The sequence below is a fragment of the Enterococcus sp. AZ194 genome (genome assembly GCF_051713825.1).
Classification (GTDB): domain Bacteria; phylum Bacillota; class Bacilli; order Lactobacillales; family Enterococcaceae; genus Enterococcus_K.
Window position 1 is genome coordinate 1 of sequence record NZ_JBIOQR010000002.1, and the last position, 57,671, is coordinate 57,671.

At 36.9% G+C, this 57,671-nt stretch carries 47 protein-coding genes and 1 pseudogene (1 of these 48 running past the window's edge); 29 read left to right on the forward strand and 19 right to left on the reverse strand.

Translation table 11 applies throughout. The features are described 5' to 3' along the window. Positions 1-301 precede the first annotated feature (301 nt). From IGI37_RS18615 to IGI37_RS18655, 9 genes and pseudogenes are all read right to left on the reverse strand, one after another. Positions 302-808, reverse strand: a complete 507-nt coding sequence (locus IGI37_RS18615; RefSeq protein WP_438763694.1) for a hypothetical protein — start codon at positions 806-808, stop codon at positions 302-304. Continuing rightward, a complete protein-coding gene (locus IGI37_RS18620) occupies positions 777-1,478 on the reverse strand; it encodes an ATP-binding cassette domain-containing protein (protein WP_438763695.1) in 702 nt (233 codons plus the stop codon). The genes IGI37_RS18615 and IGI37_RS18620 overlap by 32 nt, the downstream gene beginning before the upstream one ends. Before the next feature lie 16 nt (positions 1,479-1,494). Beyond that, entirely contained in the window at positions 1,495-2,187 is a 693-nt protein-coding gene (locus IGI37_RS18625; protein ID WP_438763696.1) for a hypothetical protein, read from the reverse strand. Between the two features lie 654 nt (positions 2,188-2,841). Next, the gene (locus tag IGI37_RS18630; RefSeq protein ID WP_438763697.1) at positions 2,842-3,642 is read right to left on the reverse strand and encodes a hypothetical protein; all 801 of its coding nucleotides are present in this window, start codon (positions 3,640-3,642) and stop codon (positions 2,842-2,844) included. Positions 3,643-4,233: 591 nt separating this feature from the next. Further along, positions 4,234-4,818 carry a hypothetical protein gene (locus IGI37_RS18635; RefSeq protein WP_438763698.1) on the reverse strand — a complete coding sequence of 195 codons (585 nt, stop codon included), beginning with the start codon at positions 4,816-4,818 and terminating at the stop codon, positions 4,234-4,236. Positions 4,819-4,867: 49 nt separating this feature from the next. Then, a complete protein-coding gene (locus tag IGI37_RS18640) occupies positions 4,868-5,233 on the reverse strand; it encodes an MmcQ/YjbR family DNA-binding protein (protein WP_438763699.1) in 366 nt (121 codons plus the stop codon). A 416-nt stretch (positions 5,234-5,649) separates the two neighbouring features. Then, positions 5,650-6,387: a tyrosine-protein phosphatase gene (locus IGI37_RS18645; protein WP_438763700.1), complete on the reverse strand. Its 738-nt coding sequence runs from the start codon at positions 6,385-6,387 to the stop codon at positions 5,650-5,652. A 54-nt stretch (positions 6,388-6,441) separates the two neighbouring features. Continuing rightward, a pseudogene (locus IGI37_RS18650) lies at positions 6,442-6,528 on the reverse strand (hypothetical protein); the annotation flags it as partial. Positions 6,529-7,204: 676 nt separating this feature from the next. Then, complete coding sequence (locus IGI37_RS18655; protein ID WP_438763701.1) at positions 7,205-7,786, reverse strand: sugar O-acetyltransferase; 582 nt, start codon at positions 7,784-7,786, stop codon at positions 7,205-7,207. Positions 7,787-8,767: 981 nt separating this feature from the next. Here IGI37_RS18655 and IGI37_RS18660 point away from each other — a divergent pair. Together IGI37_RS18660 and IGI37_RS18665 are read left to right on the forward strand one after the other, a co-directional pair. After that, a complete protein-coding gene (locus tag IGI37_RS18660) occupies positions 8,768-9,919 on the forward strand; it encodes a hypothetical protein (RefSeq protein WP_438763702.1) in 1,152 nt (383 codons plus the stop codon). Between the two features lie 658 nt (positions 9,920-10,577). Then, positions 10,578-11,960 carry a hypothetical protein gene (locus IGI37_RS18665; RefSeq protein WP_438763703.1) on the forward strand — a complete coding sequence of 461 codons (1,383 nt, stop codon included), beginning with the start codon at positions 10,578-10,580 and terminating at the stop codon, positions 11,958-11,960. 470 nt (positions 11,961-12,430) lie between these two features. On the opposite strand, the gene IGI37_RS18670 is transcribed toward IGI37_RS18665, so the two are convergent. After that, positions 12,431-12,802 carry a hypothetical protein gene (locus IGI37_RS18670; RefSeq protein ID WP_438763704.1) on the reverse strand — a complete coding sequence of 124 codons (372 nt, stop codon included), beginning with the start codon at positions 12,800-12,802 and terminating at the stop codon, positions 12,431-12,433. 11 nt (positions 12,803-12,813) lie between these two features. After that, on the reverse strand, positions 12,814-13,701 hold the full coding sequence (locus IGI37_RS18675) for a ParA family protein (RefSeq protein WP_438763705.1): 888 nt from the start codon (positions 13,699-13,701) through the stop codon (positions 12,814-12,816). Positions 13,702-14,577: 876 nt separating this feature from the next. Here IGI37_RS18675 and IGI37_RS18680 point away from each other — a divergent pair. The 13 genes from IGI37_RS18680 (at position 14,578) to IGI37_RS18740 (ending at position 33,652) form a co-directional block, all read left to right on the forward strand. Further along, positions 14,578-15,672, forward strand: a complete 1,095-nt coding sequence (locus IGI37_RS18680) for a tyrosine-type recombinase/integrase (protein ID WP_438763706.1) — start codon at positions 14,578-14,580, stop codon at positions 15,670-15,672. Between the two features lie 545 nt (positions 15,673-16,217). Continuing rightward, entirely contained in the window at positions 16,218-17,936 is a 1,719-nt protein-coding gene (locus tag IGI37_RS18685) for a SpaH/EbpB family LPXTG-anchored major pilin (RefSeq protein ID WP_438763707.1), read from the forward strand. A gap of 29 nt (positions 17,937-17,965) precedes the next feature. After that, entirely contained in the window at positions 17,966-24,916 is a 6,951-nt protein-coding gene (locus IGI37_RS18690) for a SpaA isopeptide-forming pilin-related protein (protein WP_438763708.1), read from the forward strand. A gap of 1 nt (position 24,917) precedes the next feature. Continuing rightward, entirely contained in the window at positions 24,918-25,601 is a 684-nt protein-coding gene (locus IGI37_RS18695) for a pilin N-terminal domain-containing protein (protein WP_438763709.1), read from the forward strand. Between the two features lie 81 nt (positions 25,602-25,682). After that, a complete protein-coding gene (locus IGI37_RS18700) occupies positions 25,683-27,455 on the forward strand; it encodes a class C sortase (protein ID WP_438763710.1) in 1,773 nt (590 codons plus the stop codon). A 49-nt stretch (positions 27,456-27,504) separates the two neighbouring features. After that, on the forward strand, positions 27,505-27,993 hold the full coding sequence (lepB, locus tag IGI37_RS18705; protein ID WP_438763711.1) for a signal peptidase I: 489 nt from the start codon (positions 27,505-27,507) through the stop codon (positions 27,991-27,993). Between the two features lie 15 nt (positions 27,994-28,008). Further along, positions 28,009-28,755 (forward strand): hypothetical protein, encoded by a 747-nt coding sequence (locus IGI37_RS18710; RefSeq protein ID WP_438763712.1) that lies wholly within the window; start codon positions 28,009-28,011, stop codon positions 28,753-28,755. Next, positions 28,755-30,020: a hypothetical protein gene (locus IGI37_RS18715; RefSeq protein WP_438763713.1), complete on the forward strand. Its 1,266-nt coding sequence runs from the start codon at positions 28,755-28,757 to the stop codon at positions 30,018-30,020. The genes IGI37_RS18710 and IGI37_RS18715 overlap by 1 nt, the downstream gene beginning before the upstream one ends. Further along, complete coding sequence (locus IGI37_RS18720; protein ID WP_438763714.1) at positions 30,017-30,691, forward strand: CpsD/CapB family tyrosine-protein kinase; 675 nt, start codon at positions 30,017-30,019, stop codon at positions 30,689-30,691. The genes IGI37_RS18715 and IGI37_RS18720 overlap by 4 nt, the downstream gene beginning before the upstream one ends. 92 nt (positions 30,692-30,783) lie before the next feature. Continuing rightward, complete coding sequence (locus IGI37_RS18725; RefSeq protein ID WP_438763715.1) at positions 30,784-31,149, forward strand: DUF7006 family protein; 366 nt, start codon at positions 30,784-30,786, stop codon at positions 31,147-31,149. Then, positions 31,146-31,664, forward strand: a complete 519-nt coding sequence (locus IGI37_RS18730; protein WP_438763716.1) for a TetR/AcrR family transcriptional regulator — start codon at positions 31,146-31,148, stop codon at positions 31,662-31,664. The genes IGI37_RS18725 and IGI37_RS18730 overlap by 4 nt, the downstream gene beginning before the upstream one ends. Before the next feature lie 225 nt (positions 31,665-31,889). After that, positions 31,890-32,516 carry a CPBP family intramembrane glutamic endopeptidase gene (locus tag IGI37_RS18735; RefSeq protein ID WP_438763717.1) on the forward strand — a complete coding sequence of 209 codons (627 nt, stop codon included), beginning with the start codon at positions 31,890-31,892 and terminating at the stop codon, positions 32,514-32,516. A gap of 77 nt (positions 32,517-32,593) precedes the next feature. Beyond that, entirely contained in the window at positions 32,594-33,652 is a 1,059-nt protein-coding gene (locus IGI37_RS18740; RefSeq protein ID WP_438763718.1) for an IS30 family transposase, read from the forward strand. A gap of 308 nt (positions 33,653-33,960) precedes the next feature. Here IGI37_RS18740 and IGI37_RS18745 read toward each other — a convergent pair whose 3' ends face one another. After that, the gene (locus IGI37_RS18745) at positions 33,961-35,052 is read right to left on the reverse strand and encodes an acyltransferase family protein (RefSeq protein ID WP_438763719.1); all 1,092 of its coding nucleotides are present in this window, start codon (positions 35,050-35,052) and stop codon (positions 33,961-33,963) included. 228 nt (positions 35,053-35,280) lie between these two features. On the opposite strand from IGI37_RS18745, the gene IGI37_RS18750 reads away from it, so the two are divergent. Together IGI37_RS18750 and IGI37_RS18755 are read left to right on the forward strand one after the other, a co-directional pair. Then, positions 35,281-35,691 carry a polyketide cyclase gene (locus tag IGI37_RS18750; protein WP_438763720.1) on the forward strand — a complete coding sequence of 137 codons (411 nt, stop codon included), beginning with the start codon at positions 35,281-35,283 and terminating at the stop codon, positions 35,689-35,691. Beyond that, positions 35,688-36,407: a DNA alkylation repair protein gene (locus tag IGI37_RS18755; RefSeq protein ID WP_438763721.1), complete on the forward strand. Its 720-nt coding sequence runs from the start codon at positions 35,688-35,690 to the stop codon at positions 36,405-36,407. Before IGI37_RS18750 ends, IGI37_RS18755 begins: the two co-directional genes overlap by 4 nt. An 80-nt stretch (positions 36,408-36,487) precedes the next feature. On the opposite strand, the gene IGI37_RS18760 is transcribed toward IGI37_RS18755, so the two are convergent. The 4 genes from IGI37_RS18760 to IGI37_RS18775 form a co-directional block, all read right to left on the reverse strand. Beyond that, the gene (locus IGI37_RS18760; protein WP_438763722.1) at positions 36,488-36,859 is read right to left on the reverse strand and encodes a hypothetical protein; all 372 of its coding nucleotides are present in this window, start codon (positions 36,857-36,859) and stop codon (positions 36,488-36,490) included. Positions 36,860-36,877: 18 nt separating this feature from the next. After that, positions 36,878-38,209: a glycosyltransferase family 2 protein gene (locus tag IGI37_RS18765; RefSeq protein WP_438763723.1), complete on the reverse strand. Its 1,332-nt coding sequence runs from the start codon at positions 38,207-38,209 to the stop codon at positions 36,878-36,880. Next, the gene (locus IGI37_RS18770; RefSeq protein WP_438763724.1) at positions 38,206-38,721 is read right to left on the reverse strand and encodes a cell division protein; all 516 of its coding nucleotides are present in this window, start codon (positions 38,719-38,721) and stop codon (positions 38,206-38,208) included. The genes IGI37_RS18765 and IGI37_RS18770 overlap by 4 nt, the downstream gene beginning before the upstream one ends. 295 nt (positions 38,722-39,016) lie before the next feature. After that, positions 39,017-39,775 (reverse strand): DeoR/GlpR family DNA-binding transcription regulator, encoded by a 759-nt coding sequence (locus IGI37_RS18775; protein WP_438763725.1) that lies wholly within the window; start codon positions 39,773-39,775, stop codon positions 39,017-39,019. 187 nt (positions 39,776-39,962) lie between these two features. On the opposite strand from IGI37_RS18775, the gene IGI37_RS18780 reads away from it, so the two are divergent. From IGI37_RS18780 to IGI37_RS18830, 11 genes are all read left to right on the forward strand, one after another. Beyond that, positions 39,963-41,417, forward strand: a complete 1,455-nt coding sequence (locus tag IGI37_RS18780; protein WP_438763726.1) for a CoA-acylating methylmalonate-semialdehyde dehydrogenase — start codon at positions 39,963-39,965, stop codon at positions 41,415-41,417. Next, positions 41,410-42,240 (forward strand): 5-deoxy-glucuronate isomerase, encoded by an 831-nt coding sequence (gene iolB, locus IGI37_RS18785; RefSeq protein WP_438763727.1) that lies wholly within the window; start codon positions 41,410-41,412, stop codon positions 42,238-42,240. The genes IGI37_RS18780 and iolB overlap by 8 nt, the downstream gene beginning before the upstream one ends. Before the next feature lie 57 nt (positions 42,241-42,297). Further along, on the forward strand, positions 42,298-43,257 hold the full coding sequence (gene iolC, locus IGI37_RS18790; RefSeq protein WP_438763728.1) for a 5-dehydro-2-deoxygluconokinase: 960 nt from the start codon (positions 42,298-42,300) through the stop codon (positions 43,255-43,257). Between the two features lie 84 nt (positions 43,258-43,341). Beyond that, positions 43,342-44,220 carry a myo-inosose-2 dehydratase gene (gene iolE, locus IGI37_RS18795; RefSeq protein ID WP_438763729.1) on the forward strand — a complete coding sequence of 293 codons (879 nt, stop codon included), beginning with the start codon at positions 43,342-43,344 and terminating at the stop codon, positions 44,218-44,220. Positions 44,221-44,360: 140 nt separating this feature from the next. After that, entirely contained in the window at positions 44,361-45,968 is a 1,608-nt protein-coding gene (locus tag IGI37_RS18800; protein WP_438763730.1) for a solute:sodium symporter family transporter, read from the forward strand. A gap of 22 nt (positions 45,969-45,990) precedes the next feature. Then, positions 45,991-46,311, forward strand: a complete 321-nt coding sequence (locus tag IGI37_RS18805; protein ID WP_438763731.1) for a PTS sugar transporter subunit IIB — start codon at positions 45,991-45,993, stop codon at positions 46,309-46,311. Further along, positions 46,308-48,224, forward strand: coding sequence for a 3D-(3,5/4)-trihydroxycyclohexane-1,2-dione acylhydrolase (decyclizing) (gene iolD, locus IGI37_RS18810; RefSeq protein ID WP_438763732.1), 1,917 nt, complete (start codon positions 46,308-46,310; stop codon positions 48,222-48,224). Before IGI37_RS18805 ends, iolD begins: the two co-directional genes overlap by 4 nt. A 151-nt stretch (positions 48,225-48,375) precedes the next feature. Continuing rightward, a complete protein-coding gene (iolG, locus tag IGI37_RS18815; RefSeq protein ID WP_438763733.1) occupies positions 48,376-49,365 on the forward strand; it encodes an inositol 2-dehydrogenase in 990 nt (329 codons plus the stop codon). A gap of 330 nt (positions 49,366-49,695) precedes the next feature. Next, positions 49,696-51,471, forward strand: a complete 1,776-nt coding sequence (locus tag IGI37_RS18820) for a flavocytochrome c (RefSeq protein ID WP_438763734.1) — start codon at positions 49,696-49,698, stop codon at positions 51,469-51,471. Positions 51,472-51,577: 106 nt separating this feature from the next. Continuing rightward, positions 51,578-53,209, forward strand: a complete 1,632-nt coding sequence (locus tag IGI37_RS18825) for a cache domain-containing sensor histidine kinase (RefSeq protein ID WP_438763735.1) — start codon at positions 51,578-51,580, stop codon at positions 53,207-53,209. After that, entirely contained in the window at positions 53,206-53,925 is a 720-nt protein-coding gene (locus tag IGI37_RS18830; RefSeq protein WP_438763736.1) for a response regulator transcription factor, read from the forward strand. Before IGI37_RS18825 ends, IGI37_RS18830 begins: the two co-directional genes overlap by 4 nt. A 104-nt stretch (positions 53,926-54,029) precedes the next feature. Here the strand turns inward: IGI37_RS18830 and IGI37_RS18835 are convergent, their stop codons facing one another. Continuing rightward, positions 54,030-54,770: a lysostaphin resistance A-like protein gene (locus IGI37_RS18835; protein WP_438763737.1), complete on the reverse strand. Its 741-nt coding sequence runs from the start codon at positions 54,768-54,770 to the stop codon at positions 54,030-54,032. Positions 54,771-54,864: 94 nt separating this feature from the next. On the opposite strand from IGI37_RS18835, the gene IGI37_RS18840 reads away from it, so the two are divergent. After that, positions 54,865-55,752 (forward strand): helix-turn-helix domain-containing protein, encoded by an 888-nt coding sequence (locus IGI37_RS18840; RefSeq protein WP_438763738.1) that lies wholly within the window; start codon positions 54,865-54,867, stop codon positions 55,750-55,752. 153 nt (positions 55,753-55,905) lie between these two features. Here the strand turns inward: IGI37_RS18840 and IGI37_RS18845 are convergent, their stop codons facing one another. Beyond that, the gene (locus IGI37_RS18845) at positions 55,906-57,114 is read right to left on the reverse strand and encodes a MalY/PatB family protein (RefSeq protein WP_438763739.1); all 1,209 of its coding nucleotides are present in this window, start codon (positions 57,112-57,114) and stop codon (positions 55,906-55,908) included. A 59-nt stretch (positions 57,115-57,173) separates the two neighbouring features. After that, positions 57,174-57,671 carry the 3' end of an MFS transporter gene (locus IGI37_RS18850; protein ID WP_438763740.1) on the reverse strand. The gene runs 723 nt beyond the window's last position, so the window shows 498 of its 1,221 coding nt (coding positions 724-1,221); its start codon lies beyond the right edge, outside the window — the gene reads right to left on this strand; its stop codon occupies positions 57,174-57,176.

Below are 57,671 nucleotides of genomic sequence, written 5' to 3' on the forward strand. Positions count from 1 at the left end.
GCCACAACGCTAAATAAAACACTCGCTATTTAATTACCTATTACGATACAAGCAGCCCTCCTAATGAGGTTGGGACGGAAGGTTTTACTTCCGAGCCCTGTGCAACATCAGCTAATTTTTTGTTGTGTTGAGCCTTCAATTCTAGCATGTTCTAGACTCCTACTAATCCACATAACCCGACACAAAAAAAGCCGAAAACAAGGGACTCATTTCGACTTTTCACCATTTTTTAAATATTCTTAACCGTTCTTTTTTACTCCTTCAATCAAACTAATACAGCTAGAAAAGTTCTCTAAACGGTTCAGAATTCATACACGAGCTTTTCGTATTTCCCCTCCAATGACTTTTTTAGATACGTGACAGTAGGTGGGATGTCCGTGGCTATATGCTGCATCCGTAACTTGATCTTTTTTTTATTCATGCCTTTTACTAATGAGCGATCCGACTCTCCGTTCATATTTAACAAATCTGCTTGGCTAACTTCGGCTTTTGAATCTGTAAAATAGAAATTCTCTATTGGAAAAACGCCTTCCGTTTTAGCGTAGATTACCAAGTCAATGGTGTCCTCATAGCTAGTACTAGAGTATGCATCCACATAATTAAACGAGCCCTTCTTTATATGGTGTTTTACTTCATTAATCGTGAATAGATCCTCTATATAATAATTGGCGTCTTTTGTTATCGTTTTTGTCTCTACAGAAACATTTTGATACTTCTTTTCTATTCTATTGTGCTGATAAACTAGGTAACTACCACCAGTAATAAAAATAAGCAGACTAATACTTACTGCTAAAAAGGTCCGTTTCAAACAATCCCTCCTCCAGTGTAACCTCTTTTTGCTCTAATGTTCTGACACGTCCTTCCGTAACTTCTAAAATGGCATCACTGACTTCTTTTAAAAATTCATTGTCGTGATTTGAAATTAGTATTGTCTTACCCAGTGATTTCTGCTCAAGAATTAATTTTTTTAAGAAGCCTTTCCCCTCCTCATCAAGGGCGTTACTTGGTTCATCCAAGATGAGAATAGACGATTCACTCAGCAAACAACTAGCCAATGACAATCGTTTTTTCATTCCTAACGAGTAATCTTTAAATTTACTTGTATCAGTAGGATCTAGGCCGACATATTCAAGTAAATTGATGATTTTTTTATTGTCAACCGTTCTCTCATTTAACAGCATCAGCAATTGTAAATTTTTTATAGAAGAAAAATCCTCTAATATGCCTATATTATCCATCGAAAAAGCAATATCACTCGCAAAAAGTTGGTCTTTACGAATCTGTTTCCCATGGACATAGACTTCTCCTTTTGTTGGTTTTACAAACCCCAAAATTGTACTAAAAATAACTGATTTCCCTGAACCATTCGGACCACTAAAACCAGTGACCGATCCCTCTTTAATCGAAAAAGTAACCTCTTCTAAAACCCTTTTTTTACCAATCCTTTTTGAGACATGCCGTAATTCAATAATTTCCACGAACAGTTGGCTCCTTTCATATAAAATCGAAGGTCTGTATTTTTATTTTGCAAAGACTATAGCTTCCTAGTAAAAGAATGAGCAAAACCACCCAATTTGAAATTCTATTTAATGAATCAATACGCGCCATCATTGTTGCATTAATAAAGTCTATCTTCGTTGAGTAAATCGATAGAATCAATAAAAAAAAGAGACATAATGAACTAACATAATAATTTCCAACAACGAATGTGCCTGCTTGAATAAATGCCATACTAACAAAAGAAAACAAGATGACATAGAATAAAAACTTGGGATTTTCTACTACAAAACCATCTGCAATAACCGCTAACAATCCCACAAATAAAGCAGCAATAAATAAAATAAAAAAAGTACTCAATAGATACAATTCATAAGGAACTCTGGTGACAATTCGTATATCCTTTTTTATTAATTCAATCTGAGAATCACCTATTAATAAAACTGGAGAAATTAGGTAAAAATACCAAAAATAAGGAAATGGATAATTGTTCCCTCTTTCAGGGACGCCATACAATACACCAGTTATTCCATCTGCATTTTTCGAAGAGACCACCACGAGTCCTACAACCAACAGGGAGATAAATAGGAGGCGCCATCGAATTCGTTTCATTGTTAAATATAGATTTCTGATAATCAATGGGATAACTATGACCTTTACTTGTAATATTGTTTTTCCCAGATTAGCCATCTTTCGAGCACCTCCACAATCAAATAAAAACTAAGAATAAAACAAAGTGTTCCAAATAAGGATCCGAACGTGTACTGAGTTTTTTGAATGATTATTCCACGAGAAAAAAGAGCGTGAATTCCTATGTCAGATAAACTATTCTCTATGAAGTTATAGAGATAGGTAAGAATTAGAGCGACCAGTTTACTATTTGACATAGAATAAAACAAGTAGATAATTCGTAGGTAAACGTACAGACTAATAAAGTAAAGCAATAAGGAGTAGCTAGCATGGGCATTCAAAGTAAGAAACACATACCGATGATTTAAACAGACGAGTAGAAGTAACGACAACAAACTGGCAAATATAAAAAGTAAATAGTAGTAAGCAAGTTGTATTTTGTAAAAAACAACAATATTTTTTGTATGGGCAATTAACGGATAATTAAATCCTCTGAACGGTAACAAAAATAGGATTGGAAAAATCGGCAAGCTGATTTTTTGAATATTGGTACTATTTTGCAGACCTCCGGAAAAGATTTCTACTATAGAGTTACCGTTACTTATTGTATTTCCTAAAAACAGATACATCTGCGCCGTAATAACCACTATGAAGCTAAGGACAAACAAACAATCCACTACTCGCTCCACTTTTTGTTTGGAACACAGGTAAACTTTAAAGGACCACATTCTTTTTCACCCCGATTATTATCACCCATAAACTAAGAAAAAAAGCTCCTACATAAGACCACAGAACAGTCGTTAATGGGGGTAAAAAAGCAACTGGGCTCAAGACAATACTAATCTGGGTTGGCGAAAAGAAGGTAGTATGAAAAACGTAAGAAAAAACTATTAGGAAAATATTTATTAAGAATGGGACAATAACTGAACTGTAGATTCTAGTAGTAAACAAGCTGATTGCTGATGAAACACACGCAAATAACCCACCCAAAACAGAGGCGAGTATAATATAAAATAAGATGACGGTATATGCATCCTTAAAAAAATACTCAGAAAAATAAGTGGAAGATGACCTGACACTCAGATTGATATTCAAGATGTTGTCTACAGGAAAGTTTGGAAATAAACTCCATGAAACGAGTAAATCTAGCAGTAACGGTAGACAAACAATCATAAATCCCGAAAAAAAACTAATAATAAAAAGCTTAATCGAGTAGCTATACAAACTATCTTTTTGAGCATATTGTTTTGTGACACCACTTTTTTTATCCTCATAAGCAATTAAGTTCAAACCCAAAACAGAAAACAAAGGCAGCAGCAAGTAAAACATCATTGAAAAACTCCCGCTAAAATCTGTCCCTATCCATGTAGTAGCTGGAATATTGTTCAAATGAATACCATCTAAGTTACCCATTTTTGGTATCATATCCCCTACTATGTGTACAAAGATTATGGCTAATGAAACAGCTAAACCTAGATAATATTTGATGCTCCTCGTTCTATATAACCAATACATTATGGCTCCTTCCTTTCTAAATAAACATCGTAGAGCACGCAATATTTAGTTAGCGATCAGGTCTCCATCTGCCGTAAGCGCCACCAAAAACATTCGAGTTACGTCTGTTTTTTTCGACACACTCAACATACCACTTTCAGTTATTAATAGATAGAAAAATACTATTTATTTAGCGATTCTTAAACTAAAAAACGAATCATACGTTATCCTATGAAAGAAACGGACCTAGATAAAACGTTTCAAACTATAACTAAGTACTTCTAAGGTAGGCTGAAGCACTTCGAGAAAATTAGTTTGAATGGAAATTTTTATCTTGATTCCACTTTCTCTAAACAATAGATCTCTCGTTTGACAGTTCTTTTATCCAAGACTTCTATTTGCTGAATGTCTAACCTCCTTTATTAAACAAAAGAAAGATATTCTTATAAAAATTTCACTATTCAGTTGCGAACTAACACTGTTCGACGAAGCGTTTAACAATCACCCACAAAACATTGGCCTCAACCTCTATTATTCGAATTAATCCATAAAAAAGCACCCCGAGATGTTTTCATCACATCTCAGGGTACTTCATCTATAGCGCATTATCAACTACCGAATATATTGTCTTGCATGTCTTTCAACAAATGAAGTTATCTTATGCACATCATTTTTCAAAAGTTGATTTAATGGGATAATTTCCCACGCCTTTTCTGAAATTTGGAGAAATAACCGATCCTTTTTCAAATAAATATTATAGCCTTGTGAAAGATTATACTCCACATCAGTTACTCCATCAAATATGATAACCGACGTATCTTTTAATCGTAACTGCTTAAGGTCATAAGGACACCCTGTACTATCAAGTAGCTCAGGGTGTTTCTTTATCACTTTTTTTATTGTCGAGTCAACCATCTTAGGGTAGATAAGGAACAGTATGATAAATATTCCCAATGTCAGACCCAAAAGCAAAGAATAATCGACAGCTGTTTTAGAAAAAAACAGCTCATAAACCGAAATAATGAGCAGAAAAACTATGGGGAATGATAAACTATATAAAATTCTTTTCCACCACTTTTGTTTCCATGACTGCATCTGGTTAAATATAAATCGATTAAATACAAAATAATCATCTTCCGTAAGCGTATACGTTACTATTAACTCATCTGTTTCACAAATCTTGTTCTCGTTACTCATGTTTCCCTCCATTTTATACTATTTATCTCTCACAAAGTTATACAGTCGATTAATCATCTAATGAATTTCTTTGACTCTTAGTTAATTTTGATACGACTAGATCGTAAGAGCGTTTTAATAATTTTTCCACCTCTTCCTCAGAAAAACTACTTTTATCTAAAAAAATGGAGTTCCAATGCGTCTTATTCATATGATACCCTGGAACAACAAACTCATACATCTCCCGCAACACCTCATTTTCCTCAGGCCGTCCTTTCACAATGAGTTGTGCTCCCTTCTCATTATCAATACCATGTAAAGCAAAACATTTCTGAGCCACACTAAAATAATAGACCTCCCAATCCTCACGGTAGCGAACAGTCGCACCTGCCCAATCTTCAATTACTTTTAATAAATATGTATTAATTTCCCGCATAGTCTCCTCCTCGTAAGTTATAACACTCCAGTGATATCTGAAGCCACCAAACGTCGCGCGAAATTGATATTGGTAGTGAAAAACTATCTACTCACCAATTTGCCTATTTGTTCTACTATGGGTTCATTATAACAAGTATAAGAAAAAATGTTTATCAAAATCGCGTTTTCGTATGTCCGTCGCTTTGGTTGCTTCCTAGCTTAGACCAACATTAGTTTTATAGTTTGGAGAATTCGGTAGCCTTTTTTTGGATTATACCTTTGCCTATTTGTTATCAGTCATTGAATTCAACATCTTTCTTTTACATTAAATACGGGTTGCTCCATCTATCAATTTTATCTTTTAACATAGATAAAATTGATAGATGGAGCAACCCACTATTTTTTATTAATCATTACTCTGAATATTTTTGCTTATCACACTAAATATAATTCTCTTAATTTGCTTATTTCTTCTTCAGTCAAGCCAATATTCTCTAAAATATAATTGTCTACGTTTCCCGCAAGACTTTTCATGTTATCGATTGCACGATAATAATATTCTTCCTTCACAGATATCTCATCCAATCGCTGAGCCATTTCAAGCTCTCCAACATCTGATTGCTCTAAATCTTTCATAAATGACTCAATAAATTCTTTTGTTGCTTCATTCGTTAGTAAAAAATCAGATAATATATCCGACTCTGAAACACCTAATATAGATAAAAGTAATATTGTCACTACACCCGTTCGATCTTTACCGCCCAAACAATGATAAAGTAACGCGTTGTCACTTGCTCCCTGCTCAATCAAACACTTAAATATTTTGTAGTAGGTTGCTTGAGCATGCTGATCAAAAATCAATTCATCATATAAAGAAATAAACTCTCCAGGATTGATTTTTTTTTGGTTAGTAAAATCAAAGATAGGGTACGAATGATATTGTGAACCTGGTGGTATTCTATCTGGGTTCTCATCTTTTTCATTTTCAGATCGCAAATCAATAATGTGACGAATATTGATTTGATTAAGCTTCATCTTATCTTCATTTGACAGTTGCGTTAGGTCCCCTGACCGTATAACTTTTCCTACCTTAACGGTTTTACCATCTATCCCTGAATATCCACCGATATCTCGAAAGTTTTTCCCATTTTTAATTTCAATTATTCTTTCCAAAAAATCTCCTCCAAACGATTTATGCCTCAAAAATCAAAGGCGTTCCATTCATTTTTAAACAAGAACAAGTGATCCATCTATCAAATTTGTATATGTTCCGTCTTTAACTTCAGAAAGTCTTACATTCCCACTTTCACTTTTTACGGAAAAAAATACCCATTAATAATTTTCCTGATAATTCATACTTTCCAACTATTATGCTCTGTACGAAGCTAATAATCTGTTGCCAAATCGACTAATATCGGATTTTGCGTGGTTTTATATAATTTTTTAGCAATTTGCTGATATCGTGTCCCAATTCACCTTATCTATATGAAACAGGCTGGGTTGTTGCTGTCTAAATTTCCCTGTCCACCATATAATAGTGTTGTACCTTTATTATTTGAATATTTTTCTCTTTTTCAGCTACATCTTCCTTCTTATAACATAGGCTCTTGACACACCTCATTATGTTTCCGCTTCCATTAAATTGCAATGGAATTTTCACTGTTACCGGTAACAGAATTCTTTTGCGATTGTTTTATACGTGGAAATAATCAGTAACGAAGTATGAGTTGATGTTGCACAGTACCTACCTTATTCTAGGAGTGAAACACTTCTGTTCCAACTTCATTCATTTGAATTCCTGATACTTTAAACAAAAAGTTATTTGAATTTTTACAACTGCAATTGTTCTAGTTAGTACGTATTTTCCCTTAGGCCGTATCAAATCGATTTATACTAAAATTGAACTCAAAAAACCTCCATCTTATCACGTAGATGGAGGTTTTAACTTTAAATAAGTATTTTCAACATATATTAAATACTCATACTCTTTCTATTTCAAATTCAATCGATCTTCTTCTGTAATCTCACGCAACACTTTACATGGATTTCCCACTGCAATGACATTGGCAGGGATGTTCTTGTTGACCAAACTTTTGGCCCCTATAATACTTCCTGCACCAATCGTAACTCCGGGTAAAATCGTCACATCCCCACCCAGCCAGACATCATCTTCAAGAACTATCGGCAAAGCAGTTTCTAACCCTGTTCGTCGCTCACTTGGATAAGTAGCATGATTCGCTGTATACATCCCACAATTTGGGCCAATAAAACAATTTTTGCCAATCGTAATCTTGCCGCCATCCATTAAGAATCCATTATGATTGATGAAAGAACCTTCTCCAATACTCGAATAAATGCCATAATCTGCCCAAATAGGATTCAGGATTACCACATTTTTTGCTTTGTTAGGAAATAGTTCATTTAACAACTCTTCACGTTTTGGATCTTTTACATGTAGACTATTGATTTCTTGACACAACTCCATGGCTTTGTCTCGTTCTAAACAAAGCTCCTCGTCCCCATTAGGATCATACCACTCTCCGGCAAAACTTTTCTCTTTTTCTGTTCGCATCAGTTCCACCTCTTTATATTTTTTATTACTTATTCATCTACTATAAATTATGTACCGCATAAATGACAGATACACATTATAGCTATCATAGAAAAAATTATAGCTTTTAAATGAATTAATTTCCAGAATCTATTAATCCCTTGCTACGACTAAGTTCCTTTATTCGAAAGCATCAATTAATCTTTTAAAAAACTCTTAAAAATCTCGGTTTTTAGAAAAAATACATTTTTTGTTTAGATTTTGTCCACCTTTAATTTCCTTGTCCCTCTAGAGTTTTATTCACTAATTTGCAGTAAAACTAGCTATTACTGACATTTTTTATTTTAGGAAAATCGATAGACTTATCGAAAAATACATTTTTTGTTCAAAAAATGTCCACTTTCACTTCCAATTGAAGAATCGCTATTCTTAAAAATTACTCCTTGATTTTTTCAATCCAAATAAAAAATACATTTTTTGTTTGGATTTTTGTCCACTATGAAAACCTTGATATATCAATATTTAAATAACGTTTCCTTTCGAAAGAATTAACTATTTCGAAAGAGGAAGAATAGAAAAATACATTTTTTGCTCACTTTTTGTCCAGTAAAATTTTGAAAAAATAAATACAAATTTTGCTCATCTTTTGTCCACCACTAAATCTCTTGCTAGACAAGCATTTTCCAGACTTGTTCCCTCAATCATCCATTGAAAACAGGCCTTTTTTAGCTCAAAAAATACATTTTTTGCTTAGATTATTTTTATTTTCTGATTGACGACTAATTTTTTTCTTCCAAAAACTTGATATCAAGCGCTTTTCGATCATTAAAAAATAGCTAGTGACTTTCCGAAATAACGTATTTACTAAACAGGGTTTCAAACAAACTTTGTCATATCAAGTTTTTTCTAGCCATTTTAGCTGGACAAATGACTCTTTTTACCTTTTACAATCTTAAGAAGTTGGATTATGATGTGGTTATGATTACAAGGAGGGGATTGTGTATGAGCGACGTAAGAAATAATTTCCCAGATAAAATTTCAAACGAAAATTCAATTACCCAATCGGATATGCTCTTAAGATATGCACGAGACAACCTTTCTAGAAAGGCTCGGTTGCTTCAAGATGCACTAATTGAGGATTACAACAATATCGATTCTTTTTCTTCGATGACTTATTCAATCAATGACTTAACCTCACGAATTGGTTATAACGGAGACGTCTTTCGAGACAATCGAGACACCCTGCAAGCTTTAATCGAACTGGATGATAAAAGTTGGTGGTGGTCAACCTTGACCCCTGTTGAAAATGATGAATTTATTCAAGAGGTCACCCGCTATCGTTGGCTCGATCATTTAAGCTTTTCGATGAGAGTCAAAAAGAAACACCTTAAACTCACCTCAGAGATGACTAATCAACTGGCAAATATTGATTTGAAAACAACAGATGTCGATGCGATTAGTTCTATCAGAGATCTAAAAGTCAATTTAAAATTTAGTCAAGTTTTGGAACCTCATTTACGCAACCTACGCGTGGGGACCTATTCAACTTATTACATGAATGATATCAAAAAGCTCGCAAAATATCGAACAGCAGCTGAATTATACCGTTACTTTTCTAGTTTTGTGAAGGATGAACAAAAAGTTATCATTCTCGATGAGCTTAGAGACGTCATTTACACTGAAAAAGCGAGTGAAGTCAATAACTCTGAGCTGAACCGCGACTTTAAAGCTTCTATCAAACTAATTAACAAATACACTAGGTTGTCTGTCGATTACCAAATTTTAGAAAAACGAAAACAAAAGATTTACTCTTATTTAGTAACCGTAAAAACGAAGTCTGAAGAGGAACTAGAAGCAATCGAATTCGATGCATTGCCTTTGGAACCAGAATTAATGATAGAGCCAGAGCCGGAAGTAGCTGCCCCTGTTTCTCTAGAAGATACATTCAAAAAAATCTGGAAATTATATCCTATAAAAGTAAAAAAGAAGCGGGCTTTCTCCTATTTCGAGAAAAACCTCGCTGATTACCCTACTATTTCAGCGGAGGATATTCTGGCAGCAACACAAAACTATTTAGCTGTTTATCCAAATACAACGACTATTGGGAGTACATTTTTTGGCCAAGAAATTTGGAAAGAATATCTGAATAAATAAAAAAACTCTGAGTAACTACTCAGAGTAGATTAATACAATCACTCGCCGACGACCAATCTGTAAAGTGATTTTCCAAAGAAGATTAACATAAATCCTGATAGGCTCACATAATAAATTTTACTTTTGTGAATTATCTACAAATAGCAGCCACAGAAACACTAATAACAATAGATACAGCATCAGTAACAAATACAATATCAGTAATAGATATAGTATTAGGAACGGATACAATACCAGCAACAAATACGATATCAGTAATAGATATAGTATTAGGAACAGATACAACTCCAACAATTGATGTAGTACTAGTAACAAATACAACACCGACAATAGATACAGTACCAGCAACAATACAACATCAGTAGTAGATATAGTATTAAGAACAGATACAATACCGATAATGGATAGAGCATAAGTAATAGTGTTAGTAGTAGAAATCCCCTTGCAATCATAGTTAGTAATTACATTGAAAATAATTAAAGTGTTAATACTGGCTTTTAAGACTATTTTTTATTTATGAAATCTTGCTTAAACTTTTTTCCGAATGAACTATCGCTAGTCACTCTTACTCTTATTCTACGTTCAAACGAACATTTTTTCAACAGGCAATGAACTATTTTTTGATTTTTAAAATTAATTTTTAGGAAGGAGCATCCATATGCGTTCAAATCGCTACAGCGAAAAGCAACTAAACAACTTGTATGATTTGCTTAATACAAATGGTATTTATCGTTCTATGGGGTACAACACAGTGTTTAGAACGCTTTTTTATGCGAATCTAAGCGTGGATGCTCTACTTCTGTATATCTATCTCTCTACTCGTAAAGAAAAAGAATTGGAAACATTGACTATTACTCAAATTACATTGGATCTATGTATCTCTAGAACTTCTTATTACATGGCTCGTGCTGAGCTTGAAGCGGAGCAATTGATTGAAGTTGACCGTTCCTATTTCGAAATTGGAGGTAACAATAAACATCTAGCTTACAGAAATACCTATAAGTATTTTTGTGATACCTCCATTCCTGTTCTAAAAGAGGCTTTGGATAAAAACTACAAAGTTAAAAATCTTTATGAATCTGGTACAGCCCTAAACAAAATACAATATGGGTTGCTGCCACGCTCAATTATGGTGAATAAAAATATCAGTAAGTTAGCAAAGGTGATTTATGCCTATTTCACCACTTTTGCTGATTCTATTTCGACTGCACCAGAAACAATTGAAAAAGACGCCCTATTGCCTGTCATCACGCAGCCTAGTCTGACAAAAAATGTCTTAGGTATCTCCACGGCAAGATATACTCGTGCAGTTAACGAATTAATTGCTTGCAACTTTCTTGAACGTACAAAACGATCTGGGAGCAAAGTCACATATTCGCTTGTTCTACGACCGACCCTTGAAAAAGTCCGTCAAGTTCATGAAGAAAAACAAACAAAAAAAACAAATCTACGTATGCTTAAAGACTCCTTTAATGAACGATTTGAAAAAATGAAGGCCACTATCTTAGAAATGAAAAGCGCTTGGCCAAATGAACGCAAGAACTTTTTTTACGCTACGCCTACATTCAATCAAACAATTAATGATTCGTTTGACAACAAAGAAACCTTTGAGTCGGTAGTGGCTATGACTAGTCGCACCTTCACTATTCCCGAGCTAGAGCAACAACCTTATGTCTCGGCAAATCTTAATAGTCCAGAAGAAATTGAATTGTTTCTATCGCAGCAGTTTAATAATTGGATAGTATTAAACAATCAAACTCTTGACTGGTTTAATACTGACATTAAACAAACAGGCAGAGAGATAACTATGCGATTAACTAGAAATAGTGCGTCTATTTTAACGAAGGCAGGTATACTGAAGCAGCTGGATCATATGTATCAGAAAACAGATGTGATTCATGAGCCAATTACTTACTTTATTAATGGTGTCAGCAAGCTTTCTATAAAAGATTATCAACATAAGCTAGATAGAAAGCAACAAAATAAACAAGCTGAGCCTTTACCGATTGTCTCGCTCTTTAACTGGCTTGAAGAAGAATAAAATACGTTTAGATTGGCCCTAGAAGAATTTTTTAAAAATACCTTCTTTTAGGGCTATTTGTCGTACTATCATTGATTTAAAAAGCTAGTACATCTTTTCCTCCATCATTAAATAACTACACAAAAATCAGCTTTTTTCTGTAATTTGATTGCTTCTTACTTTTCTACTACTCAAATCTGTACGCGGAAAAAAATACGTGTAAACTAATATGCGGAAAAAAATACGTGTAAATCCATACGTTGTCAAAAGAACAATATTATTATTCTCTTTGTTTTATTCTCTTATTTTTATTCTTATTTACTAATTCTCTTATTTGAAGAAGAGTCGGTAAAATAATCAATGTTCCTTTATGCTCTTTCTAAGGAATTTTCTAATCCGATTACACCAATAGAAAAAAGAAACAAATCCTTCACTCTCCTCTAAGGAGTAAACATTTGCTTCTCTCACTATTTTTTTATTGTAAAACTTATTTATTTCTCTAAATGTTGCGCCAAAACAAAATCAATATATTGGCTGAAAGTCATATAAGGCTGTTCACGCTTTTGTTCTTCTTGCATTTGTTGTTTGATACTTTGACGAATTGTCACCGATAATGGAACTCTAGGATCACTTGTTCGGCTCTCAGGTTTCGTCTCAGTAGTTTTTGCTTTAGCCATGAGGGATTCAGTCATTTCTGATGTTTGAACCACTTCTGAAGCTTGTGAGGACGTATTTGACGTAGAATAGCTTTTCGCAAGCTCATCTGGTAACGGCTTATCTAGCGGAGAAGCTTTTTTTCCTTTTGAAGCCTTACTCATTGTTTCTCGTAATAAATCATTTGTTGCAGATGTTTTTGCTACCATAGCACTCTCTCCTATTCATCCATCTTATTTTTTAATTTTGTAAACAGATTCACTACATGTTTGTAAAATTCCCTGTCAGATTGCTTTTTAAGGCGCTCTTGCATGACTTCCGTATCAAACATTGATTTCCCTCTTAAAACGTCATTAGGGAGCTGTTGGCGCTTAGGCATCCACCCTAGAATATCTTCAGACTCTTCGGCAAAAGCTTTCAGCTGCTTAGATAAATCTGTATTATTCTCAATTTTGTTCGCCAAGGTGATTAATTCAGCTGTGACATAACTAACACTATCGTCCATTGGGTCAGTCAAGGTTTGACGAATATTGTCAATTCGTTCTTCTAATTGAACCTTCCCTGTAAATGAAGATTTATCGGGCTCCATTAAGGTTAAAATAAAATTGGCGACAATCATTGAATTTTGCTGGGCAGTTCCTGTACCCGAGTTGAAATCAAAGAAAATATAATCATAAGCACTGAGATTCAGACTTTCTGCATGATTTCGATACCATTTTAAAATTTTAAAATTCTTGTCATTATGTGTGGCAATCGTATCCCCTACAGTCGCCATACGAGAGTCTCCAGGAATCAAATCAATATTTTTTGCAACAGGAATCAATTCGGGGTCCTTCGCTTCAGGTAAAAAGATCCCTAAAACGGTTCCCTCTTCTTCCTCTTCTTCATAATGATCAAAGTATTGGGAAATATTTTTTTGCTCATCCATATCAATTAATAGAATTTTAGAATTTTTTAATACAAGTGGTTTTTTCGTAAAATACTCTTTTAGAATACCTGTATAAAGATTTTCAAAATTAGCTAGAAAATTTGAGAATTCATATAAGAGCAATGTTTTTCCTACGCCCCCTTTTCTAGCAACTAATGTCACGATTGATTGACTGTCCATACATACCCCTCCATTATTTATATATTTAAATAGAACATAATCTATTCTAACATAATCTATTCTATTAGGATAGATTATGTTTTATTATGAGTTGTTAGAATATAATGCGACATATCTTATCATATCATAACATAATATAACAGGATATGTTATATTATATTATGATATGATGAAGTAAAGGGGATTTAGTGGATGAGACAATGAGGTACTTTGAAAGGGAATGTTGAATCAGCAAGATAAACAAGAGGAATCCTAACATATCATAATATAATCTATCATGATATGTTATATCGCGATAGATTATATTATGATAGAGAATGGAATTCAAGATGATAAACTAAAGAAAATATCTTTTTGAATTCGTTCGATAACAAAGGATTAGTGATTGTTCTTGTATAGTATAGAAAATTTAAATCACTTATTGGTTAGTATAAAATATTTTATGCTGTGGGTAAGATTCTGTGAATGGATTCTATCTGCAGCTTTTTTGCTGGAAAACTAGATGTTTCGTAAACGGTGGTTTTCTATAAAGAATCGGGAGGTAAATGTAAAATAGAAGATGTAATTAGAGAATGAAGGTATACTAGTAGTTTAGAGGAAGAAGGGTAAAAAAATAATCTTGGAAGTATTTATTCCAAGAAATCCGCAAGAATATATAGAAAATAACTACTATTTTTTTATAGATAAAGAAAAATAGATGGCTCATTCAATTAGCATATTACGTTATTTAAAAAAAAATGTCAATAACATTTGATATTTTTTGAGAATATAACTATTTTTCTTTTCTTTTTCCAAAAAAAAGTCATTTTCTTCTTAGTTTTTTTAACCGTCAAATAAGCCGTCAGTTTTGAAATATTGGAAAGGAAGAATTTAGGTATGCCACGTAAAGGAGAAAATATTTATAAGCGTAGAGATGGTCGTTGGGAAGGACGATTCATTAAGAGTCGTCGATTAGATGGAAAAATAAATTATGGATATGTATACGATCAGACATTTCGAGAAGTTCGAAAAAAATTACTGAAAAAAAAGCAAGAATATAGCTCTATTGTTTCAAATTCAGCCGGTTATCAGGGGACTGTCTCAAATTGGATACGTGACTGGCTTAATGGTTCAATTATGAGAAAGGTCAAGCCTTCAACTTACGCTAGTTATCAGAATAAACTAACAAAGTATGTTGCTCCTTATCTTGAAAATATACCTCTTTATCAATTAAATCATCTGAAAATTCAAGAATTAGTTGACGGATTAAGTAAACGGGGGCTGTCGACAACGACAATCAAGACCACTCTTCAGATATTGAAACGTTGCATGAGAGAAGCTATTCATCGGAACTATCTTTCAACCGATCCTTTTTATGAAATCAGCTATCCAACTACATTGAAGAAAAAAATTTCTGCTTTAACAGAGGCAGAACAAAAAATTATTGAAATGGAAGCAAGCAAACAAAAAAATGGCTTGCCAATAGTATTGGCACTTCATACAGGAATGCGAATTGGTGAAATTAGTGCGTTGAAGTGGACAGATGTTAACTTAGAGAAAAGAGAGATTGTAGTCTCTAAAACAATCCAGAGAATTCCTTTTCCTCATGAGGCTCGACGAACAAAAATTATTGAAGGTTTAGCCAAAAGTACATCAGCTTATCGAGTCATTCCATTGAATGCTAAAATTTGGGAGGTGCTAAAAAATGCAAAAGAGACTGCGACGAGTGAGTATGTTGTAGGGCAACATGATCATTTCTTTGAGCCTCGAGCACTTACTTATCAGTTTAAAAAGATTCTGTCACGAATTGAGTTTAAGAATATTCATTTTCATCAGTTGCGCCATACCTTTGCGACACGTTTATTGGAAAAAGGTGCTGACATTGCTTCCGTTAGTGCTTTGTTAGGACACCACTCTGTTAAGATGACTTTGGACATTTATATTGATTCGCTAATGGCTCAGAGAAAAAAATGGGTGGATCAGTTACTATAAAAAAAACATATAAATGAAAGCGTTTTTTTAAAAAGAATAGAAATTCCTTTTTATAATTTACGTAACTCACTCAGTTTTTTAAGCCGTCATTTAAGCCGTCAAATTGATTTTGTTCCCTATATAGCTAGATTCGCTGACTCATCTTGGAATAAATACTTCCAAGATAGAGTAGCTAATTTTTATGGGGTCAGATAAGTTGCCAAGGTGACATTATATCGTTTTCTTTAGCAAAAGTCTATGAGAGATAAAGGGGAATCTCGAGAAAAAGAGTGGACATTTGAGAATGAGTGGAGGAGGTGCTCCAACGGATTATAAACGAGGGATGAATTCATTAATTCATACAAAGGGAAGTATTCAGCAACAATTTATCGACACTTACAGGCTGGGGATATGTGGTGTCAGCTTTCGTTTAAGGAAGTATTTTACATAAAACGAGTTGGCTTGTTGCCAACGAAGGTTGAAGAAGAAATACGAATCGTTCTGATAAATGGGAGAAGCGACTCAGATCAGAAGCGTACGTAAAAATAAAAAAGAGGAGTAAGAAAATGAAATTTAATAAAAAGCGTGTTTTAGCACAAGTAACAGTGGCAGCAACACTATTTACAGCAGTAGGGACATTACCATTTGGGCAAGCGTTGGTTACGCAAGCTGAAGAAGTGGGCCAAGTCACTAGCGCAAATCCAACAGCGGATACAACATCAAAGCGTTCCATCTCTATTTGGAAATATCAAGTTCGTGATGCTTCTGAATTAGGAGAGCGTGGAACAGGAACGTTTGATCCAAGCGTTGATAAAGATGTCATTCAAGGGATTAAATTTAAAGTACAACGTGTTAAACCAGTTGAAGGGAAAGCTTCATTAACGGATCCAAAAAAACAAGTTGTAGGAACAGATTACACCATTGATGATACATTTTCAGAAAAAATCATCACAACTGATGTTAATGGAAAAGCAAGCATTGATTTAGGAATTGGTCGGACAAATGACGGGATTTACTTAATCACTGAGTTGGCGGATGATCGCACAGATCTTTCTAAAACGGATGGAAAAAAAGTAGAAACACCTGCTGATCCGTTTTTCGTTTATGTTCCACAAACGAGTCGTACAGATCACAGTTCATTGATTTATGACGTTCAAGTACAGCCAAAAAATATCTTGGAAAGTTTAGTCAATCCAGATAAAACTATCAATGATTTAAAAGGGGATTCGGTTCATGCTGGACAAGAATTTCAATGGGAATTAGCGGCCAAAGTCCCTGCCGGTTTATGGCAAGTCGCTGCCCAAGACGGTGCAATTGACGTGTATGATGCAGAAGGAAAGATTAATGGCACATACAACATGAAAAAAGGTCAACCAATCGTTATTCGTGATGCTACAGGTCTATTACAGCCAAACTTCTCAATGACTGATCAACTAGATAATCAACTAATTTATAAAAAGGATAGCGCTAAGGTTCAAGTGAAGGCAGGAGAAGCAGGAACTTGGACAGATTTAGAGTCAACAGACTACACTGTAAGCTTTGATGAGGCTACGAATACACTAAAAACAACCTTGACTGAAGCGGGATTAGTAAAAGTTGGCACAGCATCAAATGGCTTTACTGATATTCGTACAGTATTAACAACGACGGTAAAAGAAAATTGGAACGGCATTTTGGATAATAACTTTACCATCAACTATCAAATTCCAGGGCAAAAACCAAAAGCAGTGACGCCTCCGACTGAGGAAAAGCCGAAATACTACACAGGTGGATTTGATATTGAGAAAACAGCGGAAGATACAAAAGCTGTTTTAGCAGATGCAGAATTTATGATTGCTTTCACACTAGAGGATGCAGAAGCCGAAAAATTCATTGCAAGTGATGGAAAAGCCTATGCTAAAGGCGCGACATTACCAGATGGTGTTCATTTCTTAGTAGCAAAATCAGATGCTAAAGGACGTGCTCAATTTGATGGCTTAGCTCTTGATTGGAAGGATGAGAATAAGGACGGTTTTGTTCAAAACGAAGAAGTCAGCCGTAAATACTGGGTAGTTGAAACAAAAGCACCAAAAGGATATGAATTACTTAAAGCACCCGTTAGTGTAACGGTTAATTTAACCACGGAAAAAGATGAGCTAGTTGAATTGGACATCGTTGATAAACCAAAAACAGACCTACCATTTACTGGGGGGCAAGGAACAACGTTGTTAGTTGCGATTGCTTTAGGAGCGATTACAATTGGTACAGTTGCGATTACAGTTGATAAGAAACGTCGTCAAGTATAATTCAAATGGAATGAAAGGATGGCCCGACAATGCATAAAACAAAACGAATCCAGCAGGTAGTCACCGTTCTTCTTCCAGTTGTCTTCCTTCTAGGGATAGTTTTTACTATTCCTAGAGGAAATGTGTTGAAAGCAGATGATTCTGAGCAACTCTTTGCACAGGTAAAGATTAATGGGGAAACAGTCTCTTTGACCGATACGCTTATCGACGAAGAGAAAGTTCAACTAGAATTAATAGGCAAGGAAGACCGTTGGCTAAAGCTTCCAGCTAGTGAGAATTATGAAGTTAATCAACTAGAAACTGAGGAAGAAACACAAACTGAGGCAATTACATACCCAGAGTTGCTGGAAGTGGTGCAACAGTCCACAGAGGAATCGATTCTAAGTTCGTCTGATGAAAAACAAACAGAGACTACTGACTCGACAAAATCTTCGATGGAGGAAACGATCAACAAACCTTCTATTTCTTCAAGTACGGAAAAGTCACAGAGTAAAAAGTCTGTTATTTATCAAATAAAAAAAGGATCTGACGCAGGGACCTATTTTCAATTGAAAAAGGGAAAAGCTACCTTACTACATTTACAACGAACTTCAAAAAAGACGGAACAAGTAATTGTGAAAGAAGTTGAAAATGAGAAAGCACAACAAAAACTATTTACTTTTAAAACTGATGAACCTATTGCCATAGAAGAAAACAATACAGGTAGTCAAACTTCTAATTCAGTGTTACCAAACAAACAGACAGAGAATGTTGAAAAAGAAAACAAGACAGCTGTATCTGGTTTGGTAGAAAAATCGATTGGGGAAAAGAAATCTGATGTTAGTGCATCAAAAAAAGAAGGCATTCATTCTGTAAAGACTGAAAGTACGAACAAGAGTATTGATGAGCTATTTGATGCAGAGTATGATGCTACTGATTCTTTATTGGCTCCAAAATTTATTGAGGAAAAAGACCAAGCAAAAAAACAAATACCTACAGCACTCGCTTCGATAATTGTGAAAGATGTTGTTTTATCAACTAGAACAGGAACAGAAGGATTCGATAGCTCTGATGCGGCAGGGTATGACTCTTCTGCTACAAATAACAAGGTACGTTCTTTTGATCAAATTAGTTATCTAGTTTCATTTTCAATACAGAATACCGCTTTGAATGATCACTACAAAGACATTCGATATCGAGTAACCGGCACCATGCCCAATGCATTAGAGATGAGTTCAGGTATACCTAAGCACAATGGTGAAATTTCTAATGGGCGATATATTTCGAATACAGATGGCTCGCAATATTCAGAAGGGACAATGGAGTCGGTGATTAGTGGCTCTGGTCAAGTTTTTGTACCAATTATTTTAAGTGTCTATGGTGCTGAAAATAACAAGCAGATCCAGCCTACAATAAAACTAGAAATTGTAGATGCAACAAATGTAGAGACTGGGAAAAAAGAAACCTTTAATAAAGTCTATACGACAAAAGAGTTACCTAAACTCGCAACACCAGTGACACTGGTTTCTGCTACACCCTCTGTTGGCGTCACTATGGTTTCAGGAGAACGCCGTCCTAGTACTTCTTTAGGAATTGATGCGAGTTTTAAAATGATTAATGGATATGATATGGGGATTGTGGCAACCTTAAAACCAATCTCTGGAAGAGCAACCGGAGACTATAGAGGTTCAACTTTTCCAAAAGGGACCATCTCATATACTGTTAAACAAAAGGGAACTTACCAAAAAGATAGCAAAACTTATACTATGTCAGCTAACCAATATGAAGCTTATGACTGTTTTGGATTTGCACCGGCAGTAAAAAATCGCTCGTCGGTTACATGGACTAAAAATGCTGGATTAGATATAAGCAAGTATACTCAACCTTTAAGTGTACCTAATGGGAACACTAAAAAAGTGTATACCTCTCAACCAACTGGAGAGTTGTCATCGATTGGGGTTTATAATTCAGGCACTTTTACAGGAGGGAAAACGACTAAAGCAGGTGGTACACCATTTAGCAACTCAGGATATGCTGGGGTGGTTAATCCGTATACTTATAATATGACGGGGGATAGGACACAATCTGCAACGGCAAAGAGTTTCTCTAGTCAAGAGGTTATCTTTGCTTGGGATGGTGGCCCTACCGATAAGATTGCTAAATCAAATGGTTGGAGTCGATATGATATTACTCTGTATATTGATTCAGTCAGCTATGATGGTAAGACCACAGCAAATGATACCAGTATCTCTTACCCAACAGTCGTTACAACAGGAGGAACCTATGCAAGTGGCCCTATATTTACTAAGTCACTTGATGGGACACCCCAAAATGTAGTGAATCTTGATTTGAATAAACTTGATTTGAATGAACCTCATCCGACTATGAATTTCGGGAATGCTCGACTGAACCAAGGAGATAGTATCTATCTCAGTGCTTTTGATGTGACATCTAACCATAGTGTAAAACAATTTAAGAGTCTCTTGATGTGGGATCCTAGTGTTATTAAATATGATACTAGTCGAGAGTCAGCCTCTATTACCTCTGTTCCAGAAACAGCTGTTGAGTCAAGGAAATTTAAATATGGCGTTGCTAAAAATATTACTCAAACATCAGCATACACGATGAATATCACAACATTACCAAAAAACTGGGATTATTACACATGGTATGAAACCCCTGAATTAGCACTGAAGGTCGGACCAATCGCGGCAGTTGAATCTATCTTAACACTTAGAACTTTAGGGTCGATTTCGGCTGATGTAACCCATTACCCAAGGATTCCAGCGATTGTTATTGGTAATCCTGGGGATAAAACCCCTAATGGCAAATCAATTGTCTTGATGGAAAGCTCTAACTTTCTTAATTCGAGCGGCGAGCTTTTACTTGATCCTGCGTCAGAAACTGTAAATGGAAATAATAAGTATCTTCCAACAATTTATGATGCAAATGGAAAGGCAATCTCTGTTCCTTTTCCATATTGGAATCATTATGGAACGACAGCCTATATCCAAAAATTTTATATTACTACAAAGACAGAAGTAGAACGACCTGTTTATCAGGTAGCTGATGAAATAAAAATAAAAGCGACCGGTGTTACTACTGGGACGAAAGGAATCGATTACGACAGTACTTTAACGACAAAGCTGCCAAAGGGAATTACCTATAAGTCTGGATCAGCAAAGGATGCTTATGGAAAAGTGCTGCCCAATCCTACCATAACGACAAACGCTGATGGGAGCACAAACTTACGTTGGAGTTTTAGTAAAATTACTTTAAATATTGGTGTGGAGGTTAATTTTTCTGCGTCTATTGATTATAAGAAATTGTCATTTAAAGATACGGGCTATACAGCAAACTTAGAGGCAAAAACAGTTGGAGAGATGTGGGTGAACGGCTCACCAACAGTCAAAGATACTTCTGAAGAGCGAATTCGTTCGTCAACAGATTTATTTATTGTACAGCTTATTCAACAAGTGACTATTGATAAAACTGTAGATAAAACCCTTATCGAAGTTGGGGATGTCGATCCGACATTAATCAATAACGATATTACCTATAAAGTGAAATTAAAGAATGAAAGTGCCTCAGCAATGACAAATGTAAACTTACTCGATATTCTTCCTTATAATAATGATTCTCGAGGAACAAAGTATAGAGGAAGTTATACTGTCCAATCAATTGAGACCAATATGTATATGGGAGCGGATATCTATTATTCAAATACTGTTACCGATGAAAATGCTATAGCGAATCCAAATGCCGCTATTGGACCTGAATGGATTAAGCATTCATCGTCTCTAGGAGGTACATCAAGTACTGCAATTAAAGATGCCAAGTCAGTAAGAGTGGTTATGAAGTCATTAGGGGTTGGAGAAGAGCTTGTGCTAACCATTAAAATCAAACCTTCTGGTCAAAAAGCTGGCGATATTTTAGTGAATAATGCCAATATGAATTCATCCTTAAACTTACCGGTTAAGTCACAAACTGTTTCAACAAAAGTTTTTGGTCGAGATTTTTCGGGGATTGCCTGGTATGACGACAATAAGGATGGCTTATTAGGAACTGATGAAGCTAGAATGGCCAATGTACCTGTGAAACTTTATCGAACTAGTCTTGTGAAACCAAGCTATGCGAATCAATTGGTAGAAGAAAGTCTAACGGGTGAAAAATTTATAGATTTATCAGGGAATGTGATGACAAAAACAGATGCAAATGGAAACTATAAATTTGCGAATCTTCCTGAAGGAAATTATGTTGCGGAGTTTGTCATTGGAGATAAGGTAACGGCAAAAGAATTTACAGTTACAGAGTTTAGAAAAGGTGGCGCAGCGAATGACAAAATCAATTCAAAAGCTAACGTCACTACGTATCGAACACCAGCTTATGAAGCACCGATATTAAGTAGTCTGCCAGCAAAACTGACGACTAGTGACAAAACTTTCCATGTAGAAAATGTTCATTTAGGTGTGATTCGCCTGAAATCTAGTTTAACGATTACTAAAACCGTTGATAAACCGGCAATTGAAGTAGGTGATACTGACCCGTCAATAACGGGTGGTGTTAATAACATTCTCACGTACAAAGTGACTGTTAAAAATACCGGAACAACACGCGTTCCAAACGTGGAATTACTAGATTATCTACCATATAAGAACGATTCTAGAGGGACCAATTTAACAGGAAGCTACACTGTAACGGAAGCGAGCGTTGCTGGAGCTAATGCGAAAATTACCTACACCAATGCGGCTGCAACCGGAACGGTCAATGAAAAAATGAATCCTAATACCAAGCCTACGTGGACAGCTTATACACCTGGGACAACACCTGTAGCGAATATTAAGGATGCGAAAGCTTTCTTGATTTCTCAGCCTAGTTTAGAGGCTGGCGCAAGTATTGTCTTAACTGTCAAGCTGAAACCAACCAATCAAAAAGCGGGGGAATTAATCAAAAATGATGCGAGCGTCAATGACGGAATTAACGGAGGCGCTAATGTACCTCTACGATCTAATATTGTAACGACTACTGTTTATGGTCGTGATTTCTCAGGAGTGGCTTGGTATGACGAGAATAAAGATGGTTTAATGGGCAGTGCTGAGCAGAAATTGACCAATGTTCCTGTGAAATTATATCGAACAAGCATCTCTACGCCAACTCATGTCAATGTCTTAGTTAAGCAGAGTCTAACTGGAGAAGCGTTCCTAGAAGCAGATGGAACCACTTCAAAAATAAAAACGGGTGCTGATGGATCGTATAAATTTAAAAACTTACCTGAGGGAAATTACGTCGCAGAGTTTGTTATTGGAGATAGGGTGACAGCGAAAGAGTTTTCAGTCACAGAATTTAGAAAGGGTGGCGCAGCGAATGATAAAAGCAATTCAAAAGCCAATGCCACCACATATCGAACGCCTGCTTATGAAGAACCGATATTAAGTAGTCTGCCAACAAAACTGACGACTAGTGACAAAATTTTCCATGTGGAAAATGTCCATTTAGGTGTGATTCGTTTGAAGTCTAGTTTAACGATTACTAAAACCGTTGATAAACCGGCAATTGAAGTAGGCGATATTGACCCATCGATAACAGGTGGTGTCAATAACATTCTCACGTATAAAGTGACTGTTAAAAATACCGGAACAGCAAGCGTTCCAAACGTGGAATTGCTGGATTATCTACCATATAAGAACGATTCTAGAGGGACGAATTTAACAGGGATATACACTGTAACAGAAGCAAGCGTTGTTGGAGCTAATGCGAAAATTACGTACACCAATGCGGCTGCAACCGGAACAATCAATGAAAAAATGGATCCTAATACCAAACCTGCGTGGACAGCTTATACACCTGGGACAACACCTGTAGCGAATATTAAGGATGCGAAAGCTTTCTTGATTTCTCAGCCTAGTTTAGAGGCTGGCGCAAGTATTGTCTTAACTGTCAAGCTGAAACCAACTAATCAAAAAGCGGGGGAATTAATCAAAAATGATGCGAGCGTTAATGATGGAATTAACGGAGGCGCTAATGCACCTCTACGTTCTAATATTGTAACGACTACTGTTTATGGTCGTGATCTTTCTGGTGTGGCTTGGTACGACGATAAAAATGATGGGCTGATTGGGTTATTGAAGAGTGGTCTTCCGGAAGCTTATGCCAAAGATATTCCCATTAAGCTCTATCGAACGAGTGTAGCTAACTCTGGATACAAGAATCAATTGGTAAAACAGAGTCTAACAGGTGAGTTGTTTGTTGATAGCTATGGAAATTCTCTAATAAAAACTGATGGAAATGGAAAGTACCTCTTTAGAAACCTTCCAGAAGGCGAGTATTTGGCAGAATTTACGATTGGAGACTTAGTTGTTCAAAAGAAAGTCAAAGTAACTGCAAAAAAAGTTGGGACAGACCCAACGAAGAACTCGAAAGCAGATCCAACTACCAATAAAACAGATGCCTATAATCAACCACTGTTAAATGAATTACCAAGTAAAATCACAGTTAAAGATTCAATCTATCATGTGACAGATGTGAATATCGGCTTAATTCGACCATCCAAACTTCGTTTATACAAATTTGAGACAGGAAGTGCCCCAGATGCCAATAAAGATGGCACGCTAAGTGATGCAGAAAAAGCGAAAGGGGCTCCTTTAGCCGATGCAGCGTTTGATGTTCATGAAGGAAATGTCGGTAAAAAGTTAGGTTCAGGTTTGACCGATAAAACAGGATGGTTCACATATGAACCACTTTTTCCAGGAAATTACACTTTGATTGAAACAAAAGCACCTGTGGGGTATGAACTCGTGAAGGAACCAATTCCTTTTACGATTGATGAAGGAAATAGCCAAGTTGTAGTCTATCAAGAAGATGATAAAAAAACGATGTTGCCTTATACCGGTGGCAATGATCCTATACAACTCTTCTTGCTTGTTTCTGGAACGATTCTAGTGATTGGTTTTATTGGTGTTTATGGATATTACCGAGCGCCAAGAAAGAAAGGAGAACACTAACATGAAAAGTAAACGACGGATAGGTTTATCGATTCTTTCATTGTTCATGATGAGTCTCTATTTCTTTAGTCCACTATCTGTTTATGCAAAGGATGGAGATGGATATAGTATTTTCGTTCAAAAGTACAAGTTAGATGATTCTACCGTATTGTCTAAAGAGTTACCACAAGATGGTTCTAAGGCAGAAATAGTAACAGATACGAAAGGTAAGGCGTTAGCACCGCTTGCTGGCGTTCACTATGAGGTCGTTCGAGTAACGCCACTCTCTGAGGGGACAGGGTTTCAAGTTGTTGAGGGAGTGGAAGCTTTTTCGACTACTCTAACGACTGACTCGACTGGACAAGCGCATATTACAGGATTAGCACAAGGGATGTACCGAGTGACGGAGAAACCAAAAGAGGGGCTTTTGAAGAACATCATGGAACCGGTAATTTTAGAATTGCCTCTTCCGCAGCCAAATGGGAAAGCTGCATTATCAGAAGTCTATCTGTACCCCAAGTCCAGTGTCGTGACAGCTAAAGACATTATTGAAAAAGAGAATGGGCGCAAGAACCAAGCCACTCGATTACCACAAACGAGTGGGAACATTGGAGACTATAACCCATTTGTATGGATTAGTCTCTTGATCCTTTCAATGGGATTGATTGGGTTAGTATCTATGAAACGAAAAAAATTTCCGCATTAATAGAGGAAAGAGTAACTCTTAGGTTTAAGAGTTGCTCTTTCTCATTCAATAGTTTGAGTTGAGAAGAGAGGTCATTTATTCATGAAGAAAGCACGCTTGGTAAAAAAGAAAAAGACGAGGAAGACAAAAACCTCCTTTTTGATGCTTTTTGCTTGCTTCATGATCTTAGTAGGAACGCTGATTCTGTTGTATCCGATTGTCGGTAATTATTTGGCTAATCGAGAGCGCAGTGAGGCGGTTTCGCAATATGATGAATCAATGAAAAAGCTATCAGAAGAGGAATTGGAAAGACAGATTAGGTTAGCCCAGCGCTATAATGACTACATTTATAAAAAACAGCTAGGACAGACTCCTGAGCCGGTCATTTATAAGTCAATTGCTAATGAAGGAACAGTTATGGGGACAATTGATATTCCTTCATTGGCTATTCAGTCTTTACCTTTTTATCATGGCACTTCGTATCAAACGTTAGATAAAGGCCTAGGACATTTTGAGCCCTCATCTATTCCTGTAGGAGGGAAAAATACACGTTCAGTGATTACAGGACATAGCGGTGTACAGAATCAAGTGTTGTTTACGGACATCAAAAATCTAACAGAAGGAGACCTCTTTTTTATCAATATTTTGGGGAAACGATTAGCCTACGAGATGGAGTCTTTTGAGGAGGTCTTACCCAGTGAAGTAGATAAAGTAAAAGTGATTCAAGGAAAAGATACGGTTACGTTATTGACGTGTACTCCCCCGGGAATTAATACATACCGTTTGTTAGTAACCGGACACCGAATTCCTTATGAAGAGGCGCTGAACAAAAAAGTTGTAAAACGAAATTTATGGAGCTATCAAACGGTTGTTCTTTTGACTTTAGGCGTAAATCTTAGCCTGTTTCTGCTATTAATGGGGATGTATCGTCGACAAGTCAAAAAATTTCGATCAGAGGACCCGTTTATTTCTGCAAAAGGACGCAAAAATTTGAAACGATTGTTTACGGTAACAAAAGCGATATTTATTCTTTTGTTTATTGCTATGGTAACCGTATTAGGTGTGGCTGTATACGGGTATGCCCATATGCAAGAAGAAACAGACATGAAACCAATTAATATTGGGCTAGGGGAAGAGGTCAGTCAATATAATCTGGATAAAATAAATCGAGCAAATTATGAAGAAAAACAAATTGCTAGTGTTAATGTTGCTAATTATGCGGATGCTAAAACAACTTTCCAACAAACAACGAACAATTGGGGAATTGGGAAGTTGGTCATTCCTAAAGTTAACATTGATCTGCCTATACTGGCAGGCCTTGCAAATGAAAATTTGTTGTCTGGTGCAGCGACGTATCGGATGAATCAACAATTAGGCAAAGGAAATTATGTTCTTCTTGCTCATAATATTTTTGATAAGGATGTGCTATTGCATCGAATAAAAGAATTAAAAGAGGGAGAGAAAATTTATACAACTGACTTTAAAGATGTGTACGTTTATAAAGTAACGGTGAATAAGATTATCGAGGATACAGAGGTTTCATATATTGAAAAAGAACCTACAAGTAGACAGGCTATTTTGACACTATTACGCTGTGAAGGAGATATCGGTACGATTTATCGACGGGTGGTTCAGGGGGAATTGAGTACGATTCAGCCATTAAAAACCGCAAATGATTCATTGTTAAAGGAGTTAGGATTGGAACGATTTCAGGGGAAAGTAACCAGCGAATTGATCTCAAATAATCCCGTATCAGCCTTTGATAAAACGAGCATGAATTTGTCCGCAAAAATTATTTCTGAACCCATGCAAACCATAGTACCCTTGTTCCTACTCTTTTTGATGCCCATCTTGTTTTTAAATTTTATTCGATAAAAATGAGCAGGTTTTCTCTAATGTATGCTCGATAAAAGGGGGGCAATAAGTGAAGCAAGCGTGTCGATGGGGTGCTGGATTATTGGTGTTCATTCTCTTAATTAGTGGGTTAAAAAATTGTTACAGCCGTTATCTGCTTCACTCCGTTTCAGGAACATCAATGGAGCCTAGTCTCGTAGATGGTGCTCAAGTATTGATTGATAAACAAGAGCCGATTACACGCTATTCTGTCATTGGCTTTTCTGTTGAAGGAGAGAAAAACCTGTTTGTGAAACGAGTGATTGGTTTACCTGGTGATAGGTTATTTGTTTCTGGAACGCGATTAGTGATTAATTTGGATACAGAGAGTCCCTTTAATACGACTTATAGTGTAGAATTGACGGAATCTGTTGCTACAGATTGGCAAGCACTTACAGAAATTCCAGAAGATTGTTACTTTGTTTTAGGGGATCATTTGGCTGTTTCTAAAGATAGCCGGACATTTGGCTGGGTACAAAAAGGGGAAATTGAAGGAAGTATTCGTTTTATAAACAATTAGGAAAAGAGGAAAAATATGATTTGGATGAATTGGCTTGTTGCCATGGGGTTAATAGGATTACTTATTTTATTAGGGTACCGCTGGCTTGTTCAGCTACAACTAAATCAATTAAAAAGAACCCTTTCCCCGACTCTTCAAAAAAAACTTCGACGTATCCAGCAAAGAGAAACTACCAAACACATCAAGGTACTCATTTATTGGGGGATTTTTCTCTCATTTTTTTTAGGATTGATGACGTACAGCATCTTCCAACTGGAAAGAAGTACATCTCAACTATCCTCGGAGAATATTCGTATAAAAGAAGAGCTAAATAAGTTGAAGGAGAAACAGGCATACTTTTATCAGAGCCAAGAACGAGCGAGCTATCCATTTGAGGGGCTAGGGTTCAAAAATGAAGCTTGGAAAAAGCTATTTTTAGAAAAAAATCAACGAAAAACTTTAAGTGAGATGGAACAATTGTTTGATAAAAAATTGCTTCCTTATTTTGGTCAGGTAGTTACTATCTTTTCTATCGATACTAGTTTAAAAGAGGTAACGCTAGCTATTCAGATGGATGATGACTTGAATCAAAAAGATTTGCTTAGAAAAAATATGGATACATTGGTAGATGAGCTCAAGGAGGTAAAGGAAGTCGGACAAGTTCAGTTTCAAGTAGTTAGCAAGGATAAAACAAATGAATATTCACGAATTTATGTGCGTGAGAACAATGATTTTGTTAAACAAGTTGATACAGAAAAACGGATGGAGAAAGGAAAGGGCTAATGGCAGAAGAGAAAAAAGATGGTTGGTTTTTTAATAAAAGTATTTTAGCGGAAATCAATGAAACAGAAAAAGAACCTAGAGAGATAAGTGATGATATGGTTGCCTCTCAGGTGAGGCGAAAATCGAAGGAAGAGTCTTTTGAGGGATTGAAAAGACAGTTAATACGAATAAAAAAAGAAAATAAACAATTACGTGAACAACAAGAATCTGAGCGTGCACAGTGGCAGACAAAAACTGAAGAATTTGAAAAAATGAATAGGGAGTGGACACAGTTACAGGGGGAACATGAGAAGCTGCTGGAACAGATACGTGTGAAAAAAGAGTGGGTTTCACCAGAGACACTTGCTTTTCTTCAGAATGAAGCTGAGGAGACCATTACAAGATTGACAAAAGAGCTCGCTCAAGCTCGTGAACAGCAAAAGGATGCACGAACACAGTTAAAGAAAATAGGGGCGGAACAAGAGATACAAAACGAAAAAAGACTTACATCTTTAAAAGAAGAGTGTAATCAGCTTAAGCAGACAATCCAGCAATTAACAGACAAACAAAAGGCGCAACAAACTAATGAGCAAGAAAAACAACAATTGGCTACAGAACCGGAAATGGAACGAATAAAAAGGGTGTTGCTTCAATTGAAGAAAGAAAAAGCGACCATCGAGCGCGCTAACAAACAGCTGACTACTCAACTAGAACAAACCACTCAGCAATTGGAGAAGGAACAGCTTTTCGCTGCAGAACAAGCAGTTCAATTAAAACAGGAAAAAAATACCATTGAACAAACGTTACATCAAGTGCAGTTAGAATTAGTTCAAACACAAGAAACATTACAGATTTTTGAAACAAAGCTTCAGAATGTTCTACAACAAGAAAAAGAACAAATGAAAATGGAACAGGCTTCTCCTTTTGTCTCGTTAGATAGAAAAGATGATGAGCTAATTCAAGCAAATCAACAAATTCAGGAGCTTATGGAGCAAAATAGCAAATTAAAAAAAGAGGTCAAATATTTACAACAGGAGATAGGAGAAGTTTTGGTTGTAGCTAAAAAACAAGCCAAAAATATGCTCGATGAAGCGCAAGTTGAAGCTAAAAATTTGATAAATTCTGCTGAGTTGTCGGTCGAAGCTATTGGAACTCATGCAAAAAAAATTTCTGTTGAAGTGGCTGAATCGCGTAAAAATGTGGTCGCTATTTATGAAGAAATACAAAAGAGAAGTCATCAATTAATGGAAGGAGGGAGTCTTTCAAACAAGGAAGGCGACCAATGAATCAGAAGAAGCTACAGATGTCAGAAATCCAATTAATTACGTTAAAGGACCCGTTTTCTCCACTGACGGAACAGTTTCGGACCATTCGGACAAATCTTCAATACATATCTGAGAAAACGCAAACAATATTGATTACTTCTGCAGGTCCTGGAGAAGGAAAATCAACTGTTTCGGCGAATCTTGCAGTAATGTTTGCGAAAGCAGGAAAAAAAGTGTTATTAGTAGATGCTGATTTGAGAAGACCAACCGTTAATCGCACATTTGGCTCGAATAATGCTAAAGGGCTAAGTACGTTATTACGTACAGAGAGAAGCCTGTCAGAGGTAGCTCAGCAAACGGCGGTGAAACACTTGAGCATTGTCACAAGTGGTCCAAGACCCGTGAATCCTTCAGAGCTGTTGGGGTCAGAGCGAATGAGTCAGTTAATCAAGGAGGTTGAACAACACTATGATTATATTTTATTTGATTCACCCCCTGTTACGGCAGTGACTGATGCGCAAGTATTAGCAGCGAAGACAGATGGCGTTGTATTGGTGGTTCGAGAAGGAAAATCAAAAAAAGAGGCTTTACGACAAACAAAAGAGTTACTCTTAATGGTTTCAGCAACTATTTTAGGGGTCGTCTACAATGAGGCCACACACATGGTAGATTCAGGCTATAACTATTTTTAAGAAGATAAAAAAATACTAGACAGAGTGGGTGACGTGAAAGGAGAAGTTTGATAACTATGCATACACAGGAAATACCTAATAGAGAGAAAAAGATGACTGTAACCTATTTTGAAGGATATGACAGGGTATTGAGAAGGGCTTCTCATACCCAAAATCGACGGTATTTACAGAATTATTATGAACAATTGAAGTGTGAATTTCAACAGATTTTATCTGATTTTTTAACAGAGGATTACTTAATCAGCATTCAAAAAGTGTTATTAGTAGATGCCAAGCTACAGATTCTCTTTTTCTTTTGGCTAGACCAATCGTTATATAATTGCACGGAAGAAAAAATTGTTCAAATTGTAAAAACAGATGCTTCACGATTTTATCAAGAGAGTCTGTCTGTCCATCGTTCAACTATTCCTCAGCCGTTGATATTAAAACAACTGGATACCCGAGGAGAAAACAAATGAGAGAGACTCAATATACGGCAGCAGTTATTTTAGAAGGTGCTTATAAGCTAGCGATTAAGCATGGAGTAAGCCAGTTGTCCGCTCGGTCGGTATCAAGAGAAATTGGAATATCGACACAGCCAATTTATATCGCGTTTAGAAATATGGATGAATTAAAGGAAGCAGTACTACAATTAATATTTTCTAATATACGAAATACTTGGTTTTCACAAAATGATTCATTAGGCGCCTATATCGAAAATCTCTCAGCTTTTTTGAGAGAGGATACGGTTGTTTATCTTTCTTTGATAACAGACAGAGAAACGTTTGAACAGACACAGTGTTTTTTCTATCAATTGTTTCTTGATGGGGTAAAGGATGAAAAGTGGGCGCATAAGAGTTATGCTTTGGCATATGGACATATTTTGGGTGCATTAACGGCTTGTTTGAACATGAAGGTGTACCCTGAGGAAGAGGAGTTAGTTCAAAGTGTTTATAATCAAATACAGAAAATTTATGGTGTTTTGACTGAGTAGTTAATTATGTGATAAAAGCTTTAGGAACCTGTCCACTGATTTGACAACAAAATTGGTGGATAGTTTGTTTGAACAGGTAGAACTTTAAAAGAGATGATTTTTCAATGATTTGATTAAGAAAAAGGACTAGACGGAGCAGAATTAAGAAAGAGTTAAGAGTTTTCTCGGATGGAGTTTGCTATAATTGTCGAACAAATGTCATTTTTAATCAGAGGAGTGTGGTCTATGGTTATTGAAGAGCTACTTAACGCAGGAATGAACCTACTAGTTTTTACAAGTCTTCCATTTATTTGGTGGGGGCTTTTCCATAGAAAGAGGTGGCATTTTTTTCAATGGGTAGGACTTAAGAAACCGATTGTGTCAAATAAGAAACGGTTATGCGTTCTTTTTGTTGTTACTATTTTAATTTTTACAGTGATGTCTTGGTATGTCGATTCAGTGATTCCTAATACGGTTCAGCTAGCTTCACAAAGGTTTGCAGGGAAAAGATTTGAGGGGCTTTTACCCGCCTTGATTTTTTCGTTTATAAAAACGGGACTATCAGAAGAATTGTTTTTTCGAGGGTTTCTGGGTAAGGTTTTGAGCCGTAAATTTTCTTTTTACATAGGAAATAGTATCCAGGCATTAATTTTTGGTTATTTGCATGGGGCAATGTTACTCGCTATCTCAGGAATAGGTGTAGCTGTTCTTGTGACTTTGTTCACGGGAACGATCGGTTGGGTCAATGGGTATCTAAATGAACGATATGCAGGAGGTTCAATTATTCCGAGTTGGTGTTTACACGGAATCGCCAATTTTATCTCGGCTTTGTTTGATTTATTTCGCAAATTTTATAATCAAGTTAGCCACTAGCCAAAATAAAAAGCATCATAGTGAAAAATCGTGTATTATTGAGGTTCCGACACCAATCAATAAGGAGATTTTTCACTATGACTTATATCCATTCTACTACAGATCGCAGAAAGGGAAAACACCTAACTGCCATTGAACGAGGGAAAATCGCCGGCTGGCAAGAAGAAGGGCTTTCTCATGGTGAAATCGCTCGTCGAATCGGCGTTAAGCGTCAAACCATCAGTAACGAACTTGCTCGTGGGAAAGTTGAACAGGTACGCAAGGTCAATGGAATCAAATACTTCTCTATGAAGTACGATCCTGAATTCGCTCAGAACTGCTATGAAAAAAAGCGTCAGAAGTGTCATCGTCCCTGTAAATTTGCCCAAGTACGCTCATTTCTGGCTTATTTCGTTACGCTGTTCAAAACAGCAGATTATGCCCCAGATGTCGTTGTTGGGACAGCCAAACGTACCGGATTGTTTTCTCCTGAAGAGATGGTCTGTACCACAACTCTATACAAGTACATTGATACTCAGCTTTTAGAAATCAGAAACATCGACTTAAACTGTCAGGTCAGCCGAAAACGGCCGAAGAAACATATCCGTAAAAACAAGAAAGTACTGGGTCGGAGTATTGAAGAGCGCCCTATTCACATTGAAGATCGTCAAGAGTTTGGTCATTTTGAAATTGATACAGTCATTGGAAAGCGTGGTGGTTGTGAAACAACGCTGCTTACATTGACTGAGCGAAAAAGTCGTTTTGAGATTATCCGGCTCATCGACAGTAAAGACGCAGATTCAGTGGCTTATGGTATTCGACAGCTAATCAAAGAATATGGTTGCCGCAGCTTCAAACGAATCTTCAAAACAGTTACTTCAGACAATGGTTCCGAGTTCGCTTCATTAGCAGACACATTAAAGGAGTACTGCGAAGTCTATTTCACGCATCCTTATACTTCCTGCGAGCGCGGGACGAATGAGAATCATAACCGCATGATTCGGCGTAAAATCCCGAAGTATGAGAGCTTAGAGAAGTATAGTCGTAAAGATATTCAGCGGATAGAAGATGGCATGAATGACTTACCCAGAAAAATTTTAGGGTACCAAACACCCAGACAGCAATTTGAACAAGAGGTTTGCATAGCTGTGAGTTGATTTGACAGTGAGCCTCTTGGCATGTGGCTTAACGTCTGGGAAGTCTGGCGGAAGCCAGACTGTCTCCTAGTCAGACTACCACACACCAACTCACTATCAAATCAACAGCGGAACATAGAAATAACAGATATTTTTCACTCATTTCGAAAAGTGGCTAAGTTGTTCTTGAAATTTGGGGTTTGATTTATTTACGATTTTGTAAAAAGGTCTTGGCAAATCCTTAAGTCTTCAGCCTCTGAGGTTAAAACGTTTCAGAGGCTGAGTAGGGGGAGGGGCTATATATGTACAGGTTGGATAAAATTGATTGATCAAGCGTTAAGATAACGGAGAAGAAAACGCCAAATAAAAGAAGGATCATTTGTTTTGTCTATGTTAGAAGAATCAGCTAGAGAAAACGTCTGCATACTTATGCGACGCAATGATTTTTTGCTAAAAATCAGCAACGCCGTGAAGAGTGTCGTCAATAAATACGTGATAAAAAATAGGACGATACCACGAACGTTTATCTTATAGTGAAGAAGGTACGCTTTACTGATTTCCAAAAATATTGGATGTAAGAAAAATAGGTATTTACTGTACAGCCGTAGGGTAGAAAAATCATGATGCTGTAAAACATTTGAATGAATGACATAGAGAAATAAAAACGTAACCAATGGAAGGGAGGAGAATAAAAAGTTCTTATCGTCTCCTTGGTTATAAAATATAAGCCAGGATTCGCCAACTAGTAAGAAAATAGCCAAACAGAGTTTAGTCTTAAGATAGGTGCACATAAATTTTTTATGGTCATAATCAGCAATTAAGTAACCAAGCGAAGAAAAGATAAAGCTATAAAATAAGCCGTTTCTATTGGTCATGATAAAGGTCTTCACTTGAGTATAAAAGTCGCCCACTGCGTGCGAACTTAAAAAAGAGGAGTATGTTTCGGTCGCACCTAGGCTGAAAAAGAGAAACGCAATAATTAATAGTCCAACATAGTTAATCTTTTTTATCAAAAAGTTAGTCAAAGATAGGCCGACAAATAAGGCCGGAAAATACCACAAATGATAACAGGTTCCAAAGTAAACCAAGGCAACAAGGAGACCAATGGGATAATATTCATAAGGAATTCCTAATGTAGTCAAAAAATATATACCATAAGGAAGATAAAGGGTACTCCAAAATAAGTAAGATTTTCCTTGTTTACGCATAAACTCCCAGGGTGCCTGTGGGTTTTCGTTCATTTTTTTTCTGATAAAGTAACTACTAGAAAGAATAAACAGTGGGACTGCTAACCGAGCAAATGTGCTTTTAAAAAAATAGTGCAGGAGCTCATTATCGACTAGTCGGCCACAATGAACAAGGATGACTGAGATAGAGGCTAGATATTTATAAATGTCTAAGAGTGGATAATTTTTTTTCAAATAACTTCTCCTTTTGTTATACCGCTAGAATCTAAGTATAAAGTATCAGAGCTAATTAGAGAAGGGCGAATTTGAGTTAAACAGATAAAGGATACCACGAAAAATAAAATGGCTTTACGTCAAATGATGTGGATGACTAGAATATAAAATTTAGTTGTTAGTTTGGGAAATTCTTTTATTCTATTGTGAATAATAGTACAATAGTTATTTAAAAGAAAGGGGCTAGTTATGAAGAGAACATCAAAAATTGTTTATGAAATACATAATCCTGTTGAAGTGATTTGGTCGGTAGTGACCAATAACGCGGAGTATACTTGGCGAAGCGATATCGATAAAATAGAATTACTTTCGGAGCAGAAATTTAGAGAATATTATCTACCTAATGGACATACAGATTTTACAATTAAAGAAAAGATTGAAAATAAACGATATGTTTTTGAGATGGAAAATCCAATGTTTACAGGTGAGTGGATTGGAGAATTTATCGAGCTTACTCCGGAGAAGACGCAACTTGTTTTTACGGAGATTCTGGATTTTAAGAACTCACTTATTTATTTGGTTTCGTTTGTTATGATGAATTTGAAAAAAATTCAAATGAAGTACATGGTTGATTTAGAGAAGGAGGTTGAACGTCGATGAATACAACTGCCGAAATCGTGGCCTATCTAGCAGATATTTCTTCGGATAAGTATAAGAAGAATATTATCAAACTGGGGATTCCAGAAGAAAATACGATAGGTGTGCCCACGACGGAGTTACGCAAATTAGCTAGAAAACTGCCAAAAGAAAGTGCGTTTCTTAAAGAGTTATGGGAGACTAATTATCATGAGTGCAAGATTTTGGCAATCTTGGCGTTTCCTATAAAAATTTGTACGCAAGAAGATATTGAGTATTTTATGAGTGGCGTGGTTTCGTGGGACTTGTGTGATTTGTTGTGTAAGACGTTGGTGATTAAACATCCTGGTTATGATCAGTATGTTCGACAATGGATTGAAAAAGAGACGCTGTATTATAAACGGGCAGCCTTTGTATTATTAGCGAGTACCTCTGTGCACGCCGAGTTGTCGCATCAGGAAATTGTCACGTACCTATCTCTTATAGAACAACACTTTGAGGATGAGCGACTGTTGGTGAAAAAGGCGATTTCCTGGGCGATTAGAGAATTAGGAAAAACAAATGAAGCAGCAAAAGAAGCTAGTATCGAATTGGCTATGAGACTGAGGGGAAGTGATTCTTCTGTCGGTCAATGGATTGGTAAGGATGCATTAAAAGAATTAGAGACACTCGTTCAAGCTCCAGGACGGTCTCGTTTAATATCGAATAAATCGAAAATGGGGAAAGAAGTCGCCCAATAAATAACCAACTACAGAACAAAACCCTAGGAAAATTGGCTTTGAAATAGCCAGTTATCCTAGAGTTTTGGTGAAACTCGACATTAAGTCGTTTGGGAGATAGGTAATGGCTCAAAAAGAGTCACGTGTTTGATTTTATCTGCTTTCAACGTTTTGAATTCATAATGAACGGCAATCAATTTTTCTGAGTCCTTTTGACGAATGGCGCCTAGAAAGGAACCATGTCTACCATGAGCAATCGAAACGAGGCAGGTTAGGGTCTCAAATGCTAGTTCCAGTTGATCTAGGTCAGTAAGGGAATTGATGACCGGACCATTTGGGAGTTGTATCATAATGGCTGAATCGGTTAGATTGTTTAGCTCGTTTTGATTTTTTGTGAGTAAATGAATAGAATAGGTCTCAACAAATTGGTTTTTGGGCGAATTGCCACACGTTTGACTAGGAATGATTTTCAAGATAGCTCCTCCTTTTGCTTATTTCGTTTGAGTGCTTGAGGAACGCGACGCACCTGCACGCTCGGGGCTCTTCCAGGTTCCAGAGCCTAGCCCCATAATGGTTTTTACAGCTGGAATGAAGGTCGTCAAGATAGTTAATGCATTCATCATCCAATAAAATAGCATGTAAAGCGGAGCGAAAAGTAAATATTTCAATTTTCGACCGCGGTCATCGACGATTAAAGAGGCGACTAACTGGAAGGTACCCGAGATCATTTCAAAACAAACGAATAAGAAGGCCATCGTTAACATGTGATAAATGCGTTCTGTGTTGCCCTCAAGGAAAAACTTGAGTCCGAGTCCGATAAAAAGAGCAGAGGATAGCCAGAAAAAGAACGACCAAATGATACTGAACGTTTGATCGAGAAACATAATGGTGTGCCCGATATTTCGAAACGGGTGGCCCAAAATTTTGGTGACGTTGGTTAACCAGACTTCAGTACCGCCTTTTGCCCAACGTTTTCTTTGACGATAAAGCATTTTTAACGTCTCTGGTACTTCCATGTAGAACATAATTTTCGGACCAAATAAAGAAAGCCAACCGTCCATTTGGTGATCCCAGGCAATACTGATATCTTCTGTAGCTCGGTCTTGTCGGAACAAGCCAACATCTATTAGGGCGTCCTTTCGATACATCGTGTTAGCTCCGCTGTAAGCATAAAGTCCTCCGAGAACCCCCATTTGAGTCCTTTTAATCACTCCGACAATACTGGAAAACTCGACGGTCTGTGATTTGGCAATCAATTTATTGCGATTTTGGACATCCATATTGGCTGTAATAGCTGCAATATTGGTTGATTCCGGCCGTAAAATGTAGTTAATGTAATGATTCAAAGCATCAGGCTCTGGCACAGTATCGGCGTCATTACTTAAAATGAGCTCCCCTTTAGCAAAACCGACTCCAATATTGAATGCGTGTGCTTTTCCTTTATTTTTTTCAATACGAACGACTCGTAATTTTGCATACTGATTTTGTAGGTCGGCTAAAATCAACGGCGTATTGTCAGTGGAACCATCGTCAAGTACAATCACTTCATAATGCTCATAATTGATTTTGGTCATGAGGTACTCAATCGTGTTTCTGATGACGATTTCTTCGTTATGCGCAGGGACCATGATGGTAATAAAAGGTTCTATATCAGAAGGGATCCGATCCCAATCTTTTTGTTTATGGCGAAAGAGAAAGGTATAGCACATGACCCCAATAAACCAGGCGAAACCACCTAAAATCGGGTAGGTAATCAGAACTAAATAGAGTAAGATCAGTAGACTATCTAAGATAGAACTGCCCGTATGGATACTAGGAATCATAAGTCGACATTTCCTTTTTTGTATAATTCTTTGATGAAAGAGGTATCAAAATTTTGTTCCTCTTTGACCGAATAAAACTTGACGGATTGTCGGAATTCTTTCGTTCCAAAGCGCTCCGTGTAGACATCATTTAGTAATTCTCGTTGCTTGTCTAAACGTTCCTCATCATACAGCTTCTCATTTTGAAGGGAATGTTTGAAACGATAGTTGTTTCGAAACGTGAGTAAGATGTAAGTTAGAGAAATAGCAAAAAATGATAGGCTAAGGAAAATTAATAAAAATTTTAAAGCCGTTAGTTCTTCTTTATATAGGAAGAAATGCGTTTTTTGAGCAGCTTTCGGAAAAATTACAGGAATCAGTAACCAAATAAAAGGTAAGATGACGCCTAACCAACCGATGATCGCCATTGTTGATTGAAACAGTTTGATTTTAAGATGTCCTTTTTCGAAATAGACATCTTCAACAAGTAGATCAGAGACCTCTTGCCGGCTGACTACAGTTTTTTCAGACATACAATCCTCTCCTTTGTATTATTTATATATCATTCGTTATTGATTAAACAAGTTCCTCCTCTTCTAGACGCCATTTAGGAGTGAGGGGAGTAGAATCTAGTTTTATTCAATTTTCAAAAGTTATCATAACACTAAATGAAAATTTTTGAAAAAATAACGATTATAACTTGTAGCATAAGAGGAGAATAAAATATATCATAATATAATAGAATATATTCTGTTGTATTATGATATTGAAAACCCATTAGAAAAAATTTCTAATGGGTTTTTGTTAGGGTGGAAAATTCACTATCGCTTATTTCTTTTCTGTCAAAAAACGAATATCATTTTCTTCAAAAAAATCTAAAAAGTCAGATGAAGGTGTTTTATCTGAAATAATCGTATGAAAATCTTCTAACAAAGAATAGGTCATCAAGGTTGTATGACCAAATTTTGTATGATCTGCTAACAAGTAAATTTCACGACTTCTTTGGCAAATTGCTTTTTTTATTTGTTGCTCCAAAACATCAGAGTTTGTCGCACCATTTTTTATACCAATTCCTGTGGCAGCCATAAATGCTTTATTAATATTAACAGAAGTTAATTCTTGATTATAAGAGAGCTCCACGAAAGAACGGGTTGAGAATTTGTAATGAGATCCCAGAACAATAAGCTCTAGGTTAGGGTGATAGGTACAGAATTCAATGACATCAAAGTTATTTGTCAAGATGGTGCAGCGAGTCGTCGGGTTCAAATAAGTAAGTAGCTGTACCGTTGTCGTACCTGAATCGATGTAAATGACGTCCCCTTCCTCAATTAGAGTCGCTGCAATTTCTCCGATTTTTCTTTTCGCACTTGAGTTCGTGATATTTCTTACTTTGTAGTCTATGAGTCTTCCCTGTATAGAACGAACGCCACCATAAACTTTTTCAATATTTCCTTTTTTAATCAATTCGTTAATATCTCGGCGTAAGGTGTTTAGAGAGACTTTGAATTTTTTGGATAAGTCATCAAATGAAACATTTCCTAATTCAATGACATACGCTTCGATTTCATCTATTCGTTTCGATTTCATACGGACATCCTCTTCTTAATTATATTGTTCGAATACATAGATTTTACCACAAAAACAAAAAATACCACAATATAATCAACATATAACATAAATATACTCAATTAGTTATCAAAAAATATACAAAAAGTGTTGACGGTTATAATGAAAAGGTTTACAATGAGCGAGTAAAAGTTTAGGAGGGAAAAAATTGCCAACAACAATTAAAAATTTTATCAATGGTCAGTGGATAGAGAGTCGCACAGAGTATTTTGAACCAGTTTATAATCCAGCAACAGAAGAAGTGATAGCTACTGTTCCACTGTCTACAAGAGGAGAACTTGATGAAGCAGTTGAATTCGCCCAAAAGAATTTTTTGGTATGGAAAAATGTAGACGTTATTAAGAGAGCACGAATTATGTTCACTTTCCATGAGCTTTTAATAAAACACAAATCAGAGCTTGCTGAGATTATTACAAGGGAAAATGGAAAATCACTTGCTGAATCATTAGGAGAAGTTGGTCGGGGGATTGAAAATGTCGAATTTGCTGCTGCTGCACCTACGCTAATGATGGGAGATGTTCTTCAAGGAGTTGGAACGGATGTTGAAGCGACTAACTACAAATATCCTATCGGTGTTGTGGGAGGGATTGCTCCCTTTAACTTTCCTATGATGGTTCCTTGTTGGATGTTTCCAATGGCTATTGTTATGGGGAATACTTTTGTTCTTAAGCCTTCAGAAAAAACCCCTCTCTTGGCCAATCGTTTGGCTGAGTTATTAAAAGAGGCGGGGCTTCCAGATGGCGTATTTAATATTGTAAATGGCTCTCATGAAGTAGTGAACGGACTTTTGAATCATCCAGAGGTTAAAGCAATCTCATTTGTTGGTTCAAAAGGGGTGGGAGAGTACGTTTATAAGACAGGAACAAGTAATCTTAAGCGTGTTCAAGCATTAACCGGAGCAAAAAACCACACCATTATCTTAAAAGATGCGGCCATTGCGAATGCAGTTAAGAATGTCATTTCAGCTGCGTTTGGCTCAGCTGGAGAGCGCTGTATGGCTTGTACAGTTCTTGAAGTGGAAGATGAGATTTATGATGAATTTATGGATAAATTAGTCAAAGCAACAAAGGAAATAAAGATTGGAAATGGTCTTGAAAAAGGGGTTTTCCTAGGGCCAGTCATTCGCCGTGAGAACCAAGAACGAACCTTGTCCTACATCGAAAAAGGAGTGGCTGAAGGAGCTACTTTGAGGTTAGATGGTCGTGAACATAAGTTTGAAAAAGGCTATTTTGTTGCGCCGACTATTTTCGAAAATGTGACACCTGAAATGACAATCTGGAAAGAAGAGATATTTGCACCTGTTCTCTCTGTGATTCGTATCAAGGGATTAAAACAAGGAATTCAGATTGCTAACGCACATAGCTTAGCAAATGGTGCGTGTATCTTTACAAATAATGCAAGTGCTATTCGTTATTTCCGAGAAACAATTGATGCGGGGATGATTGGTATAAACTTAGGTGTTCCTGCCCCAGTTTCTTTCTTTGCATTTTCTGGTTGGAAGGACTCATTTTATGGAGATTTACATGCGAATGGGAAAGACAGTATTGAGTTTTATACACATCGTAAAGTTGTAACAGCACGCTATCCGAAAGAAGATGTTTAAATTGGTTAATTTTAGAAGAGAAAAAATTGCTTTTTCCGTGAGTGAAGAGGTGGAGTTGTTGCATCATATCACCAAAGAGAATAGTGCACTTGACTATATTGAAGTTCAACTTTTCCGTATGAAAGAAGGTGGAACTTATTCACTGAGTTTGATGGGAAAAGAGGTCTGTATTGTGGCATTAACGGGGAAATATACGATAGAAGATGGTCGATGCTCCTTTGAAAATGTTGGTACAAGGCAGAATGTTTTTGAAAAAGTCCCGACAGATAGTGTCTACATCGGAGAAGGGAAAACCTTTCATATAACTTGCTCAGAGGAAGGAAAGGTGATGCTGTGTTTTGCGCCTTCAGCTCGAAAAGAGAATAAAACTTGCTTAATTAAGGCCGCAGATAATCGTGTAGAGCATCGTGGAAAATATAATAATCAACGGGTAGTTCATAATATATTGGATGATCAGAGTTCAATCTCAGATAAATTATTGGTAGTGGAAGTCTACACGGAACAGGCGAATTGGTCTAGCTATCCACCTCACAAACATGATCAAGACAACCTCCCAGAAGAATCCTTATTAGAGGAAGTGTATTATCATGAGATGGCACCAAGTAAAGGATTTGTTTTTCAACATGTCTACACAGATGATCGTCTGATTGATGAAACGATGACTATTTATAACGAAGAAATGGTCCTTGTGCCGAGGGGGTATCATCCCGTTTCTGTACCAGATGGTTATAGGAGTTACTATCTAAATATTATGGCCGGTCCTACAAAGATTTGGCAGTTCCATAACGAGAAAGATCATGAGTGGATTCTTGATCGAAAATAGAAATTTGTTAGCTTATGAATAAAAAATAAGATTTAGAGAGTGGAAGTGGATGGTAACGTGGGAAAGAGATATGATTTAATTGCGATTGGTCGTGCAGCGATTGATTTGAATGCAGTCGAATATAATCGACCAATGGAAGAAACAAAAACATTTAGTAAATATGTTGGGGGATCTCCAGCCAATATTGCGATAGGGACAAGTAAGTTGGGGCTAAGCGTAGGCTTTATAGGAAAAGTATCGGATGATCAGCATGGGCGATTTATTACGCAATACTTAGAGGAAACCGGGGTTAACACAGAAGGAATAGTCACAGATAAAGAAGGACATAACTCAGGTCTTGCATTCACTGAGATTCGTAGTCCAAAAGAATGTAGCATTCTTATGTATAGACAGGAAGTGGCCGATTTATACCTTCGCCCAGAAGAAATTTCAGAAGCGTATATTAAACAGGCGAAGTATCTGTTAATTTCAGGAACGGGGTTAGCCCAAAGTCCTTCTCGAGAAGCAGTTTTGAAAGCGCTTCTTATTGCGAAAAAGAATAGAGTTAAAGTGATTATGGAACTTGATTATCGTGCCTATACGTGGAATTCAAAACAAGAGACAGCGACGTATTATCAATTGGTTGCGCAACAGTCTGACATCGTTATTGGTACACGAGACGAGTTTGATAGATTAGAAAATAAAGAGGAAGGAGTAAATACTGAAACGGTCCATGAGCTGTTTAATTACCAGCCGGAGTTAATTGTGATTAAGCATGGTGTCGAGGGCTCATTTGCATACGAAAAAAATGGCACGGTAACTAGAGGGAAAGCCTATGATGCGAAAGTACTAAAAACTTTTGGTGCAGGTGATTCATATGCGGCGGCGTTTATTGCAGCAATTAACAAGGAAAAAACGATTGAAACGGCACTTAAATTTGGGAGTGCAGCGGCAGCTATTGTGGTGAGTAAACATTCTTCATCAGAAGCTATGCCGACAATTGAAGAGATTGAAGCATTAATTGAAGAACAGGATTGATTCTTTATGAACAGCAACAGAACAGTAACCAATTTGAGTAATTTGATTGGTGGATTATCCATACAAAACTAATAGGAGGATAACATGAACATTAAACTAGGTATTTGTCCCATCGGATGGACAAACGATGATTTACCAGAGCTAGGTGCAGAGAATACGTTTCAGCAGGCGATTAGTGAGATGGCTTTAGCGGGATTTACGGGAACAGAGATTGGTAATAAGTATCCCAAAAATCCTGTAGAGTTACGTAGTTACTTGGAACCTAGAGGGATGTCTATTGCTTCTGCATGGTTTTCATCTTTTGTTATTTCTGACTTCGAACAAACAAAAAAAGACTTTATCAAACACCGCGATTTTCTTTTTGAAATGGGTGCCAAAGTAATTGTTGTTTCTGAACAAACGCACTCAATTCAAGGATTACCTAAAGCAATTTATGATCAGAAGCCCGTTTTTACAGACGAAGAGTGGGTGTTATTAGTTCAAGGTCTTAATGCATTAGGTGATCTTGCTCATGAGAAGAATATGGAGATTGTTTATCACCATCATATGGGTACGGGCGTACAAACGACCTCTGAAATTGATCGTCTTATGGCTGAAACAGATCCAAGTAAAGTTTATCTACTTTTTGATTCCGGTCACTTGACGTTCTCCGGAGAAGATCCAATTGCTATCGTCAAAAAATATGCAAGTCGGATAAAACATATCCATTTAAAAGACATTAGAGAAGAATTAATGGCTGATGTTCGTAACAATCATAAAAGTTTTTTAGAAGGGGTTAAAGAAGGCGTATTCACTGTTCCAGGAGATGGGATGGTCGACTTTGTCCCAATATGGGAAGCTATTCGGGCCTCTAATTATGAGGGATGGATTTTGGTGGAAGCAGAGCAAGATCCTGCCAAGGCGAATCCGTTTGTTTATGCAAAGAAAGCCCGTACGTATATTAGAGAAGTCACAGGAATTTAATTGATTTCGGTGGAAATTGATTAATTGAATGATAGCAGGTTATCACCACGAATAAAACGATAGATGGTATTCGTGGTGATATGAGTGTTTTGAAGAGAATCGCAGATAGATTGCGATTAAAAATAAAGTGAGGCTAAACTATGCAGGAATGGATCATTATAAGCTTTCTTACTGTCGTCATAGGAATTTGGGTCTATTCGTACCGTAAATCCAAAAAAGTAGACATTCAAAGTTCAGAAGGATATTTTATGGGCGGTCGATCCTTAGGAGCCATCAACGTAGCTGGTGCGATTATTTTAACGAATCTCTCTACCGATCAAATGGTTGGAGAAAATGGGCAATCATATATTGCAGGGATGCAAGTCATGGCATGGGAAGTGACTTCGACTGTGGCTATTGTCGCATTGGGTCTTATCTTTTTGCCAAAATATTTCAAATATGGAATTGATACTATTCCAGACTTTCTAGAGATGCGCTACGATCGTACCATTAAACGAGTTATTTCAGGGTTGTTCATTTTTACGTATGTCGCTTCGTTTTTACCAGTACTATTGTATTCTGGTGCATTGGTATTTAATGAAATTTTCCATATCGATAAAATGCTTGGGGTGTCTACCGTTGTCGCGGTTGTCGCGATTTGTATTGTGACTGGCTTGATGGCAATTGCCTATCTTTTGATGGGTGGACTAGCCTTGACGGCCCATTCTGATACTATTTATTCGGTGGGATTTCTAGTTTGTGGATTAATCGTTCCAATTCTTGGCTTGATGTTACTTGGTCATGGCAGTTTTCTTGGAGGAGTGGAACAGGTTGTCTATCATTCACCAGTAAAAGGTTTACTTAATTCGGTCGGGGCATTAGATTCTAAATACGTTCCTTGGCCAGCGCTTTTGACAGGCATGTTATTCAATAATTTGTACTTCTGGTGTACGAACCAAATGATTGTTCAAAAAGCATTTGCTGCGAAATCACTTGAAGCTGCACAAAAAGGAACGATGATTTTAGGGGTCTATAAAATATTTGGCGCACTATTCCTAGTTTTTCCGGGAGTTATTGCTCGGAATGTTTTTGGAAATGAGTTCTTAAACAATTCAGATGCTTCTTATCCAGCACTTTTAGTTAAAGTGGTTCCTGAAATTTTAAATGGGTTCTATGGAGCAGTTATTCTAGGTTCTGTTTTATCCAGTTTTTCTGGCGCACTAAACTCATTAGTTACACTGTTCTCACTCGATTTTTATAGAGGGATGATTCACAAAAAAGCAACAGATCATCAAGTGGCTCATGTCGGGAAGGTCACGACAGTTTTAGTTGGCTTGATATGTATTGTGATTGCACCATTCATTACCTATGCACCAGCCGGCTTGTATCAATTCATCCAACAATTTAATGGCTTATACAATGTTCCTTTATTGGTTATTATTCTGTTTGCCTTTTGGTCTAAAAAAGCAACAGCCTTTTCTGCAAAATGTATCATAGGCATTCATATTGTACTTTATGCAATAGGAATCTTTGTATTTTCAGAGATTAACTTTTTGTATGTACTTGGTGTGTTGTTCTTCCTAGAAGTGGGCATCATGCTACTTTTGCCAAGACTCAAACCAGAAGCAGATTTTATTATGGAGGCTTTTCATGCTCCTAAAGTAGATATTGTACCATGGAAGCACGGTAAGTTGGTTGGAGGAATCGTCATAGCAATCGTTATTGTGACATATGCCATCTTCTCACCACTTTTATTTGGACATTCATAATTAAGATTTGGAGAATACAAACATGAAAAAAAGTATTTTAATCATTTGTGAGGCAGGGATTACAGCTAGCTCCTTACTTTATAAAATAGCTCAAGAGCTTGATGAAAGAAAGATAAATATAGATGTAAGTTATGTTTCTTTTTCAGGGCTGGAAGAAAAAATGAAACAGAAGAAGTATGATGTACTTCTTCTGACACCGCAAATTCGAAGACACGCTAAAATTGCGCAACAATTGCTGGATAAATATTCGAAAGGGGCAGAAGTTTTAATGATTTCAGATCATGACTTTCTATACATGAATATCCCACATATTGTTCAGCAAATACAAGGGGAGAACAAATGACAGAAACGATTAAACTGACAACTGCTCAAGCCTTAGTTAAGTTCTTGAATCAACAATATGTCTCATTTGAAGAGGTAGAGACACCGTTTGTTGAAGGCATATTTCATATTTATGGACATGGGATCGTATTGGGCTTAGGAGAAGCAATTGAAGCTGATCCAGGTCATCTCAAACACTATGCTGGAAAAAATGAACAGGGCATGGCTCTGGCTGCAGTGGCTTACGCAAAACAAATGTTGCGGCGGAAAATTTTTGCAGTTACGGCGTCTACGGGACCGGGCTCAGCCAATATGGTTACTGCTGCCGCCACGGCGTATGCCAATAATTTACCTGTATTATTATTACCTGCAGATACTTGGGCAACACGTCAACCAGATCCTGTGTTGCAACAAGTAGAGAACCCTTTATCTGTAAGTATGACAACAAATGACGTGTTTAAGCCTGTATCTAAGTATTGGGATCGAATCGAACGTCCGGAACAATTGATGACGGCATTAATTCATGGCTTTGAAGTCCTTACTTCTTGGGAAAACACAGGTCCGGTTACTATTGCCATTCCTCAAGATGTCGAAGGGATGGTTTATGACTACCCAACAGAATTTTTCCAAAAACGAGTTCATTATTTAGATAGAAGATATCCAAGTAAGCGTGAATTGTCACAGGCTTGTGCATTGATAAAAGCAGCTAAAAAACCAGTCATTATTGTGGGTGGTGGCGCTAAGTATTCTGAAGCACAAGAGGAGTTAAAGAGGCTTTCTGAGAAAGGGAATATTCCTTTAGTTATGACACATGCTGGTCAGTCCACCGTGATTTCTGACTTTGCCTATAATCTTGGAGGAACAGGAGTTTTAGGCACAGAAGCTGCAAATAAGGCAGTTATGTCAGCTGATTTACTGATTGGCTTAGGCACACGTTACAATGATTTTGTGACCTCCTCAAAAACGATTTATGATTTTGAGAAAGCAAAATTTCTAAATGTTAATGTCAATCGCTTTCAAGCTTCCAAACTAGATGCTGTGAGCATAGTGGCAGATGTAAAGGCTACTTTGCAAGAATTAATCCCGTTGTTAAACGAGTATCAATCTTCTTGGGGAAACGAAATTTTTGATTGGAAAAAAGAAGGACTGATGGCACGTGCAAGACTTTCAAAATGTCATTATGAAGATGAATCATTTATTCCTGAAATAGCCAATCACTTTACCAAAGAACATTTAGCAGACTATTCTAAAACATTAAAAACAGGATTGACACAGACGGAAGTCTTTCTTGCAATTAATGATTTTGTCGCAGATGATGCGGTAATTGTGACTTCAGCAGGATCTCTTCCTGGAGAATTCCAAAGATTGTGGCAGGCCAAAGCTGAAAATACGAATCATTTAGAATACGGCTACTCAACTATGGGCTATGAGATAGCGGGAGCTTTAGGTGTGAAGTTAGCCGTTCCAAATCAAGAAGTCTACGCAATGGTTGGGGATGGGTCATTTTTAATGTTGCATACAGAGTTAGTGACTGCTTTACAATATGGAAAGAAGATTAACATTCTACTTTTTGATAATGCAGGCTATGGCTGTATCAACAACCTTCAAATGGAACATGGTTTGACCTCAGACGGAACCGAATGGCTGGATCATAACGGAAAAATTATGGTTATCGATTATGCCAAAGTTGCAGAAGGTTATGGAGCCGTTGTCTATCGTGTGCATACTCTTGATGAATTAAAAGAGGCATTAAAGGATTCACAAGAGCAGCTAGGGACGACCTTTTTTGATATCAAAGTCTTACCAAAAACCATGTCATCAGACAGTACGGGTTCATGGTGGAATGTTGGAATTCCAGAAATTTCTAAACTGGATGCGGTACAAGAAATGACAAACCAAAAAGTAAAAGAGCGTAGGCTTGCTCGACCGTACTAATGCTCTGTAGGAATGTTAGTCTTTGAAATTGCTTTTTGAGGGCAACTTTTATAGAGCCATCAGTTTAGCATTCTTTACAGAATTTCTAATGATAGATTTGTTGTATGTTTCTTAAGTCAGAGTCAAACTAGAAAAGAGGAAAAAGAAAATTATGCAAAAGAAAATTCGTGTGGCAATAATTAGCTTTGGACGTATCGGGAAAATTCATATGGAAAACTTAATAGCTAATCCTAAATTTCATGTAACGATGGTCTGTGACATTGTTAAGCCTGCTGATTTTGAGGCAGATTTTCCAGGTATTCAATTTGTAGAGAATTATGAAGAAGTGCTTAAAAATTCAGAGGTGGATGCAGTGGTTATTGGCTCACCTACTTCTCTTCATCCGAGCCAAATTAAACAGGCTGCGATAGCTAAAAAACATATTTTTTGTGAAAAGCCTGTTGGGTCTAATCTTGAAGAAATTACCGACGCATTTGAAGCGGTTAAGAAATCTGGTGTCATTGTGCAGGTAGGATTTAATCGCCGTTATGACGATGACTTTTTAGCAATAAAAAATCGCTTGGACGAGATTGGCCAACCACACATTTTGAAAATTACTTCTCGAGATCCTGAAATGCCACCTGCTCAATATTTAGCTAACTCTGGTGGAATTTTTATGGATATGGCCATTCATGATTTCGACATGGCACGTTATATGTTCGGTGAAATAGAAACAGTCTTTGTACAAGGGGCTGGTCTAGTTGATTCGAACATCATTCAATACAATGACGTGGACACGGCAGTTACTACACTAACCTTTGAAAATGGTGCGATTGGTGTAATAGATAATAGTCGCCAAGCAGTGTATGGTTATGATCAACGGATTGAGGTGTTTGGCTCAGAAGGAATGCTACAAAATAGTAACCATTTACAAGAAAATACCGTATATTCTGGTAAGTTGGGTGTGGTTAGTGAAAAACCGCAATACTTCTTCTTAGAACGATATCTGAAATCATATGATACAGAACTGAATTATTTTGCTGACAGTATTTTAGAAGGAAAACCAATCTCATGCTCAATGGAAGATGGCGTGAAAGCAGTCAAAATTGCACAGGCTGCTAAAAAGTCATTAATGACGGGTGAAGTGATTAATATCGAATAATTGTAACAAAGAGCGTGCTCAAATAAATAAGTCTTATTCTATTGTGAGTCAAACGATGATCATTCAATTTCTCTTACAGCAGTTCAACTGAATCAATAAAATAAGCCTGACATAGAGTGTACTAACGATTAAACAGATCGCTAGTACACTTATTTTGGTAGCCAGATAAGACAGAGATATCTTGATTTTTAGAGAAAGGATGATAGTTAGGGAAGCTTTTTATACTTTTAAGTGTAGAATTTTATAAAAAAGTGTCGGTTTATTATAAATACTTTTTCGTTTGTAGATAGTAAACTTAATTGTGAAATATTAAACAAGCGGAGGGGAACTATGAAAAAGAGTGTTGTAAAAAAAATAATGGGTGTCGCAATTGTCTTTTTAGTAGTATTGTTGGCAGGATGTTCAGCGAAAGAAGACAGCAAGATTAAAGATGGAACATTCTCAGGTTCAAGTAATGGGAATGGTGGCGAAATTGAAGTACAGGTCGTGTTGAAGGATGGCAAAATTACAGAAGTTAACACACTGAAAAGCCAAGAGACAAAAGGGCTAGGGGAAGATACTCTAGAACAAATTCGTGAGGCGATTGTTGAAAATAATTCTGTACATATTGAGGCATTATCAGGTGCGACGGCTTCATCAGAAGGTTATATTGCAGCCGTAAAAGACGCGCTGAAAAAAGCAGGTGCTACGGATAAAGATTTTGTAACAGATAAAAAAATTACATTAGGGAATGTGTTGGATAAAGAAGAATATACTTTTGATGTCCTTGTAGTTGGTGCAGGTGGTGCCGGTCTGTCTAGTGCGGTCGAAGCTTCGTCAGCAGGCGCTTCAGTAGCTGTCTTAGAAAAAAGTTCGGCGATTGGCGGTAATACGGCCGTTTCAGGTGGTGCATTTAACGTTCCTGGATCGGATTTACAAAAGAATATGGGCATTGAAGATAGCAAAGAATCATTTGTGGAAGATGCTCTAAAGGGTGGAGACAACATTGCGGATCCTAAATTAGTTCAAGTTGTGGCTGACCATGCATTGGAAGCATATGAGTGGATGCGCGACGATATTAAAGCGGAATTTATTCAAGACCGTGTGCAACAGTTCGGTGGTCATAGTGTCCCTCGTTCAGTTGTTCCTGTAGGCAATAAAGGGGTCGAGTTAACAAATAAACTTTGGGAAGCTGCAAAAGGCAACAAAGCAGAGTTGTTTTTAGATACAAAAGCAGTTGAATTAATTGAAAAAGATGGCAAAATCGTTGGCGTAAAAGCAGAAAATAACGGCAAAACAGTAACATTCCATGCAAACAAAGGGGTCGTTCTTGCTAGTGGTGGATTTGCTGCAGACGTCGAAATGAGAAAAAAATATAACAGTCACTATGATGAAAAATTCATGACAACGGCTGTTTCATCGAGTACAGGTGATGGAATTGTGATGGGCGAACAAGCTGGTGCGGGTCTAGTGGATATGAAAGAAATCCAAGTGTATCCAACGTCTAACCCTGAAACAGGGATTATCTCTTATGTAGCGAATTCACGTTTTGATGGGGCAATTTTAGTTAATCAAGGTGGCCAACGTTTTGTCAATGAAGGCGGGCGTCGTGATGACATTTCAAACGCGATTCTTGATCAAGAAAACGGCTATGCGTACCTTGTTTGGGGCCAAGAAATTGAAACGGTTGGGAACATGACAAAGGTTCACGAGAAAGAATTTGAAGAAATGAAGAAAAATGACATTCTTTTTGAATGTAGTACATTAAGTGAAGCAGCAGAAAAAACAGGTGTGGATGCGAAAACGCTTGAAGCGACTGTCAAACAATTTAACGGATACGTGAAAGACGAAAAAGATCCTGATTTTGAGAAAACAGGCGTCTTTAACAAAATCGAAGAAGGACCGTTCTATATCCAAAAAGTTGTTCCTTCGACACACCATACAATGGGTGGTTTGACAATTAATACTGATGCACAGGTCTTGGATACAGACGGGAAAGCAATTCCTAACTTGTATGCGGCTGGTGAAGTGACAGGTGGTATTCACGGAACGAACCGACTTGGCGGCAATGCGATTACAGACATCATCGTCTTTGGCCGAATCGCAGGAAGTAACGTGGCAAAGTAAATTGAATCACAGAAAAAAATGGGTTATCCTAGGGGTAATTCATTTTTTTCTATAGATAGAAATGACTGAAAAATTTGGTAAGCAGCTAGTAGAGGAGGAGAGTTTATTGAAAATTTTCAAACGAGACACTATTTTAAAAGTGGTGATTCAGCCGCTAATTCTCTCACTAGTTTTAATTAGCTCACTTTTTTTACTCAGTGCTGTCATCTTTTTAAAACAGAATGTCTATCCAGATATTTCGACTTTGGGCAATGAATTGTTGCAGGCCAAGTCAAATGAGATTGATCTATGGTTAGAAAGTCGGATTGAAATTATGGAGCGAATGGGGATTATTTTTGGGGAACAAGAGTTTTCTTCGAAGAATAAAACGATGCTCCTAACTAAGCTGTCAAAACAACGAGAGTTTGATCAACATGAGTATGACAGCATGGGTTTTATCACACTAACTGGGAAAAAGTATTTAACGAATGGTTCTTCATTTGATGTTAGCAATCGGCGTTACTTTGAGAGAATTCAGCAGAGCAGCGAAAATCATGTTGTTTCCTCATTGATTTCCTCCAAGGCGGATAATCAAAAAGTGGTGTTGATTGTAACGAAGGTTCTGGATGAATCAGGCCAAGTTAAAGGCTATCTTAGTGTGGCTTTGCCGATGACGCAATTAAAAAAATTATTAACCAATAATAGTCAGTTGGTCGAATCTGCCTTATATGATGAGGTTTCGGATGAGTTTTTAGTAGGAAAGGGCTTTGATGAAACGGGGAGTATTCATTTTTCGAAAAAGATTCCAAGTAGCTCTAATCTATTGGTTCAGCTAGCGATTCCTAACAAACGGTTGTACAGTAATTTAACCTATTTTTGGGTGTTTATTATTTGTGGTGTGGTTCTCTTAATTGCTATTGGGGCCATTATTACCTATAAACAAGTCAAGGGACTAAAAAAATCAATTACGAACATTGAGACGGGGATGTCACAAGTGGTCTCACACCAGTATCTGCCCATCAGTCAACCTTCAAAAATTCATGAAATTAAAAATTTAGAGGATGGGTATAATCAGTTAATAGCGGCAATTCAATTACAGAAAACTGAGCTCATTCGGGAACAAAAGCTGACATTTGAAGCAGAAAACAAAGCGTTGTATTCTCAAATCAAACCACATTTTTTATATAATACATTAGAAACGATTCAGTCACTCGCAAACAATGAAGAAATGTTAGCAGTGGAGCATGCGGTAGGGGATTTGGCTCGCTTTTATCGAGTGGGGTTAAGTGATGACCGTGTCCATATCGCTTTGGAGCAAGAACTGGTGCATGTTGAAAGCTATTTGAATATTATGAAGTTGCGTTATGAAGATGATTTTGAATTTACGGTTCAAAATGAGGTGTCAAAAGACTTAATGTTTTTGAAGTTCACCTTACAACCGTTGATTGAGAATGCGCTATATCATGGCATTCGAATGAGTGCGGAAAAAGGAGAGATTCAGATTTTGCTACAGGAAAAAGGGTCGAACCTTTGCGTGACGATTGCCAATACAAACTATACGACTACCGAAGAAGAGGTTTGGCAACTAAATCAAGCGTTAGAGACAAATCAGACGTCGACAGGTTATGGTTTGTACAATGTTAATCAACGACTCAAAAATCAATATGGTACTGAGTATGGAATATCGATTCGTTTAGAAGGGGCCTATTTCATTGCAGAAGTGGGTCATCCAAAAATTCGAAGGGGGGAGTATAAATGAACTTTTTAGTGGTTGACGATGAGTCGATTATCCGAAAGAATTTCATTAAGCGAATCCAAGCACTATCATTAGGGCATTCCATGATTTTGGAAGCTAAAAATGGCTACGATGCGCTTGAAATTATGCAGGAAGAAACCATTCATATTGCCTTAATTGACATAAATATGCCTTTTTTTGATGGTCTGTCTTTAATTTCTAAAATTAGAGAAATCAATACGGAGGTCAAAATTATCATCATTTCTGGATATGAGAACTTTGATTATGCAAAACGAGCGATTGAGTATGGTGTGACGGCATACTTGTTAAAGCCGATTGATCGTGAAGAATTTAATGAAGTGATGACAAAAACATATCAAGAAGTTGATTTGAAGGAGGTTGACTCGACGTTTAAAGGAACGGTCGTCGCTACTTTACGAAAAAATGTGGAGAATCCGGATTTTAATCTTAGTGTCTTGTCAAAAGAATTAAACTTAAGTCCTAACTACTTATCTAAGCGTGTAAAAGAGACCTTTAATCAATCGTTTGTCGATTTGTTGAGAGAATTGCGAATAGATAAAGCCAAGAAATTATTAGAACAAATGGCGGATGGCAAAAAAATCTACGAGGTGGCGCAACAAACAGGTTTTAAAAATCAGTATTATTTCAGCCAAGTCTTTAAGCAAGAGGTCGGACTATCGCCCAAACAATATTACCTAAAAGTCCACTTCACGAAGTAGCTTGTTGGTTTTTAAGGGAAAATAGAATAAACTAAGTAAACAATAGAATAGCCACAGACCTGAGTTTCATTTCATCAAACTCTTGACTCTGTGGCTATTTTTGTTTAAATAGAGCGTTGAATGTCGGAAGCTAGGGCGTTAGTTTTTCTTTGTTTATACGAAAATAAAATGAAAATTGAGTAGGCGATAAGTAGGAAACTAACGGCTAAAATGTTTTTATTAAGACTGCTTACAGGCGTAATAGAGGCAAGTAAATTAAATAGCCCATGAAAGAGAATTGTTACATAGATAGATTTTGTTCGTAAGTAGATTAGCGCAAAGACTACCCCAAGAAGTAAAGCATTGATAATCTGTAAGACAACGAGCATGGCTGCAGTTTCGGGATTTAAGCCACTTGCAATATGTAAAATGCCAAAGACGATACTTGAGAATAAGATATACGTGCTTGTCTTTTTCTCTTTTAAGTAGTAATAGAAAATTCCTCTAAATAAGACTTCCTCAACAAATCCAACTAGAATCATTTGAATAGCAATTAACAGAACAGTCGAGAAAGCAATCGTCCAATCCAGGCCCAAGATCGCAGGCTGAATTAGAACAATTACGCCCATGAATAAACTAAGTGTTCGTTCAACACGTCCTTTTTTAAAACCTAGTTCCATTCGCGTGATAGATTTTCTTTTTATATAGAAGAAAAGACCTACTGCGGAAAGTGCGAAGGCGCCTATCTGCGAAAGAATCACTCCTTGATCACCGACATTAAGGGCAATACTGATTGCCGAAAAGAAGCTAATTGTAAAGGTAAGAATGATAGCGAAGACGATTAATTTTGCATAAGTTTTGTACATGTTTTGTTCCTCCAAATATGTTTTTTTATACTATAGCATGGGCAAAAAATAAAAAAACAGTTATAATTCCTGTATACAGGAATTGGAGGATTATATGTACGGTCAATTGATGAAGGAAATTAGAAAAGCTAAAGGATTCACGCAAAAGGAAGTGTATACAGGGATTGTTTCAAAAACATTTTACAGTGATTTTGAAGCAGGGAAGTATTCTGTTGAAATCACAAAGTTCGAAGGCTTGTTGAGTAATCTGGGTCTTTCATTAGATGAAATAGGTTGTTTTGCTGAAAAGCAGGAAGAAAGTCAACAGATAAAGCTCACTCACGAAATTGATCAGTTATACAATACGGGGAAATTTGAAGAGCTTTATCAAGTGTATGAAACCTACAAATATGATCGAAATGTTGCACTTCGGTATGCTGCTATGCGTGCGTATCTATTGGTACTGATTACAAATAATAATTTTTATCAATTTTCAAGGGAGCCGTTGAGTGAAATTGTTCAGACAATTGAAAATTCGAAAATGTGGACGAAAAAAGAAATTGCTCTAGGCAAGCTTATTTTATTATCTCTTTCAGAAAAAGATAAAATCAACGCTGAGCAAATCTATCAACGATTGTTGAGGGAATTAGAGAAGTATCAATCCTATGAAAGACGCTTTTACTATGAAGAATTTGGGGATATTCATTTCGACTACATACAAAGCTTATTAGTAACTAATCAAATAGAAAAGAGTCAAGAGGCATTGACGAGTTATACTGAAGGAATTCAACAAGCAGATAATTTACATTTATCAGTTCAGCTAATGTTCATCACCTACCTAGTCCATCTTTACACAGCGTATCCAGAATACAAAATAAAGATGGCGGAGTATCTAAAAGGATTAGACTGCATTAAAACATCAGAGACTCATTTTTATACGATTATTTTTCAGATTCATCAAGAAAAAGCACGTAGCTATTATGAAAGATATTGCGTGAAATAAAATTAAATACTCAATTAAGAAAACCCAAGCTCTCGTTTGCAAAGAGCTTGGGTTTTTGATATAAACTAGGCGAAGCCGAGACATGCAATTGGTCAAACCGAGCGGCAGTCCCTCAGTTAGTCGACTGATGCATGACTTTCGCCTAAATTCACCTTAAATAAAGACGTACTTGTTTAATCTTTCGAAGGCTTCAGTTACACGAGACAAAGGAAGAGCCAGATTCATTCTGATGTGGCAAGGGCCATGGAAAGGACGACCATCTTGCCAACCAACTCCGATGTCATAACCAGCTTTCAATAATTCATCCATATTTTTTTTGTTTGCCTCACACCATTTCGTACAATCGAGGAAAATCATATAGGTTCCTTGTGGTTTTGAAAGAGTCACACCTTCAAAGTTTTGCTGAATGAAATCAACGGCAAACTCTACATTATTACTCAATACAGCTCGAAGCTCATCTACCCATTCGTAGCCTTCTTTTTTGTAGGCACCTAATAATGCGTGCATTGAAAGGACGTTCATAGCGTTGTAATGAGATAATGAACCAGCTTTCTCCATCCGATCTTTTATCCATTGATTGTAAACAATGTGATAGCTGCCTACTAAACCGGCCAAATTGAATGTCTTGCTTGGTGAATAGACAGCAACGGTACGCATTTTGGCATCATCTGAGACCATTTGTGTAGGGATATGCTTAGAGCCAGCTAAAATTAAGTCTGACCAGATTTCATCCGAGACGACAAAGACATCATATTTTTTAAATAGACCCATAGCTTTTTCGATTTCCCATTTTTCCCAAACGCGACCAGTTGGGTTATGTGGGGAACAAAAGACGGTGGCATGGATCTTTTGAGTCTTTAGTTTTTCTTCCATATCTTCAAAGTTCATTCTCCAGATATTTTCATCATCTAGATATAGTGGGCTGTGAACGATATCGTACCCATTATTGGTTAGACTGCCTGTGAATCCAATATAGGTGGGCGAGTGAAGTAGGACTTTGTCTCCCTTTGAGCAAGCAATCTCAAGAGCGGTAATGACTCCACCAAGTACGCCATTTTCGTAGCCAATATGTTCAGCAGAAAGTCCGGTGACGCCGTTTCTTTTTTGATGCCAGTCAATAATACTTTGACTATAGTTTTCATACGGAATGAAGTAGCCGTATGCCGGATGTTTTGCGCGTTCGATAATCGCTTCTGGGATTGTTGGGACTGTCGGGAAGTTCATATCAGCTACCCACATAGGAATGGTATCGAATCCTTCTTTCGCTTTTTCGGGGGACATGCCGGGGAAGTTTCCAAGGCCGTCTACAGCAATTGCATCTTTTCCATGTCGGTCCATAATCGTTGTGAAATCGTATTTCATTTTAAAAATCCTCTCTAAGTTCATTTATTTTTTGCAAACCAACTGTTCCCTATATTTGATTACTTATCGAAAGCTAGTTGGTTTGTGAAAACTACTTTATTTTCCAATTTTGTTGCAAGAAGTAAGAAACAAATAAGTAAAGATAAGACGATTGAGACGATAAATGAGCCCTTTGTCAGATCGTTTGTAAATAAGGAAGACAATTCATTTAATAAAAAGGCAGAGATAAAAAAACCGATACTAGTGAAGGCAGAGTAGAGACTGACTACTTTTGGAATTAGTTTTTCCTTTACAAGTGATGTTAGAAGAAAAACAAGTCTTGTCATCACGATTCCTGCACCGAGCCCAGCGAGATAGCTCCCTACAAATAAGCCGAAGATATTTGGCAGATAGAGCAGACATAAAAAGGAAAAGATAAGGAGTAAATAACCAGATAATAAGGTGTAGCTCTTGAACAACCTAGTCACTCTGTTAATCAATAGACCTGCAGAAATAGAACCTAAGCTAAGCGTAGAAAGCGCGAGTCCAGAAACTGAGGTATCACCAATGTTGTGTTG

Coding starts and splice junctions, on each gene's coding strand:
- IGI37_RS18835 (WP_438763737.1), bottom strand. CDS start 54,770: ATGTACAAAACTTATGCAAAATTAATCGTCTTCGCTATCATTCTTACC.
- IGI37_RS18800 (WP_438763730.1), top strand. CDS start 44,361: ATGCAGGAATGGATCATTATAAGCTTTCTTACTGTCGTCATAGGAATT.
- IGI37_RS18755 (WP_438763721.1), top strand. CDS start 35,688: ATGAATACAACTGCCGAAATCGTGGCCTATCTAGCAGATATTTCTTCG.
- IGI37_RS18720 (WP_438763714.1), top strand. CDS start 30,017: ATGAATCAGAAGAAGCTACAGATGTCAGAAATCCAATTAATTACGTTA.
- IGI37_RS18625 (WP_438763696.1), bottom strand. CDS start 2,187: ATGGCTAATCTGGGAAAAACAATATTACAAGTAAAGGTCATAGTTATC.
- IGI37_RS18805 (WP_438763731.1), top strand. CDS start 45,991: ATGAAAAAAAGTATTTTAATCATTTGTGAGGCAGGGATTACAGCTAGC.
- IGI37_RS18630 (WP_438763697.1), bottom strand. CDS start 3,642: ATGTATTGGTTATATAGAACGAGGAGCATCAAATATTATCTAGGTTTA.
- IGI37_RS18710 (WP_438763712.1), top strand. CDS start 28,009: ATGATTTGGATGAATTGGCTTGTTGCCATGGGGTTAATAGGATTACTT.
- iolD (WP_438763732.1), top strand. CDS start 46,308: ATGACAGAAACGATTAAACTGACAACTGCTCAAGCCTTAGTTAAGTTC.
- IGI37_RS18750 (WP_438763720.1), top strand. CDS start 35,281: ATGAAGAGAACATCAAAAATTGTTTATGAAATACATAATCCTGTTGAA.
- IGI37_RS18665 (WP_438763703.1), top strand. CDS start 10,578: ATGCGTTCAAATCGCTACAGCGAAAAGCAACTAAACAACTTGTATGAT.
- IGI37_RS18715 (WP_438763713.1), top strand. CDS start 28,755: ATGGCAGAAGAGAAAAAAGATGGTTGGTTTTTTAATAAAAGTATTTTA.
- IGI37_RS18845 (WP_438763739.1), bottom strand. CDS start 57,114: ATGAAATACGATTTCACAACGATTATGGACCGACATGGAAAAGATGCA.
- IGI37_RS18700 (WP_438763710.1), top strand. CDS start 25,683: ATGAAGAAAGCACGCTTGGTAAAAAAGAAAAAGACGAGGAAGACAAAA.
- iolG (WP_438763733.1), top strand. CDS start 48,376: ATGCAAAAGAAAATTCGTGTGGCAATAATTAGCTTTGGACGTATCGGG.
- IGI37_RS18730 (WP_438763716.1), top strand. CDS start 31,146: ATGAGAGAGACTCAATATACGGCAGCAGTTATTTTAGAAGGTGCTTAT.
- IGI37_RS18775 (WP_438763725.1), bottom strand. CDS start 39,775: ATGAAATCGAAACGAATAGATGAAATCGAAGCGTATGTCATTGAATTA.
- IGI37_RS18735 (WP_438763717.1), top strand. CDS start 31,890: ATGGTTATTGAAGAGCTACTTAACGCAGGAATGAACCTACTAGTTTTT.
- IGI37_RS18695 (WP_438763709.1), top strand. CDS start 24,918: ATGAAAAGTAAACGACGGATAGGTTTATCGATTCTTTCATTGTTCATG.
- iolB (WP_438763727.1), top strand. CDS start 41,410: ATGTTTAAATTGGTTAATTTTAGAAGAGAAAAAATTGCTTTTTCCGTG.
- IGI37_RS18675 (WP_438763705.1), bottom strand. CDS start 13,701: ATGGACAGTCAATCAATCGTGACATTAGTTGCTAGAAAAGGGGGCGTA.
- IGI37_RS18740 (WP_438763718.1), top strand. CDS start 32,594: ATGACTTATATCCATTCTACTACAGATCGCAGAAAGGGAAAACACCTA.
- iolE (WP_438763729.1), top strand. CDS start 43,342: ATGAACATTAAACTAGGTATTTGTCCCATCGGATGGACAAACGATGAT.
- IGI37_RS18685 (WP_438763707.1), top strand. CDS start 16,218: ATGAAATTTAATAAAAAGCGTGTTTTAGCACAAGTAACAGTGGCAGCA.
- IGI37_RS18830 (WP_438763736.1), top strand. CDS start 53,206: ATGAACTTTTTAGTGGTTGACGATGAGTCGATTATCCGAAAGAATTTC.
- IGI37_RS18635 (WP_438763698.1), bottom strand. CDS start 4,818: ATGAGTAACGAGAACAAGATTTGTGAAACAGATGAGTTAATAGTAACG.
- IGI37_RS18840 (WP_438763738.1), top strand. CDS start 54,865: ATGTACGGTCAATTGATGAAGGAAATTAGAAAAGCTAAAGGATTCACG.
- IGI37_RS18765 (WP_438763723.1), bottom strand. CDS start 38,209: ATGATTCCTAGTATCCATACGGGCAGTTCTATCTTAGATAGTCTACTG.
- IGI37_RS18690 (WP_438763708.1), top strand. CDS start 17,966: ATGCATAAAACAAAACGAATCCAGCAGGTAGTCACCGTTCTTCTTCCA.
- IGI37_RS18725 (WP_438763715.1), top strand. CDS start 30,784: ATGACTGTAACCTATTTTGAAGGATATGACAGGGTATTGAGAAGGGCT.
- IGI37_RS18820 (WP_438763734.1), top strand. CDS start 49,696: ATGAAAAAGAGTGTTGTAAAAAAAATAATGGGTGTCGCAATTGTCTTT.
- IGI37_RS18680 (WP_438763706.1), top strand. CDS start 14,578: ATGCCACGTAAAGGAGAAAATATTTATAAGCGTAGAGATGGTCGTTGG.
- IGI37_RS18660 (WP_438763702.1), top strand. CDS start 8,768: ATGAGCGACGTAAGAAATAATTTCCCAGATAAAATTTCAAACGAAAAT.
- IGI37_RS18770 (WP_438763724.1), bottom strand. CDS start 38,721: ATGTCTGAAAAAACTGTAGTCAGCCGGCAAGAGGTCTCTGATCTACTT.
- IGI37_RS18670 (WP_438763704.1), bottom strand. CDS start 12,802: ATGGTAGCAAAAACATCTGCAACAAATGATTTATTACGAGAAACAATG.
- IGI37_RS18655 (WP_438763701.1), bottom strand. CDS start 7,786: ATGCGAACAGAAAAAGAGAAAAGTTTTGCCGGAGAGTGGTATGATCCT.
- IGI37_RS18640 (WP_438763699.1), bottom strand. CDS start 5,233: ATGCGGGAAATTAATACATATTTATTAAAAGTAATTGAAGATTGGGCA.